A 52,339-nucleotide genomic window follows, 5' to 3' on the forward strand; every position below is an offset into this window, starting at 1 on the left:
GGGCCGGGGCGGCGCAGCCAGGCGCCGCGCGAGGGCTTACGCCTTGCCATTGCGGCCCCGCTTGGCGACCTTGCGCGCGGCGCGGATGGCGGCCTCACCTTCCTTGGCCCGTGCTCGCAGCGTGTCGATCTTGGCGTTGATCGCGGCGATCGTCGCCACCTCGTCGGCGAGCGTGCGCCGGCCGCGTTCGCGCGCCACGCTCTCGCGGTGGGCGGTCAGGCAGCGCAATGCGGTGGCGGTGTCGAACTTGCGGGGCGGTTCGGCGGGGACGCCGATCTCGCTGCCGCGCAAGTGCGCCAGCAGCTCCATCTCCAGGTTGTCGTACCCTTCGGCGAGCGCGGCGTACCACGCCTTGGCGAAATCCGGGTCGGTTCGCCGCAGGGCGTATACCTTGCTCGTCGGTAGGTCCGCCACCGCGGCGGCGGCGGCGACGTTGGAGGTGATAGCCAGCTCTTCCAGGAAGCGCGCGATCTTCGCTGCGTGGCGCGGGGCCCTGCGGCCCGTGCGCCTCGTCTTGCGCGCGTCGAGCGGCTGGATCGCGTCCCACTGGGCACGGAACGCGTCATTGGTGCTGCGCCTGCGATACGGTGTGGCGTTGGTCACCCCGGCATCGCGCGTCGCCTCGTTGACGCTGCGTCCCGCGCGCAGGGCGTCGAGAAAGCGGGTCGCCCAGACGGGCGCCGGTCTTTCCTGCTGGTCCTTCATCGGTCGTCGATCCCCGTCCCCTGCGATGCGGACACGCAAACGGGCGGAGGCTCCAAGGAGCGCCGCCCGTTCGAATCACACTATCGCGATGTTCCTGTTGTGTAACCAAAGAGCGTGACGATGTCAAGCAGAAAAAACCAAATAGGTTCGTAATGGCGGCGGATTGTGCCTGACCAAGCGTTCCCCTAAACGCTGCCGACCACGGGAGAGGGACCCTCAATGCTGCGCAGCCTCTACAACTGGACGATGGAGAAGGCCGCGCACCGGCACGCCGTATGGTGGCTGGCGCTCTTCGCGTTCGTCGAGGCGAGCTTCTTCCCGATCCCGCCGCACCCGCTGCTGGGCCTGATGTGCCTCGCAGAGCCGAAGAAGGCGATCCGCTTCGCCGCGGTGGCTACGATCGCTTCGGTGGCCGGCGGGCTGCTCGGCTACGCGATCGGTTACGCGCTCTACGATACCGTCGGCACCCAGCTCCTCGCCGCGCTCGGCATGACCGAGAGCTTCCCGGTCGCCGCCTGTTACCTGCGCGAGTACGGGGCCGAGATCATCATGATCAAGGGCGCCACCCCGATCCCGTTCAAGCTGCTGACGATCACCGCCGGGTTCATCGCCATGCCGCTGGTGCCGTTCATCCTCGCCAGCATCGTGAGCCGGGCGATCAGCTTCATGATCGTCGGCGTGCTGTTCCGCCTGTTCGGGGCGCCGATCAAGCGCTTCATCGACAAGTACCTTGGGCTCGTCACGATCGGCTTCGTGGTGCTGGTGGTTGGCGGCTTCATCGCCATCACCATGCTCTCGGGCGGCAACGACAAGGCGAGCGACAAGTGCTCGGCAGCCGCCGCCACGGTCGAAACCCGCGCGGCATGAGCGAAGCCGCGCCCGCGCCCGCCCGGCGGCGCCTGTCCAAACCGCAATGGCTCACGCTCGGCGCGGCGGGCTTCATCATGTCGGTCACGCTGGCGATCATCAATGCGTTCTACGCGGTGCGCGGAGCTGAGGTAATCGTCCAGCCGCCCGAGCAGGTCCTGCTCTACCGCGACGGCGAGGGCGACCAGGCGGTGCTCAACTTCGCCATCCGCCTCGCCATGATCAACGCCGCCGACGGCGCGCACGGGGACGTGCTGATGAAGAGCGCGCTGGCGTTCAAGGGCCTCGACGCGCGCTTCGCCTTCGGCACCGAGCTGACCCCGGTTTTCGGCGACGACGACCAGCTTGCCAGCGGATGCGATTCGGGCGCGCGCTGCGTCGCGCTGCCGGGCCTCAAGGTGACCGAGCTGGGCGAGACCACACTCGACGTGCCCGGCGGCGGGGTGAAGGCGCTGACCGCCGGATTCCCGCTGGTCGAGTGGAACTGCGAAGGCCGTGACTGCGCAAAATTCGCCGATGCCGACGCTGCCGCCACGACGCTCGCGGGCAAGGGCCTGGAGCCGATCGTGACCCTGGAATTCTTCGGCGACGGAGATCGGCGGATGACCTGCGCCGCGCGCGCGATCGATGAGGCGTACCTCAAGGACAATGGCTGGATGTCGGCGCGCTGTCGGACGGCAGGCGTGACTGGTGATCCGTGGCTGTGATCGGCCGCCGGTTCGGCTCGCGTTAATTGGCGCGCAGTCAGGAGCTTAGCCATCATGATCCGCCCATTCCTCGCCCTCGCCGCATTGTCGGCCATCGCCGCCGCGCCGGCCGTGGCGCCTGTGCTCCAGCTGGCGAAGGAGACCGCCACGGTTGAGAACGCAGAGGGCGAGCCGCTGTTCGTGATTCGGGACCTCGCCTACCTGGCCGAGACCTACGGGAGCGCGGTGTCCTATGACCGCCTGACCCAGCGGGTCCGCGTCACTCCCGTCGGCCAGCCCTCGCTGTGGATCCGCTGTTCTGAATTGGCGCCTGCGGAAGGCCTGTGCATTCGCCGTCCGAACCGCGTGGGGCCGGTGCGCGACGAGGAAGACGAGGCCGGCCCGCTCTCGCGCAACCTGCCCGATTGCCCCGGCGATCCGCGCTGCCCGCGCCGCGGGTCTAAGTAGGCCTTCAGACCGGCGAGATCGGCCAGGCGGTGGTGAACTTGCGCCGCCGCTTGACGAAGCGGGTCTCGTAGCGGCGCACCGCCGGGTCCGATCCGAGCATCGCGTCGGCGAAGGCGTTGAACGCGTCCATGTTGGCGACGACCACCAGCACGAGGAGGTCGAACGGTCCCGCAACCTCGAGGATCGTCTGCACTTCGGGGCGCGCCTCGAGCTTGCGCAGGAGCTGCTCGACCGGCTCGAGCGCGTGGCGGTCGAGCTGGACGTCGACCATCGCCGACAGGAACGGGCCGATCTTCTCCGCCACCACCGCGCGGTCGGCGACGATCGTGCCGTCCTCGCGCATGCGCCGCACCCGCCGGGCGATCGCCGACGGCGACAGCGCGACATCGCGCGCAAGATCCTCGGCGGTGCGCAAGGCATCCTCCTGCAGCAGGGCTAGCAGCTGCCGATCATAGCGATCCCAGTCGCGCATTTCGTTCGAACCCGGCCCTCGTCGTGCGGAGATTTGGCAATAACGCCCGCATCTTTGCCCGCAACGCGCGTGGCCGCCAAGCTAGATAGTGCGGCAACGAATTGGGAGGACAGCCTTGACCCTTTTGCCCCGCCTGCTCGCCTGCGCCGCGCTGATCGCGCTCGCGCCCACGGCCGCCTCGGCCCAGCACGCGCCTGCGCCCGCCGCGGCGACGACCGCCGAGGTGATCGCCGCAGCGCGCAAGCGGGTGGCCGATATCTACGTGATCCCCGAAACCGGCGCCAAGCTCGACGCGGCGCTCGCCGCGGCGGAGGCGAAGGGCACGTTCAATGGTCTCGAAGGCGACGCGCTCGCGGCCAAGGTCAACGAGGTGATGCACGGCGTCACCAAGGACGGGCACCTCGGCATGCGCTACGACCCGCAGCGCGCCGCGATCCTCGCCGCGAACCCGCCGAGCGATGACGATGACGACGGCGGCGAACTGCCGGCGAGCTTCCAGCGCGACATCGTTGTCGCCAACGGCGGGGTCACCAAGCTCGAGGTGCTGCCCGGCAACATCCGCTACCTCGACTATCGCGGCTTCATGTGGGGCACGCCCGCGGCGAAGGACGCGATGGCAACCGCGGCGCAGTTCCTGCGCGGCGGCGATGCGGTGATTATCGACCTGCGCCGCAACGGCGGCGGCGACGCGGCGGCGGTGAGCGCGCTCGCGAGCTACTTCCTTCCGCCGGACACCGAACTGATGCGCTTTGAATCGCGCGGCAATCCCGGCACGGTCAGCAAGACAAGCGCGGTGCCGTTCACCCTCGCCGACCGCCCGGTTTACGTGCTGACCTCCAAGGGCACCTTCTCGGCCGCCGAGGAGTTCTCCGACCACGTCTCCGCGTTCAAGTTCGGCACGCTGGTGGGCGAGACCACCGGCGGCGGGGGCTTCAACAACACCTTCGTGCCGCTGCCCGGCGGCTACGTCATGAGCATCTCCTATGGCCGCGCGGTGCACATGGTGACCGGCAAGGACTGGGAGCAAGTCGGCATCGCGCCCGCCATCGCGGTCCCCGCCGACCAGGCTCTGCTGCGCGCCCAGGCCGAAGCGACGACCGCGCTGGCGGCCAAGGCACCCGAGGACGAGCGCGACACCGACGCCCGCCTCGCCGCCTTCTACCGCGCGCAGCTGACCCCGGTCGATCCGGGCATGCCGCTGACCGCCTACGCCGGCACCTACGGCCCGCGCACGATCGCGGTCGATGCCAGCGGCGCGCTGACCACCGCGCGCGAGGGCGCCCCGCCCGTCAAGCTGATCGCCGTCGGAGCCGACTCGTTCGTGCCGGAAACGGTACCGCAGCAGACGTTCCGCTTCATCCGCGAGGGCGGCACCATCGTGGCGGTCGAGAGCGACCTCCCCGGCCGCCCCGCGCAGCGCTCGCCGAAGGGCTGACGAGATACCCTCTCCCGCGACGGAGAGGGTTAGGGCACCCCGCAGGGCGCGGCCTTGCGGGGATCCTGGGAGAGGGGCCAATGTGTCCCCAACGGCCCCTCTCCCTCCGCCTCGCCAGAGGTCGGCTAGCCGATCGCGAGCAGCCGCAAACGCGCGGGATCGAGTACGCTGAGCGCGCCATAGCCGCGCTTGACTAGCCCGCTCGCCTCCAGTTCCGCGAGCGCGCCGTTGGCGGTCGCGCGGGTGACGCCGAGGAGGTCGGCGATCTCCTGCTGGGTCACCGTGACCGCGCCCGCCTTGCCGCCGGCGAGGTTGGCGATCAGCGCCGCCGCGCGCGGGGTGACGGTGCCGCGCCGGGTGTGCGCCAGGAGATCGAGCGTCTCCTGCAACTGCGCTGATAGCGCCCCGAGCAGCGCGCGCATCGCGGCGGGATCGGCAGCCAGCGCGCTCTCGAACGCGGCGGCTCCGATCGCGCGCAGCCGCGCCTCCCCGCGCGCGACCGCGTCGACGATCCGCGGCTGGCCCGACAGCACCGCGAGCTCGCCGTAGGAATCGCCCGCGCCGAGCAGGGCGACCGCGCGAAATTCGCCCTCGGCGGTGAACTGCCCGACCGAGACCGCGCCCTCGTCGATCAACCAGAAGCCGCCCGCCGCCTGGCCCTTGTGCTGGATGATCTGCCCGTCCGCGAAGCTGCGCGCGGGCGAGGCGGCGACCAGCGCCGTCCGCATGCTCTCGGGCAGCGCATCGAACAGCATCGGCACGAGGAGCGAGCGGCCGGGTGTGAATTGTCGGGTTCTGGACATTTCGCACTCGCCGATACCGCTATTTGAGTCGCGGGAGAAGGAGAACCGCGCATGCCAGCCAGCACCATCGCCATCCTCGCGATCTACTTCGGTTTCGCCGCGCTCGAACTCGCGCGGTCGAACCTGTTTGCGAAGCCCGAGCAGACCCGTGACGATGCGGTGGTCGAGGCCGTCAGCATGACGATGCTGCTCGCGGTCACCCAGCCGGCGATCGTGTTCGCCAGCGGCGCCATCGCGCACTGGCTGGCGCCGCAGTGGGCCGGGGCGCTGACGAACCTCAACGCGCTCGCGGGACTGGCGCTGTTCCTGGTCCTCGACGACATGACCCAGTACTGGTGGCACCGCGCGAGCCATATGACCCACTGGCTCTACAACCTGCACCGCGCGCATCACGACGGGCGCTACATGTCGGTGCGCCTCGTGTACCGGAACAACCTGTTCTATTACGCGATGATGCCCGGCCTGTGGCTGTCGGGGCTGCTGGTCTATCTCGGGCTCGGCTGGGTCTATGCCGGCTATGTCGTGGTCAAGATGGCGGTCATCATCGGCGCGCACAGCGATGTCGCGTGGGACGCGCCGCTCTACCGGATCAAGTGGCTGAGCCCGGTCATGTGGGTGGTCGAGCGCACCATCTCGACGCCGGCGACGCACCATGCGCACCACGGGCGGCATGAGGACGACCCGGCGGTCCACTACCGCGGCAACTTCGGCAACCTGCTGTTCTTCTGGGACGTCCTGTTCGGCACCGCGCGGATCACCCGCAGCTATCCCACGAGCTACGGGGTCGAGAACCTCGCGCCCGCGACGCTCGGCCAGCAGCTGATGTGGCCGGTGTTTCCGGAGAACAAGGTGACGGTTTCCGCGGGAGAGGAGGCGGCCGTCAGAGCCGCGTGATCTACCCGAGCGGCGGGCGGTCGGGGGCGGTTATACGATCCCGACCGCCTTGCCCGCGCGCTCGAACATGCCGAGGATGGTCTCGACTTCCTCGGCGGAGTGCTCGGCGCACAGCGAGCACCGCAGCAGGGTCATGTTGGCCGGCGTCGCCGGGGGCCGGGCGAGGTTGACGTAGAGGCCTTCCTTGAGGAGCGCTTCCCACATCGCCGCGCCGCGTTCGAGATCGGGCATGATCACCGCGACGATCGCCGACTGCGGCTCCTTGGTCCCGAGCTCGAACCCGAGCCCGGTCAGCCCCTGGTGCAGCCGCTTGGAATTCTCCCACAAGTGCGCGCGCTTGTTGGAGCCGTGCATCAGCTTGCGGATCGAGGTCGCCGCGGTCGCCACCACGCTCGGCGGGAGGCTGGCGGTGAACACGTAGGGCCGGCACACCAGCCGCATGATCTCGAACTTCGGGTGGTTGGAAACGCAGAAGCCGCCGACCGTGCCGACCGACTTGGAGAAGGTGCCGATCACGAAATCGACGTCGTCTAGGCAGCCCTGGTCCTCGGCCACCCCGCGCCCGTGCTCGCCGATGAAGCCCATCGAGTGCGCCTCGTCGACCAGCACCATCGCGCCGTGCTTCTTGGCGACCGCGATCATCTCCTTGAGCGGCGCGATGTCGCCGAGCATCGAATAGACGCCCTCCAGCACCACCAGCTTGCCCGCGCCTTCGGGGATCCGTCCGAGGCGCTTGTCCATCGCCTCGATATCATTGTGCTTGAACGGCACCACCTCGGCGTTGCCCATCGCGCAGCCGTCCCAGATCGAGGCGTGGCTATCGATGTCGAGGACGATGTAGTCGCCCTTGCCCGCGATCGTCGAAATGATCCCGAGGTTCGCCTGGTAGCCGGTGGAAAAGACCATCGCGTGGCCCATCCCGTAGAACTCCTTGAGCGCTTCCTCGCAGGCCTTGTGGCCGGAGTAGGTGCCGTTGAGCACGCGGGAGCCGGTGGTGCCCGAACCGTAGTCTTCCAGCGCCTGCTTGCCCGCGGCGATCACGTCCTCGTCGAACGTCATGCCCATGTAGTTGTAGGTGCCGAGCAGGATCGTATCGCGCCCGTTGCAGATCGCGCGGGTGGGGGAGAGGACCTTCTCCATCACCAGGTTGAAGGGATCCTCCTGTCCGGTCGACAGCAGCCCTTCGCGCATGGCGATCAGGTCGTCGAACTTGGAGAACAGGTCGCGCCCCTCTCCGGCGCGCGCCTCCGGGCGGTCGGGCTCGTCGATGCCTTCGCTCATCAGTTCTGGGTCTCGGTCACGGCATCGACCAGGTTGCCCCAGGTCTCGATCTCGGCCTGCTGGTTCATCGAGATGATGATGTCGAACTCGTCCTCGATCGCGGCGACGAAATCCATCACCGTCAGGCTGTCGAATTCGAGGTCGCCCGCGAAGGTCGTGTCCTCGTCGATCTCGGTGCCCTTCTTGTTGAACGGCTCGACGATGGCGCGGATGCGGGCGTCGACTTCGGCTCGGTCCATGGATTTGAGTGTCCTGTTTTGGCCGCGCGAGTGCCACGGCAATGCGGCGGAAAAGCGGCTCGGCAGCGCGCTTGTCAAGATTGCGCCCCGCTGGCAAGTCCAAGGGCCACGGGAGGGGACGCGCGGAATGGACCACGACACGCCGGCACCGGCAAGCTCGCAGTACGGCACCTCGGCCTATTCGCTGCACGCGATCCACCTCGTGCGCACCACCCAGCAACAGACGCTGCAGCTATCGCAAATGGCGGACCAGAAGGCGTCGATCCTGATGGGCGCGAGCTTCCTGGTGTTCTCGATCGCGGTCAGCCGTGCGTTCTCGGGACACCTGCCGGTCAGCCTCGCGATCCTCGCGCTGTTCGCGTTCCTAAGCTCGCTGTGCGCCGTGATCGCGGTGCTGCCGTCGGTCTCCCCCAAGGGTGAGCCGCAGGGCGCGAACCGGCTGTTCTTCGGTCATTTCGCCGCGCGCGACGAGGCGGAGTGGACCGAGGAAGTGCTCGACCGCCTGCGCGACGACGAGGCGGTGTTCCGCACCATGCTCCACGACATCTACCAGAACGGCCAGGTTCTGCGGCGGAAGAAATACCGCTTCCTGGCGATCGCCTATCGGCTGTTTGTGGTGGGGTTGGTGGTGACCCTGGGGTCGTTCGTGGTGGAGATGTGGGTGCGGTAGTAAGCACAAGCCCGGATCAAGTCCGGGCTGACGAGGATCATAAGTAAACCCTACAATCGTCGGCCCGGGCTTGACCGGGGCCTGTCGCTTTTCTTCTGGCTGAACTATGGATCGAGAAACGAAGGGCGGCTGGGTCCACATCCTCGCCGATCGGTTCCGCGGCGCACTCTACGTTGGAGTGACCAGCGACCTCGCTGCTCGCATGGTCCAACATCGCGACGGCAACGGCTCCGCCTACTGCGCCCGTCGCGGCATCACCCGGCTCGTCTGGGCGGAACGCGGCGACTCGATCGAAGACTGCATCGAGGACGAAAAGCGCCTCAAGCGCTGGCGTCGGGAATGGAAGTTCGACCTGATCGAGAAGACCAACCCCGATTGGGACGACCTGTTTGAACACCTGACCTAACCCCTTCCGTCGGCCCGGACTTGATCCGGGCCAGTGCTTCTCTTGCCACGTCGCCAAGGCAGCACCACCCCGGATCAAGTCCGGGGCGACGTAGATCGGACGGGGTCAGCTCGTCCTAACCCGGCACCAACCCCCGCACCGCCGCCATGAATGGCCCGATCGACACCGGCTTCGACAAATACCCCGTCGCCCCCGCGTCCCGGATGCGGTCCTCGTCTCCCTTGCCGGCGTATGCGGTCACTGCCAGCACCGGGGTATCGCGCAGGCTTGCGTCGCGGCGCATGGCGGTGATCAGGTCGACGCCGGAGACGGTGCCGAGCTGGATGTCCATGATCACCAGGTCGGGCGCGAAGGCGCGCGCGGCGTTCAGCACCAGCTCGCCGTCGGCGACCGGCTCGACCTCGAACCCGCTGGCGCGCAGCACGTCGCAGAACAACTTGCGGTTGAGGTCGTTGTCCTCGACAACGAGAATTCTCTTTGCCACTGCGGCGGCGCTCCCGGAATGCCCGGGCCCGCGCTTAAGGCCCATCAAGGACGCTGACAATCACCGCCGACGCTACACATCATTCCGGAGATGCCGACACCCTGGCGCTGTCCGCGCTCGGCTGGGTGCTGGCCGATCAGGAGCGCGCCGACCGCCTGCTCGCGCTCACCGGGCTGACGCCGGAGATCCTGCGCGACCAGCTGACCGACCGCGCGGTGCTGGGCGCGGTGCTCGAATATCTCGCCGGACATGAGCCGGACCTCGTGCTCGCCGCCGACGCTCTCAACGTGCCGCCCGAACGGCTGGTCGCCGCGCGCGAGGAGCTGGCCCGATGAGCCGCCCGCTGGTGATCTCCGACTGCGACGAGGTGCTGCTCTACATGGTGGCGCACTTCAAGGCGTGGCTGGAAGAGGGGCAGGGGGTGAACTTCAACCTCGTCGGCAACGATTTTGCGGAATCGATGCGCTGGCAGGAGAGCGGCGAGCTGGTCGAGCCCGCCGAGATCTGGGGCTTCCTGCGCGGTTTCTTCGATACCGAGATGCACCGGCAGAACCCGATCCCCGGCGCGGTCGAGGGGATCAATGCGCTCAGCGAGCACGCCGACGTGGTGATCCTCACCAACCTGACCGACCGCCACCGCGACATGCGTGCCGAGCAGCTCGCCAATGTCGGCATCAACGCGCGGGTGTTCACCAACCAGGGGCCGAAGGGCCCGGCGCTGAAGGCGATCATCGACGAGCTCACGCCGAGCCGCGCGGTGTTCATCGACGACTTGGCGCAGCATCACAAATCGGTCGGTGAGCATGTGCCGCACGTCCGCCGCCTGCACCTGTGCGGCGAGCCGACGCTGGCCGGGCGTATCGCCTGCGCGCACCAGGCGGGGGACGCGCACGCGCGGATCGATAGCTGGGACGAGGCGCTGCCCTGGCTGATGGGCGAAGTCACAAGAGAAGACCCTGCCCTCAAGCAGCGCAGCGGTAAGGCAAACGAGGAAATCGCATGACGATCGAAGCAAAGCTGGAAGAACTCGGGATCACCCTGCCACAGGCGGCGGCGCCGGTGGCGGCCTATGTGCCGGTGGTTGTCTCGGGCGGCGTCGCCTACGTCTCGGGCCAGCTCCCGTTCGTGAACGGCGAGCTGGTCAAGGGCCGGCTCGGCGAGAGCGTGCCGCTTGAGGACGGCATCGCGGCGGCTCGTGCGTGCGGGCTGATGATCCTGGCGCAATTGAAGGCCGCGCTCGGCTCGCTCGACCGGGTCGAGCAGGTGATCAAGCTGGGCGCGTTCGTGAACTCTACCGGCGAATTCGTCGACCAGCCGCGCATCGCCAACGGCGCGAGCGAGCTGATGGCCGAAGTGTTCGGCGACGCGGGCAAGCACGCCCGCAGCGCGGTCGGCGTGCCGGTCCTGCCGCTGGGCGCCGCGGTCGAGGTCGATGCGATTGTCGCCATTCGCGCTGATTGACGCGCTGCTCGCGCCCGCGCCCGACCCGACGCGGGTCGCCTGGCTGGGCCGACAGGAATATGCGCACCGCGGTGTGCACGACGAGCAGGTGGTCGAGAATTCGCCGAGCGCCTTTGCCGAGGCGATCTCGCGCGGGATGGGCATCGAGTGCGATGTCCAGAAGAGCCGCGATGGCCGTGCGATGGTGTTCCACGACTGGAGCCTCGAACGCCTGACGCCGCTGAGCGGCCGGGTCGCCAAGCGCGATGCCGCTGAGCTCGAGCAGGTGCCCTTACGGGGCACAGGCGATTGTATCCCGACACTCGAGCGGATGCTCGCGCAAGTCGCCGGGCGGGTGCCGCTGCTGATCGAGGTCAAGTCCAAGAAGGACCGTAGCCCGATCCCGCTTTGCCTCGCGGTGCACCGTGCATTGGAGGGGTATGCCGGTGACGTTGCGGTTATGAGCTTCGATCCACGCGTGCCAAGATGGTTCAGGACCAACTCGCCCGGGCCGGTTCGCGGGCTGGTCGTGACCGAAGAAAGTTCGCGCGGCCTGCGCGGTTGGCTCAAGCGCCAATGCACGCTGTGGCACGGCAAGCCCGAGTTCCTCGCCTACGACGTGCGCGATCTGCCGAGCCGGTTCGCGTCCGCCCAACAGGCGCGCGGCCTGCCGCTGCTGACCTGGACCGTGCGCTCGCCCGCTTTGCGCGAGCGTGCGGCGCTCCATGCCGACGCGCCGATCGCCGAAGGAGCGGGGCTGGCGTGAGCGAAGGCGAATTGGTCGCGCGCATGGCCGGCTCGGTCGGCGAGCTTGACGCTGCCCAATGGGACGCGCTGACCGACGGCGGCAACCCGTTCGTCAGCCACGCCTTCCTCTCCGCGCTGGAGGATTCGGGCAGCGTGGGCGAAGGCACCGGCTGGCTTCCCGCGGCATTGGTGATCGAGGAAGGCGGCCGCCTGACCGCCGCGCTGCCCGCTTACCTCAAGGGACACAGCCAGGGTGAGTACGTGTTCGACCATTCCTGGGCCGACGCTTGGGAGCGGGCCGGGGGGCGCTACTACCCCAAGCTGCAGATCGCGGTGCCGTTCACCCCGGCGACCGGTCCGCGGATCCTCACCCAGGACGCGTTCATCGGCGGGCTGCTGCTCAATTTTGCGCGTGACTTCACCGAGGCAAACCACTTCTCGTCTGCGCACGCGACGTTCATCGAGCCGGCGCAGGCGGAAATATTCGAGCGCGATGGGTGGCTGCTGCGGCGCGACCTCCAGTTCCACTGGACCAACCGCGGCTATTCGACCTTCGACGACTTCCTGGACCAACTCGCCAGCCGCAAGCGCAAGGCGATCCGCAAGGAACGCGCCGCCGCGCAGGAAGGCGTAACCATCCGCCGCCTCACCGGCACCGACATCCGGCCCGAGCACTGGGACGCGTTCTGGCAGTTCTACCAGGACACTGGCGCCCGCAAATGGGGTAGCCCTTACCTGACCCGCGAAGCGTTCGACCTGTTTGGGGATCGGATGGGCGAACGGATCCTGCTGGTGCTGGCCTTCGATGGCGAGCGGCCGATCGCGGGGGCGCTCAATTTTATCGGGTCGGAGGCGCTCTACGGCCGCTATTGGGGCTGCGTCGAGGACCGGCGCTTCCTCCATTTCGAGCTGTGCTATTATCAGGCGATCGACGCCGCGATCGAGCTCGGCCTCACCCGGGTCGAAGCCGGCGCGCAGGGCCAGCACAAGATCGCTCGCGGTTACGAACCGGTGCAGACCACCTCGGCGCACTGGATCGTCGATCGCGGTTTCCGCAAGGCGGTCGCCGATTTCCTCGAGCGGGAACGCCAGGGAGTCGCGGTCGACGCCGAATGGCTCGGGGAACGGACTCCGTTCCGCAAAGGTTAGGCCGCGCGGCGTTCGCCGGCCAGCAGCCACTCGCGCGCCCGGCGCTGGGCTTCGGCGATTTCGCGGGCGGTCATTTCGTCGGAAATGTCGGCCCGGCACCACGACGCTTCCTCGTGCCCCTTGGCGGCGGCGAGGTTGAACCACTTGTGCGCTTCGATGAGGTCGCACGCGACGCCGTGGCTACCGGTCGAGAACGCCACGCCGAGATCATACAGCGCCGAGGTATCGCCCTGCGCCGCGGCGGCCAAGCAGTGCGCCACCAACAGGTCGCCCGCCGGAGCCGATGCCGGTTTCGCCGCGCTCCCTTCGATCTTGATCAGTTCCATGTCGAATTCCCCCCCCGGCCAGCCCCCTCGCTGCCGTTGGAATGAATTCAGCCCTTTATGGTCAACAAACCGTTAACGAGACTTTCGAAAAGTGACGGTGCGTTCGGCCCACCTTAAGTTTCGCCCCGCTAGGGCGCGCCAGCCGGAAAGCATGCTTGTGCCCACCCGGAGCCGTCCCTATAGGCGCGCCAACGCTGAACGGAGGCGACTGAGTCACCGGATAAATTCCGGGATCACGGGCCCGCCAACGAAGCGGTTTGAGAGGACATCGATGGCCACTGTGGCTAGCGACATCGACGTACTGGAGAAGGCGCGGCGCGCGCTCGCCGACGACTACGTCCCGTCCGACGACGAAGAGTACATGGGCGCGGCGCAGCAGGATTATTTCCGCCTGCTGCTGCTCGAGTGGAAACGCTCGATCCTGTCCGCCGCGAATGCGACGCTGCAGTCGCTGCAGGACGGCCCGATCCGCGAGGCTGACCTCAACGACCGCGCCTCGAGCGAGACCGACTGGGGTATCGAGCTGCGCACCCGCGACCGCCAGCGCAAGCTCATCTCGAAGATCGACTCCGCTCTGCGCCGGATCGACGCGGGCGAGTACGGTTATTGCGAGGTCACCGGCGATCCGATCGGCCTCAAGCGCCTCATCGCGCGGCCTGTGGCGACCATGACGGTCGAGGCGCAGGAAGCCCACGAACGGCGCGAAAAAATCTCCCGCGACGACTGACGCGCAGGGCCTTCCGACTTAAACTTTCCTTAGCCGATTCAGCGTAAATCCGCCGGTAATGCCAGCGCGGCCGGAGTCCGCTGCGTGCACGCGATTGTTTTTTGAGAGGAACTGCCCGCGCGATGTCCGCCGTCGATACGCGTCATATCAATCGGGACAGCCTGTTCCTGATGGCCGAAGTGCGTCTCGAGGGCGACTCGGCGAGCCATCGGGTGAAGGTGCGCAATCTCTCGGCGGGCGGCATGATGGCCGAAGGCGACGTCGCGGTTCTGCGCGGTGCGCGGGTGAGCGTCGAGCTGCGCAATCTTCCTGTCGTCGAGGGCAGCGTGGCCTGGGTGCAGGACAACCGCTTCGGCATCGCTTTCGCGCGCGAGATCGATCCGCGGGCACCGCGCACCGCGGTCGGGGGCGGTGACCTGGACACGCCGCGGTTCGTGCGTCCTGCCTCGATCCTGCCCAACGGTCAGACGTTCGAACGGGGGCCGCTGCGCAAGCTCTGAGCGCGCCGCTCGGCGGGTCCCCCCTGACGCGCCACTCATGACCTGCTAGCACAGCCCGGATGCTTCGCCGTCCGCGCCCGCTAGCCATCCTGGCCGCACTGATCCTGCCATTCACCGTCGCGCTGAGCGCCTGCGGATCGAAGGATGACGGCGAGGCGCTGCAAGTCGCCTTCATCGGGCCGAGCGATTCCCTTTTTGCGCGCGGCCTGCGCCTGCCCGCTCCGGCGCAGCAACTCAGGGCCGCGACGGCCGAGGGCCTGGTCGCGCTCAATGCGCAGGGCGAGGTGGTGCCCGCGCTCGCCGAGCGCTGGATCGTGACCGAGGACGGGCTCAGCTACATCTTCCGCCTGCGCAATTCCGATTGGCTCGACGGGCGGCCGATCGCCGCCGAAGAGGTACGCGACCAGCTCAAGCGAACGCTTCGCTCGCTCTCCGGTACTTCGCTCGGCCTCGATCTCGCGCCGGTGTCCGAAGTGCGCGCGATGACCGGGCGGGTGATCGAGGTGCGCCTCAGCAGCCCGATGCCGGATTTCCTGCAACTGCTTGCCCAGCCGGAGCTGGGGGTGCTGCACAAGGGCGTTGGCGCTGGGCCGATGACCTTGCAGCGCGATGGCGCGGTCGCTCAGCTTGCGCTCCTCCCGCCCGAAGCGCGCGGCCTGCCCACGCGTGAGGATTGGCGGGAGGGCACCCGCGCCCTCGCGGTGCGCGCGCTGCCGGCCGAAAAGGCGGTCGCCGCATTTCGCAACGGTCAGGTCGATCTCGTGCTCGACGGTCGGCTGGCCGATCTTCCCCGCGCCGACACCGGCCCGCTGTCGCGCGGGACGGTGCGGCTCGACGCAGCGCAAGGCCTGATGGGCCTGCGGGTGGTGCGCGCCGATGGCCTCCTCGCCGATCCGCGCCGCCGCGAAGCACTGGCGATGGCGATCGATCGCGAAACCCTGCTCGCACCGTTCAACGTCGCCGGCTGGACGCCGAGCAGTCGGCTGGTGCCCTCCGCGGTCGCGGGAAATGCCCCCGAGCGGTGGGCGGGCCTGACGATCGAGCAGCGGCGCGGCGAGGCACGGCGGCGGATTGCGGGCTTCGCCAACGCCTCGGTGCGGGTGTCTCTGCCCGCAGGGCCCGGCTCCGACCTCCTCTTTGGCCAACTCGCCGAAAGCTGGAGCCAGATCGGCGTCACCGCGGTCCGTGCGCGAGACGGCGAGCCCGCCGATCTCGAGTTTTTCGACGCGCTCGCCCGCACCGGCGGACGGCCGTGGTATCTCAACCAGTTCGCCTGCACGGTGCGGCGAACCCTGTGCTCGCCCGAAGCGGACGAGCTCGTCCGCGACGCGGCCGCCCAGTCCGATCCGGTCGCGCGGCTGACGATGCTGGCCGAGGCAGAGGAGCGCGTGAGCGCAATGGAAAACTTCATCCCCCTCGGCGCGCCGGTGCGCTGGTCGCTGGTGCGCGGCGACATCGATGGGTTCGCGGAGAACCGCTGGGCGCTGCATCCCTTGTTGCCGCTCGCGCTCGGCCCCACATGATCCGCTGAAGGAGAGTGCCCTTGAACGAGCCGAACCGCGCGCGACCCATGGGGATCGACCTGCCGATCGGTACCGACGCGACCTCGGTCCGCCGGCGGATCGAGGCGATGGAGCAGTTGCTCGAGAACAGCTTCACCGTTCCCGGGGTCAACTACCGCGTCGGGCTCGATTCGATCGTCGGCCTGGTGCCGGTGGTCGGCGACTTCGTGACCGCTGCGATGGGCATGTGGCTGGTGTGGGAGGCGAAGAACCTCGGCCTGCCCAGGTGGAAGCTGTGGCGGATGACCGGCAATGTCGCGGTCGATACCGCGGTCGGGGCGATCCCGGTGGTGGGCGACGCGGTCGACTTCCTGTTCAGGTCGAACACCCGCAACCTGAAGATCGTCAAGCGGCACCTCGACAAGCATCACCCCGCGACACGCACGATCGAGGGCTGAGCCAAAGCCAACCCCCCTGTTCGTCACCCCCGCGAAAGCGGGGGCCCATCTCCAACCGGCTGGGTGATGGATCCCCGCTTTCGCGGGGATGACGGCTCGGGAGAGTTTGGCGTATGAGGGCGCATGCCCCGCGACGTCACTTATTCGAGCTATCTCGACCTCGACTGCATTCTCTCGGCGCAGCACCCGGCCAGCGCCGCGCACGACGAGCTCCTGTTCATCATCGTCCACCAGGCGAGCGAGCTGTGGCTCAAGCTGTGCCTGCATGAGCTCAATGCCGCCCGCGCCGAGATCGCCGCCGATGACTTGCGGCCCGCGTTCAAGATGCTCGCCCGGGTAGCGCGCGCGCAGAACCAGCTCATCCAGTCGTGGGACGTGCTGAGCACGATGACCCCGGCCGACTATTCCGAGGTGCGCCCGCACCTTGCTAGCTCCAGCGGCTTCCAGAGCGCCCAGTACCGGCTGATGGAGTTCCTCCTCGGCGGCCGCAATCCCGACATGGTGACCATGCACGAGGCGACCCCCGAGGTGGCCGCGGCCCTGCGCGCCGAGCTCGATCGCCCGAGCCTCTACGACGAAGCAATCCGCCTGCTCGCCCGCCGCGGCTTCCGCATTCCAGACGCGGTGCTCGAACGCGATCACCGCGGCGGGTGGACGCCGTCAGCCGAGGTCGAGGCCGCGTGGGCGGAAATCTATCGCGAGCCCGAGGACTACTGGGACCTTTACGAGCTGGCCGAAAAGCTCGTCGATCTCGAATACCACTTCCAGCGCTGGCGCTTCGGGCACCTGAAGACCGTCGAGCGCATCATCGGCTTCAAGCGCGGCACCGGCGGGACGGCGGGCGTGCCGTACCTCGAAGGCGTGCTGAAGCAGGTGTTCTTTCCCGAACTGCTGAGCGTACGGACGGCGATCTGATTTGCCCGACGCTTCTAGCCCCTCACTGCAAACGACAATGCAAAGTCACATCTCATGGCAGTCATCAGCGACACGCCGATCTTGGGCCGGCAATGCGGCCAGTGCAGCATGTGCTGCAAGCTCATGGAGATCAAAGAGCTGCAGAAGCCGGGCGGCTCCTGGTGTCGGCACGTCAGCAAGGGCAGCGGTTGCTCGATCTATCGCGACAGGCCACCGTCATGCGCCGCGTTCGGTTGCGGCTATCTCCACTGGCCGATGGCGGGCGATCACTGGTTTCCTGCCAGATGCAAGATGGTGATCGTCGCCGAAAATGATACGCGCATGGCCATCCATGTCGATCCCAGTATGCCCAACGTGTGGAAGTCGGAGCCCTACTATTCCGACCTCAAGACCTGGGCCCGGCACGCATCCCGGAACCCCGGGCAGCAACTGGTGGTGACCGTCGCGGGCCGCATGTTCGTCATCCTTCCCGACAAGGACGTGGACATGGGAATAGTCTCGGAAGATGAAATTGTCTTGTCCGGACAGATGGCTGACGGAAGCTACATGGCCATCAAGGTGCGGACCGATGATCTTGGCATCGAAAGATTGGCCAATGGGGGATATCGGGTTCGGTAGGCACCGCTTCAGGAGAAAAAGCGCCGGCCCTTCAATTTGAAGTATCGATCCGCCAGAATATCCATCGAAAGTAGAGCCAAGCGCGTCTGCGGGGCCGCGGCGGGGTCCGCATAGAGCCGAGCCCGGAGCGCCCAGATTTTCTCCTCTTTGGGAAGGAGTTGGCGCACGGCTTGCACTGCTGCCCTCAGCAAGCTGACCCGGCGGTCGGCTTCCGGACGGTCAATTGCGCCTTCCTCGAGCGCGCTCAGGGTAGTGCATCGGAATTCGCGACAGGTGGCAGGACGTTGCTCGTAGACGGTGCATGATGCGCCGCACAGCCGCGTGCACGGATGAGAGAATATTTCCCGACCGTCCTCCCTTTCGACGGGGAATCCCAGCGAGTGAATTCGCGCTGATTCCTCCGGCGTCACGCAGGAGTATCGGAAGAAGGCATCGGTGCAACACACCCCGCATGTTACGCACAGGGGTGGCAGGTCAGACTGCAGATCCATCGTCGGCTCGCACCTTGCGATTTTGCCGATCAGATGGCCGGCGCTGCCATTGTCCTACAGCGGACAGAGTGTGACAAGATGTCGGCCATGTCCCGGTCTCCGCTCATCGAAGGACGATTCGCGAAAGTGACAAGAATTACTCGCAAATTCGCTGCAACCTATTGATTCTGCGTGCCGAATCCAGTCGGCGGAGTTTCAAAAAACACCCCCGGTCAGTGTGACAAGTTGGGGTCAGGCCTCCAGCTCGATGTCCCAGTACAGCCAGTCGCGCCAGGTTTCGTGGAGGTAGTTCGGCGGGAAGGCCTTGCCGTGCTGGTGAAGCTGCCAGCTGGTCGGGCGGATCGGGCGCACCGCGGGGTGCATCCGGGCCTGGACCGGGGTGCGGCCGCCCTTCCTCATGTTGCACGGCGCGCAGGCGGTGATGATGTTCTCCCACGTCGTCCGCCCGCCGAGGCGGCGGGGGATGACATGGTCAAAGGTCAGGTCCTTTTCGCTCCCGCAGTACTGGCAGGCGAACCGATCGCGCAGGAACAGGTTGAAGCGGGTGAAGGCGGGAAACTCGTTGGGCTTCACGTACTGCCTGAGCGCGATCACGCTGGGGATCTGCATGTCGAGGCTGGGCGAGTGGACGCAGCGTTCGTAGCTGGCGACGATGTCGACCCGCTCGAGGAACACCGCCTTGATCGCGGTCTGCCATGGCCACAGGCTGAGCGGATAGTACGACAGCGGCGTGTAGTCAGCGTTGAGCACCAGCGCGGGGCAGCTTTCCAGCCTGCGCGCCGGGTCTTCCTCGGCGGTGCGGAAGCGGGCGGTCCGCTCGATCAGTTCGGCATTGAACACGTTGCGCGGTGCCCTCCGATTGACGCTATCGGAGCATTTGCCGATTTGTGCGTCAACCCGGTGACGGTCATGGAATCCACAGCGGTTGGGCCTCTGGGGCCGGTGCGATAGGGCTGCGCGCGCATGGAAACCACCCGCTTCGCCCCTAGCCCCAACGGGCCGTTGCACCTGGGCCACGCCTATTCGGCGATCGTCGCGCACGATCTGGCGCAGGAGCGGGGCGGCCGGTTCCTGCTGCGGATTGAGGATATCGATGGAACGCGCAGCCGGTCGGAGTTGGCGGCGGAGTTTCGCGCCGATCTCGCCTGGCTGGAGCTCCAGTGGACCGAAGTCGCCGCGCAATCCGCCCGGCTGGCGCGGTACGAGGAGGCAGCCGAGAGCCTGCGGACGATGGGGCTTCTCTATCCTTGCTCGTGCACGCGCGCTGAGATTGCCGCTGCTGCACGCAAGCGCGGCCCGGAGGGACCAGTCTATCCCGGCACCTGTCGCGGGCGATCGGCTGATCCGGCGGAAGCGGCGTGGCGGCTCGATGTCGGCCGCGCGCTTCGGTTGACCGGCCCACTCTCGTGGGAGGACGAGGTTGCGGGACCACAGGAAGCGCGCCCTGAACTGCTCGGCGATGTCGTTCTAATGCGCAAGGACGCGCCGGCGAGCTATCACCTCGCGGTCACGCTCGACGATGCGGCGGACGGTGTCACGCTCGTCACGCGCGGGCGAGACCTGTTTGCGGCGACCCACATCCACCGACTGCTCCAGGCGTTGCTCGATTTGCCGGTGCCGCGCTGGCACCACCATTCGCTGCTGGTCGAACCCGACGGCCGCAAGCTCGCCAAGCGGCGCGGCTCCCCCGGGCTCGACGAGCGGCGGCTGGCGGGCGAGGACGGCAGTGCGCTCGCCGACGCCTTGCGCGCGCACCGTTTCCCTGCTGGCATTTCGCTCTCGGAGGCCTAGATAACCCGCATGACCACGTTCCTCGTCATCGTCCTCGTCGTCCTCATGATCATGGTGGTCGTCTCGCTGGTGCGCGGGATCGTCGCGTTCCTGCAGTCGCACAAGGCGGACATCGAGGCGGGCAGCCGGCGGCAGCAGGACATGCAGCTGATGCAGAACAAGATGATGTTCAACCGCATCAAGTACCAGGCGCTGGCGATCGTGGTGGTGGCGGTCATCATGATGATCGCGCGCTGACGGCGGGTTCGCCCGACCGATGGTCAAGCTCAACAAGATCTACACCCGCACCGGCGACGACGGCACCACCGGCCTGGTCGACGGCTCGCGTGCGCCCAAGCACTCGGCGCGGATCGAGGCTATCGGCGCAGTGGACGAAGCCAATTCCGCGCTGGGCTTCGCGGCCGTTGCGTTGGAGGGTGAAGCCCGTGCCGACGCAACCCGTATCCAGAACGACCTGTTCGATCTCGGCGCGGATCTCGCGACTCCCGGCGAGGACTTCACCCCGTCGGCGATGGTCCTGCGGATCGTCCCGTCGCAGGCGGACTGGCTGGAAACGCGGATCGATGCGGCGAGCGAGCGGCTGACTCCGCTCACGAGCTTTGTTCTTCCCGGAGGCAGCGAGGCCGCAGCGCGAGTGCACTTGGCGCGGGCGGCGGTGCGCCGCGCCGAACGGGCGATGACGGCGCTTGGCGAGCACGATTCGGTCAACCCGGCCGCACTCGCCTACGTAAACCGGCTGTCAGATTATCTTTTCCAGCTCGCGCGCCTGCTCAACGATGAGGGGCGCAGCGACGTGACGTGGATTCCCGGCGCAAACCGCTAGGCAAGCCGCCCACCGCTCGCTAACCCGCCGCCTTTGCTGCAAGTGCGAAGGAATTGTGCGAATGCAAACAGTCGGCGTCATCGGAGCGGGCCAGATGGGCGCGGGGATCGCCCAGATCATCGCGCAGCACGGCATGAAGGTCCTGCTGTCTGACGTCGATCTCGCTGCCGCCGAACGGGGCAAGGCCGGGATCGACAAGGCGCTGGGCCGGCTGGTCGGTCGCGGCAAGCTCGAGATCGCCGACGCCGAGGCGACGCTGGCGCGCATCCAGCCGGTCGCCGAGCTCGCGCCGATGACCGAGGCGAGCTTCATCATCGAAGCTGCGACCGAGAACGAGAAGATCAAGCAGGCGATCTTCGGCAACGCCGGCAAGGTGCTCGGGCCGGATGCGATCATGGCGAGCAACACCAGCTCGATCCCGATCACGCGGATGGCCAACTGGTCGCCCGATCCGGCCCGCTTCATCGGCCTTCACTTCTTCAACCCAGTCCCGGTGATGGGATTGATCGAGGTCATCCCCGGCCTCGCCACTTCGCCCGAGACCATCGCCCGCACCCGAGCGCTCGCGGAGGCGCTCGGCAAGGAAGTGGTCGAGGTGCAGGACGAGCCCGGCTTCGTCGTCAACCGCATTCTCATCCCGATGCTCAACGAGGCCGCATTCGTGCTCGGCCAGGGCACCGCCAGCATTGCCGACATCGACAAAGGCTGCCGGATCGGCCTCAACCACCCGATGGGGCCGCTGGAGCTGGCGGATTTCATCGGCCTCGACACCTGCCTGGACATCGTCCGCGTGCTCTACAGCACGACCGGCGACAGCAAGTACCGCCCCGCGCCGCTGCTGGTGAAATACGTCGAGGCCGGCTGGCTCGGCCGCAAGAGCGGGAAGGGGTTCTACGACTATTCGGGCGAAGCGCCCGTTCCGACGCGCTGACGCGGGAACGGCGGGGCGGTCAGGACGGTTAAGCGGGCAAAGGAGAATTGCCCGTGGCTACCGACCCCAACCTTGCCCCCGAAACGCATAATTCCGAACAGGACGACGAACAGGAACAGGCGCAGACCGTCGCCGATCAGGCCCGGGCGCTGCGCAAGGGTGATCCGACGTCGAGCGTCAAGGTCGGCGGTGGCGACGTGCAGGATCTGGTCGATCACATGCGCGACATGGAAAGCTCGGGCCGGATCGACATGGGCGCCTACGACGGCGAGGAAACCATGGACGACAACGAGGACAAGTACGGCGAGGCCCAGAAGGCCGATCCTGAACTGCGTTCCGACGGAACCTGAGCTGCCGAAACTACTGCTGCGGCGGCGCTTGAGACGGCGCTTGCGGCTGGGCTTGCCCAGGCACGTCGCGTGACACGATCACCACATCGTTCGACATCTCTGCGGGATCGGGCGGATTGGCGGTGGCGAATTCGTCGATCGGGGTCGGGTCTTCACCCTGAGCCGGGTCAATTAATTCTTCGTCCGTGGCCATCACGACGTTGTCGCCAGATTCATCTGAAGGTGAGACCTCCTGCGTAACGCCGGTCAGCTGCTCGGCCTGCGCCTTTTGTTGCGCGATCTGGTCGGTCGCATCCTGCAGGGCGCCGTGGCTCTTCTCGGTCCCGACGAGCGTCGTCACGCCTGCCAGCGTCAGGGCGACGAACAACAGCGCAAACCAGCGATTGCGGAACATGTAGCCACGCATGCGCGCGAGCTTACGCCGTATTGGTTAAGCTTCGCTTGAACCCGCTTCGCGCTTGAGCTCGTACAGCACCTCCAACGCCTCGCGCGGGGTCAGGGCGTCGACATCGACCGCCTGCAAGCGCTCGCGTAGCGTGTCGCACTGCTCCTCCTCGGCTTCCGCCGCCGCGGCGAACAGCGGCAGGTCGCCGAGCCCGGCCGCAAGTCCGCCGGTCTGCGCCCGGCCTTTCTCGAGCTTGTCGAGCACCGCCTTGGCGCGCGAAACCACCCGCTGCGGCACGCCTGCCAGTCGCGCAACGGCCAGACCATAGCTGCGATCCGCCGGCCCCTTGGCAAGCTCATGGAGCAGCACGAGATCGCCCTTCCATTCGCGGGCACGCACATGGTGTAAGGACAGTGCGTCGCACGTCTCGGCCAGCCGGGCGAGCTCGTGGTAGTGAGTGGCGAACAGGCAGCGGCTGCGGTTGGTCTCGTGCACCGCTTCCGCCACCGCCCACGCCAACGCGAGGCCATCGTAAGTCGAGGTTCCGCGGCCCACTTCGTCGAGGATCACGAACGAGCGTTCGGTCGCTTGCGACAGGATCGCGGCGGTCTCGACCATCTCGACCATGAAGGTCGAGCGGCCGCGCGCGAGATTGTCGCTCGCGCCGACCCGGCTGAACAGACGATCGGTCAGGCCCACGGTAGCACTGCTCGCCGGTACAAAGCTTCCGGCCTGGGCAAGGAGAACGATCAGCGCGTTCTGCCGCAGAAAGGTCGACTTGCCGCCCATGTTCGGCCCGCCGATCAGCCACAGCCGGTCGTTCGGCGCGAGCGTGCAGTCGTTTGCTACGAACCGTTCGCCCCGGCTGGCGAGCGCGGCTTCGACCACCGGATGGCGACCGCCTTCCACCTGCAGCACCGGCTCGTCGCTCAGCGCCGGCCGCGCCCAGCCGCCTTCGGCACCGCGCTCGGCATGGCTCGCGGCGACGTCGATCCGCGCGAGTGCGGCGGCGGTGCGGGCGATTGCCTCACGCGCGGCGACTGCCTCACCGACCAGCTCTTCGAAGTGCGCTTCCTCTGCCGCGAGCGCATGCCCGCCCGCCTCGGCGATGCGGCTGGCTTCCTCATGGAGCGAGAGCGAGTTGAAGCGCACCGCGCCCGCCATCGTCTGGCGGTGCGTGAAGCCGCTATCGGGCGCCATCAGCGCATCGGCCGCGCGGGCCGGCACCTCGATGAAATAGCCGAGCACGCCGTTGTGGCGGATTTTGAGCGCGGCGATGCCGGTCTCGGCGCGGTATTTGCCTTCGAGAGCAGCAATCGCTCGTCGCGCGCTACCCGAGGTTCGGCGCAGGTCGTCGAGCGCGGCATCGTAGCCTTCGGCGATATATCCGCCCTGGCTACGCTCGGTCGGGGGCGAAGGTACCAGCGCGCGGTCGAAGAGGTCGGTCAACGCACCGTGCCCGCCGAGATCGGGCATCAGTGCGTCCAACAGGGCGGGCCGGTCGGCCCTGCTTCCTAGGTGATCGCGAATGCGGCGCGCTTCACCCAGGCCATCGCGCAGTTGGCCGAGATCCCGCGGACTGCCGCGCCCCGCGACGACTCGTCCTAGCGCGCGGCCGACGTCGGGGAGAGAGCGCAGCGCGGCGCGCAAGTCGGTGCGAAGCAGCGGGTCGTCGTGCAACCATGCGACCAGCGCCAACCGCTCCTCGATCGCGGCCCTGACCGTCAACGGCGCTGAAAGGTCAGCCGCTAGCTGGCGCGCTCCGGCGCCGGTAACGCAGCGGTCGATTGTCGCCAGCAGTGATCCGGCGCGCCCGCCCTGACTGCTCTCGACGATTTCCAAGCTCGCGCGGGTCGCGGCATCCATCGCCAGGGTGCCGCCGCTCTCGTGCGCGACAGGCGGCAAGAGCAGCGGCAGCTTCCCGCGCCCCGCGTGCTCCAGGTAGGCAATGAGGCCACCCGCCGCCGCCAGCATGGCACGCGAGAACTGCCCGAATCCGTCGAGCGTGGCCACGCCGTGCACCCGGCACAGTCGGGCGGTTCCTCCGTCGCTGGCGAAATCTCCGCGTGGTCGAGGAATCACGTCGGCGGGCGCGTCGTCCCATTCGTCGGGCGCTACCGTCTCGCTTGGTGCCAACCGGGCGAGGACGGACGCAAGGTCGCCAGCCGAGCACTCCTCCAGTTCCATTCGGCCGGTGGAGATGTCGACTTGGGCAACACCGCAAGTGCCCCGCACTTCGCACACTGCGGCCAGCACGTTCGCGCGGCGCGGCTCGAGCAGGGCTTCCTCGGTCAGGGTGCCGGCGGTGACGAAGCGGACGATGTCGCGATTGACCAGGGCTTTCGATCCGCGCGCCTTGCGCGCTTCGTCCGGGCTTTCGGTCTGCTCGGCGATCGCCACCCGACACCCCGCCTTGATCAGCCGCGCAAGGTACCCTTCCGCAGAATGCACCGGCACGCCGCACATCGGCACCGGCGCGCCGTCGTGCTCGCCGCGGCTGGTCAGCGCGATGTCGAGCACCTGTGCCGCGGTCTTCGCATCGTCGAAGAACAGCTCGAAGAAATCGCCCATGCGGTAGAACAGCAGGCAGCCTTCGGCCTGCGCCTTGAGCGCCTGGTACTGCGCCATCATCGGAGTCGAACCGCCCGCCACCAAAGTGGGTTAGCGGCGAGGCAGGCGATTCGGAACGCGGCACGTTCCGCTTTCCCCTGTTGCCGCTGGCAGAGTTCCGTTACGGCACCCGCCAGCGACAACGAAAGGGTGCCCATTGGCCGACGACAAGCCCACCGCCTTCACCGCCCGCGAGGCGCTGTTCTACCACGAGACGATCCGCCCCGGTAAGATCGAGATCGTCCCGTCGAAGCCGATGGCGACCCAGCGCGATTTGAGCCTCGCCTATTCGCCGGGTGTCGCGGCCCCGGTCCAGGCCATCGCCGACGATCCCGCCAATGCTGCGAGGTACACCGCGCGCTCTAACCTGGTCGCGGTTATCACCAACGGCACCGCCATCCTCGGCATGGGCAACCTCGGCGCGCTCGCCGCCAAGCCCGTGATGGAAGGCAAGGCGGTGCTGTTCAAGCGCTTCGCCGATGTCGATTCGATAGACATCGAGCTTGCGACCGAGGACCCCGACAAGTTCATCGAGGCGGTCGCGCTGATGGAGCCGAGCTTCGGCGGCATCAATCTCGAAGACATCGCCGCGCCCGAATGCTTCGTCATCGAGCAGGCTCTGCGCGAGCGGATGAACATTCCGGTCATGCACGACGACCAGCACGGCACCGCGATAATCGCCGCCGCCGGCCTCATCAACGCCTGTTACCTTACCGGCCGCAGCCTCAAGGACGTGCGCATGGTGGTGAACGGCGCCGGCGCGAGCGCGCTCGCCTGCACCGCGCTGATCAAGGCGCTGGGGGTGCCGAGCGACCAGGTGATCGTGTGCGACCGCTCCGGTCCGATCTATCCGGGCCGCGACGGAGTCGACCAGTGGAAGAGTGCGCACGCCACCGTCACCCAGGCGCGCAGCCTGGAGGAGGCGCTGGTCGGGGCGGACGTGTTCCTCGGCCTCTCCGCCAAGGACGCGCTCAAGCCGGCGTGGGTCGAGAAGATGGCCGACAAGCCGATCATCTTCGCGATGGCCAACCCCGATCCGGAAATCCGGCCCGAGGACGCCAAGGCGGTCCGCCCCGATGCGATCATCGCCACCGGGCGGTCGGACTACCCGAACCAGGTCAACAACGTACTAGGATTCCCCTTCATCTTCCGCGGCGCGCTCGATGTGCAGGCGACCGCGATCAACGAGGAGATGAAGATCGCCGCCGCCGAGGCGATCGCCTCGTTGGCCCGCGAGCGGGTGCCCGACGAGGTCGCGGCAGCGTACGGCGTCAATCACAAGTTCGGCACCGACTACATCATCCCTGCACCGTTCGATCCGCGGCTGATGGAGGTGGTGTCGTCGGCAGTCGCGCAGGCGGCGATGAACAGCGGTGTGGCCAAGGCGCCGATCGCCGACATGGCCGCCTATCGCCAGAGCCTGAAGGCCCGGCTCAACCCGACCACTTCGGTCCTCACGCGCGTTTACGAGGATGCCAAGGCCAATCCCAAGCGGATGGTGTTCGCCGAAGCCGAGGAGGACGTGGTCCTGCGTGCAGCGATCCAGTTCCGTGATTTCGGCTACGGCACCCCGATCCTGGTCGGGCGGACCAAGGCGGTGGTCGACAAGCTGCACATGCTCGGCGCGAGCGACCCGGGTGGGTTCGAGATCCAGAACTCGGCCGACAGCCACCTTGTCCCGCAGATGGTAGAGTATCTCTACGAGCGGCTCCAGCGCCGCGGCCGCACGCTGCGCGATGTCCGGCGGATCGTGAACCAGGACCGCAACGTGTTCGCCGCGCTCCTGGTGGCGCTCGGTCACGGCGATGCGCTGATCACCGGTCTCACCCGCACCTTCGCGCAGTCGATGCGTGAGGTGAGCCTGGTGATCGACGCCAAGGAGGGCTCCGTCCCCTTCGGCATCCACCTGATGATCGGCAAGAACTACACCGTGTTCCTCGCCGACACGACGATCAACGAGCGGCCAAGCGCGGAGCAGCTTGCCCACATCGCCCGCGAGACCGCAGCGGTCGCCAAGCGGCTGGGTCATGAGCCGCGGGTGGCGTTCCTCAGCTACTCCACCTTCGGGAATCCGGCGGGCCGCTGGCTCGACAACATCCGCGAGGCCGTGGCGATCCTCGACGCCGAGAACCCGGGTTTCGAGTACGAGGGCGAGATGGCCCCCGATGCCGCGCTCAATCCCAAGGTGATGGAGCTCTATCCGTTCAGCCGCCTCTCGGCCCCCGCGAACGTGTTGATCATGCCGGGCCTGCAGTCAGCCAACCTCTCGGCGAAGCTGCTGCGCGAGCTGGCGGGCGCGAGCACCATCGGACCGATGATGGTGGGCATGGAGAAGCCGGTGCAGATCGCTCCGATGACTGCGCTTGCGCCTGATGTGCTGACGCTGGCGGTGCTGGCCGCGGCTGGGGTTGTGGGCTGACCTCGGTCGCATTTAACCGCGTTGTTGCAGGCGATCGTTAACCCTCGGCCGCGAAGGGTGCGGCGATGGCCAAGCTCAACCGACCCAAGCTCGTGACGCACTACACCGGGCCCCGGGCCGGACCGCGGGAGTTCGTGTCGCTCGAAGGCCGCTGCAGCGTGGGCAAGGGCGAGGCGGAGATCATCGCGGTGCTCGACCTCGACGCGCGCGGTTGCCGGGTGAAGGGGATTACCTCGGCGGTGACCAAGACCGATCCGTTGCAGCTGTGGCTGGGCCAGATCGGACCGATTGCTGGCAGGCTCCGGTGGGTCAAACGTGGCAGCGCGGGGATCGCCTTCGCCGGGCCGCTGGATGACGAGCAACTAGAGCTGGCGAAGCGCACGGCACTGCCGGTGCCTGTCGCCGAAGTCGTTCCGTTGCGGCGACGCTTTCGGCCCGAGCCTGACGCCGCAGCCTGACAGCGAAGCGGCCGCCCTCACTCAGAGAGCGGCCGCCTTCACCATTCGGGCTGAGCGATTACTCGCCGTTCGAGCCGAAATCCTGCTGGCTGCGGCTGTCGCGGTCGAGCTCCGAGTTGCCCGAATCGCTGTCCCATTCCTCCTGCGAGGCCTGGTCCGAGCGTAGGCTCTCTTCGCCGAAGTCGCCGCTGTTGCGGCTGCTCTGGTCGCCGCCCATTCCGCCCTGCTGCTGCCCTTGCTCCTGCTGACCGCTCTGCTGGCCGCCATAGCCCTGGCCACCGGATTGCTGTTCCTGTTGCCCACTCTGCTGACCAGCGTTCTGGTTGCCTGACTGCTGCTCTTGTTGGCCCTGGCCACCCGACTGCTGGTTCATCTGCCCGGACTGCTGACCGCGACCATCGTTGCCGCCCGACTGCTGACTGCGATTGGCGTCGTTGCCGTTGTTCTGGTTCATCACCGCTCTCCTTCGATCTTCGTGGGTCGCCCGGTCATACCGGGCACATCGCCTCAATGATGCGAAAGGTCAGCGGTTGCAGGCCAAGCGCCAAAGGGCCCGCGGCGAGCGCCAAGTCGTTGAGCGCGTTAGTGAAACCTAATCTGCGGCAATATTGTCAGGATCGTCCCATCCCGGCAGCCGGACGAAGTCGAACCGGTTGCGCAACGCTCGGTTGAAATAGCCGCCCTTCGATCGGACCCGGCTGAACCCCTCGGCGACGGTCGGCGGGACGGCGAAGTAGCGATAGACCCGCCCGGTGATGAACTCGATGTCGAGCGCGCCGGCATCGGGCCGGTAGACGTAGCGGCGAATCGCGGTCGACGGCATGGCCCTTCAACGCGGCGCATGTCACCAAGTGCCCGAACGCGAGAGCGGCGCCTCCCCGTGAGGGGAGGCGCCACCCGTTGTCATGCGATAAACGCTTAGCTGATCGCGTGCTTGAGCTGGCTCATCTCGTCGTGGCCGGCCTTGACCGACTGCCAGGCCTGTTCGACCGCCGAGCGGGCTTCGGCAGGCAGATCGGTGTGGCGCAGCGCGGCCTCGAACTTCTCCTTCAGGTAGTCCTCGCCGCTCTCGACCGAGTTGACGATCGCTTCGTCGTCGCGGCCGAGCACCGCTTCCTTGAGGTTGATCCACCCGCGGTGGACGGCGCCGGCGGTGGTGCCGTCATCCTCGGGGTTGCCGCCGAGCCGAGCGACCGCGGCCTGCAGGCCGGTCAGCGCCTGCTGGCGTTCCTGCGCGCGGGCATTGAACATCTCGGCAAAGCGGCTGTTCTCGGTGTCGGCGGCGGCCTTCTGGTAGCCTTCGATCGAATCGATCAGCGTGCCGATGAGGGTGTTGAGCTCGGCGGTGTCGGTCGCGTCGGCGCTGCCGGTGCGGGTGTAGGCGTCGTTTTCCATGAGTGTGCGATCCTTCGCGAAGAGGGTTGGTGCCCCTAGAGCGTTTGCCGCGCCCGGATGTTCCGCCCGCTGATCGGCTGCCCCGCACGGATCGTCGATCCGGCCCGCTAACCGGTTGTCGAGCTGCGCGCGGACCGCCAACAGCCCCAGCCGCGTGGTGGCGTAGGGCCGCCCGCCGTGGCTGGCGATCAATCCGCGCTGCTTCAGGCGCCGGAACACCGCGAGGGTGCAGTCCGGCAGCACGAAGCCGTCGCGGGTGATGCAGTCGGCGGCGACGATCCGCCCGCCTTCGTCGCGTAAGTGATGGATCGCGCCGCCTTGCGCGAGCGCGTGGAGCACGCGCTGTTCGTGTTTCGAAACGTTCACTGGAATGGCCCCTGCTGGCACAGCAACAGCACGCGCGCGCCGATTGGCGCGGGAGGCGTGCGGCTCGACGCTGGCGGGACGGCAAGTCCCGGCGTCGGCTAAGCGGGCGGCAGTTTCCTTCATGTTCGCTTTCCTGGCGTGAACGGAGCGAGACTACCGTGGCGTCCGCCGCCCCGTCAATCGCGCGGCAACCTCGCGCCTGACCTGTCACGCATAACCGCCCTCAGAACACTGTGACTTTCACCCTCCTTCGTCGATCTCGCGGCACGCCCGATCGAGCTGCGCGAGATGGCTGAGGAGGGCATTATTGTCGGGTTTCCAATAGGTTCCGCGGTAGCGCCCGGCGAACATCCGCACCTGCATGATCCCCACCTTGCTGCGGTATCCGGCGTGGAGCCCTGTGGACTTCGGCGAGGCCAAGTCCACAGGCGTGTGCGGCTTTCCCAGCGCCTTGTCCCACGCCGCGGCAAATCCCGCCGCGCCGCGGCGCCGGCGCAGGCGATAGGCGCTCTCCCGTCCCATCTTCACCCGCCGACAGGCAGCGATGACCGAGCGCGTTTCGGCGAGGTGGCCGATGAAGGCCCCCTGCCGCGCGGGCGTCCACCCATCGGCGCGGCGGCCGACGGGCACGGGGTGGAACTGGAACAGCGAAAGGCGCGGTCGCGGCGGGCGCGGGGGCGAGGGTGGTGGCCAGTGCTTCATCCCGCAGGGTGGAGCAGAAATCCCGCGTGTAGGAAAATGCTTCCGAGTCCTATGACCCCAGCCGCTCGACCTCCGCCGCGAGCGAGGCCCAGTCGGCGTGCCCGGTGACTGGCGCCACTCGCTCCGCCCACAGCGCGTCGATCTGCGCGGCGACGGAGGGCGGCAGCACGGAAGCATCGCTGGCGACCTGCTGCACCTTGGTCGAATCGCTATCGGCCGGCACCCCGATCCGCCGTTCGAGCGCGGCGCAGACCATCGCATCGTCGAAGCGGTCCTTGTGCGCGTACATGAACTCGCGCGCGGTCATCCCCTCGACTTCTGCGACATCCTCGTCGCTCACCGCGAGGCCAAGGAACGCGGCGAGCCGGCGGATCATCGCCCCGCGGTTGCGCGCGGCCCAGCGATAAGTCGCCAGCAGCGTGTCGGGCTCTTCGCGGCGGGCGTACCAGCTAAGCAAGTGGGTGAAGTAGTCGCACCCGTTGGGCCCGCCGCCCAGCCACAGCGGGAAGAACTCCTCGAGGCTCAATGCGCCCCGCTCGATGTGCCAGCCGTCGAAGAAGCGGTAGAAGGAACAGTACGTCTCCTTGGGATCGCGCAGCGTGACGACGTAGCGCATGCCGGCGGGCAGCCGCTCGTACTCGCGGTGGCTCTTGAAGCCGCGCGGTTGCGCGCGCTGCGGGCCGTTGATGTCGTGATCGATCAGCGGGGCGGAATCCTCCCACGGGACCACCCGGCTGATATCGTCGAAGTCCATCTCGCCCCTGGCCGTGGCGGCGACCGTGCGCAGCTGGTGGAACATCTGCTGCATCATGGTGGTGCCGCTCTTGGCCCAGCAGGCGATGAACACGTCGCCGGGCTCGTTCTCGAGCGGGCGGAAGTGCTGCAGCGGCTCGGCCATGATCGCGCCGACGTTGATGCCGAATTCCTCGACGCTGCGCGCGCGCCTTCCCAGCCCTACGGTCATGTGCGTTGCCTCCCCCCGAGGCGACCCTGCGCCCGCACTATGCCACGGCGGCGCTCAAGTGAAAACGGCTTGGCGTGAGGGCGCGGCGCGCTAGCGTGCTAGGATGGCTCGCCTGCCGCGCAACCCTTGGCCGAAAGACAGCGGCAACGTCGTTCGCTTCCGCAAGCGCAGCCGCTGGACCAAGCCTGCGGCTTATGGCGTGAAGCCGGCGCGCTTTCGGCGGCCGGGCAAGAGCTGGCGGCAGGAGTGGTTCGAGATGCGCCCGATCCTGTTTCTCATCGCGCTGGTGACGATCGCGCTGCTCTACCAGACGCCCGGCTTCTACGAGCCGCCCGGCTTCCTGCAGAGCGCGCCCGACCGGATCGAAGGCGTGTTCACCCGCTGCGGGCCGGGCCGAGGGACGTTCTGCGTGATCGACGGCGACACCTTCAAGCTGGGCGACACCAAGTACCGCGTGACCGGCATCGACACCGCCGAGGTCCACGCCCGCTGCCCGGCCGAGGCGGCGCGGGCCGAGGCCTCGACCACGGCGCTGCAAGGCTGGCTCAGCGCCGGGGCGTTCCAGATCACCACCCGGCTCGACCAGCCCACCGACCGCTACGGCCGCACCCTCGCCATCGTAAAGCGCACGAGGCCCGACGGCAGCGAGGAGCGGCTGGCCGACTGGATGCAAGCCCACGGCGGCGCGCGGGGCTATGACGGCGGGTTCAGGGGTGGGTGGTGTTGAGGCTCAGCCCCAACTTTCGCACGCGATCCCATCGCTATCACCGTCGAAATAGTCGCGATAGCCTGGCTCCCCGCGACGAATGGGGGCCGCGCCCGCAGCGCTTGCTTCGCTGCAGCCGCTATAGGTCACGCTGTTTTCGATTGCGGCGCGCTCTTCAGGGCTCATTAGCATGACTTCCACCTGCGGATACAGGAACCACACACCTGCGAATGCCATCGCTGCGTAAATCGCTATGTCCGCGTAGGAGATCTGGTCACGTCGGTGACGGTTCTTCCCAAGGCGTTGATTACGACGGCGCATACGGTGAAGATAAACGTCAATAGTTTGCGAGCCGTGAAGGGCATGGAATGAAGAAACCCGCGACAGTCGAAGCGCTCGACAAGCTCGGACGGGTGCGGCTGTCGAAGCACTTCTTCATGCGCGAGATGCTCATGTCGGAAATCGCGCAAGTGCACGGGCTACTCAACGCGCCCGACGACCCGGACCTCGCGATCGAGGTTGGCACTCGGCTGTGTGAGGATTTGCTCGAGCCGATTCAGGAACGCTGGGGGCGGATCACGATCCGAAGCGCCTATCGCTCTGCGGAGGTAAATGCGCTCGGCAATGCGATGCAAAAGGCGGGCAAGACCGGCTACACCTGCGCAAGCAACGAGGCGAACAACGCCCGCCACATCTGGGACCGCCTCGACGCGAACGGCCACAAGGGCGCGATGGCTTGCATCGTCATCCCCGACTTCGCCGACGTGTACCCGGAGGAGGGCGGCTGGCAAGTACTGGCGCGCTGGATCGACGAAATGCTGCCTTATTCGTCGCTGCATTTCTTCCCGAAGCTATGGGCGGTGAACGTCGGCTGGCACGAGGTACCCGAGCGGCGGATCGACAGTTATGCGGTGCCGAAGGGGCGTTGGGTCTCGAAAGAAACGGCCTGATCACGGCCCGTACTACCAGCGTCAAAGTCCTCGTGGTTGCGTTGACTCAAGGCGCGTCCCGACTGGATAACCGTTCAAGCACTTCGCTGGTGAGTGGTGACCTGGTCGGATCAGCCGAGATCATGCATTCGTGAAGAGCCTCGTTCAATCCTTCCGCAAATGGCTCCTCAATTAGACGGATCTCGACGTGCGCCTTTGCCGCCTCGCCTGAGCTAACTCGCTGGCGGTGAGCAAAGACATCAAGTGCTCTCTTGTCTAAGCCGGGATTTATAACGATCAGCTTCGCTTGACGTCTTGTGCGCATCCAAGCTCTAATCATCGCATTGACGTGTTGGTCGCCAAAGGAGTAGCCGGCAACAAGAAGAATGTTAGACTGCCTCAGCTGTTCAAAGAACGAATGACGAAGTGCTAAAAACGGACCATCGGAGAAAAGCTTCTCCGCTTGCCCGCCAAAAATAAGAGCGTGTTTCTTATTTGGCAGTAATCGGTCGGACACTTCGATATCGTCGAAATTTTCTAAATACCAATTAAGTGATCCGTGCAATTTGATAAGTTTGATTTCGCCATCATAGAATTTGATATATCGGCGCAGGTTCCAGCTGCGTAGCCCGTAATCTATCGAGATGCCGCGCGACTTTGCAGAACGCTCCAAAAGCAAATCGTAATTCAGGCTCCCGATGCAGCTGAAGCGATCAGATGCATGTTCGAGCAGCCGCTCTACATAGGAATAGCTTTCCTCTCGAGGTGTAAGGAGTCTGACCAAGACTTCGATAAACCGATCAGCATCATAAGCAGGCGATCCAGTTCCACGAAGTGAGCGTCCAAGTGTATGAGAAATATTTTCGATGGCGTGGCGGTTGATTGAGTACGCAATCGCGTTCGTGCTAGTCAAAGAACGTGACGGTCTTCGTTCAAGAATGTCATAAAAGCTGCTCCGAAATTCACCTTCATCAAACGGCTCAGGCCGATCGCCAAAGGCCCTAAGATCATCCCACCCAGTCACAAACTCTGACAATACGTTCGAGTCGCGCCTAAGAAATTGTTTTACCGCATCGTAGGCAGTTTCGACATCAACCCGCTGGAAAGGCGATCCGCCGTTCCGGGTGGCACGGACTAACAGTTTGGAGATCACGTATCCGAAGAGATGACCTTCCGGATAGCCACGCGCGACGAGGTAGTTGTAAACCTCCTGCGTCAGATCGAAAGTATTGAGAAGTCCGGCGTCGATTGAAGCGCCGGCCCCCAGAAGCGCGAGAGGCTTCCCCGCCACTACTCCGCGGCCACAGCCCCGGCGTCATCCCCGAACAGCCCCGGCTCGCTCGCGTCCGCCGCGGCTTCGCCGAGGTCGTTCGCGCCATCCCCCGCCTTCGCCTTCTGGCGGCTGTCGAAGCTCGACCACACGTCGCCCCAGTTTCCGCGGGTGGCGGCCTTGGAGTATTCGGTGGCGCGGGTTTCGAAGAAGTTGGCGTGCTCCACGCCGTTCAAGAGCGGGGCGAGCCAGGGGAGGGGGTGGTCCTCGACCATGTAGATCGGCTGGAAGCCCAGCTGCCCCAGGCGCCAGTCGGCGATGTAGCGGATGTAGCGCTTGATCTCCTTGGCGCTCATGCCGGGGACCGGGCCCTGCTCGAACGCGAGGTCGATGAAGGCGTCCTCCAGCCGCACCGTCTTCTGGCACATGTCGAGGATGTCTTCCTTGACCGCCTTGGTCAGGCACTGGCGTTCGGCCACGAAGGCGTGGAACAGGCGGGTGATGCCTTCGCAGTGCAGGCTTTCGTCGCGGACCGACCAGCTGACGATCTGGCCCATGCCCTTCATCTTGTTGAAGCGCGGGAAGTTCATCAGCATCGCGAAGCTGGCGAACAGCTGCAGCCCTTCGGTGAAGCCGCCGAACATGGCGAGCGTGCGGGCGATATCCTCGTCGCTATCGACCCCGAACTGCGCGAGGTAATCGTGCTTATCGCGCATCTCCTGGTACTCGAGGAACATGCCGTACTCGCTCTCGGGCATGCCGATCGTGTCGAGCAGGTGGCTGTAGGCGGCGATGTGGACCGTCTCCATGTTGCTGAACGCGGTCAGCATCATCTTGATCTCGGTCGGCTTGAACACCCGGCCGTACTTGTCGTGGTAGCAATCCTGCACCTCGATATCGGCCTGGGTGAAGAAGCGGAAGATCTGCGTGAGAAGGTTGCGCTCGTGATCGGAGAGCTTCTGCGCCCAGTCGCGGCAGTCCTCGCCCAGCGGCACTTCTTCCGGCAGCCAGTGGACCTGCTGCTGGCGCTTCCAGAAGTCGTAGGCCCACGGGTATTCGAAGGGCTTGTAGGTCTTGCGGGCTTCGAGCAACGACATGTTGTGGTTCCTGTGCGACTGGCGGCGTGCTGGCGCGAACCCTCAATATAGGGTTTCAGGCCGCTGATTCGAAGCCAAATCGCAAGATTGAGGCGGGGATAAAGTGCTTATCGCCTACCGCCCGGCGGCTGCTTGAGGCGGAACGGAACCGCCGGTCTCGTCAACGGTTCACTGGTTAACGGCCGGCACGGATCGAGCCCTACCGGCTGCAATGAGGGAAAACCGCGGGCGTGCCCGAATTTTCCCCTTTTCGCGGGCATTGTCCGCACCCTCGCGCCCCTCTCCTAACCGGGAGGGGCGTTTTGGTTTGCGCGGGACCTAGCGCGTGGCGGGCGCGTTGGAAGGGGGAAGGAGAGCACGTCATGTCCGAACTCGAACCCGAAGACTCGCGCGTCATCACCAATACCCAGAACCGCGCCCCCGGGGAGCCACCGCGCACCGGCCCGCGCGAGGACGAAGCCCGCGCCCAAGCCGGCCAGCCGACCGCCGAGGAGAGAGCGGCGAACGCCAACGGCGGCTTCGCCACCGAAGGCGATTCGCCCGAGCATCCAGACCGCATGGCCGGCACGTCCGCGCAGGAATACGCCGAGGAGCACGACGGCGAGACCGCCGACGACAGCGGCAGCTGGCGCGACCAGTCGGAGTAAGGGCTAGGCGAGGCGAGGGGCGACCCCGCCTCGGGTCACTTCCAGAACCAGCGGTCCCGCGCGCCGCGCCGCGCGCGCTCGCGCCACATGCGCACGTAGAGCCAGATCCCCGACACCGAGAAGAAGATCAGCGCCAGGCCGGAGAGGAACGAGATAGCCTCGCCCGCCTTGCCGAACTCGGAGCCTGAGTGGATGTGGTGGAAGAAGCCGGTCAGCGCCGCGAGGCCGGTGCGCTCGCCCTTGGGCGGCATGCAGCGCCAACCTTCGGGGCAGACGAATCCCGGCGGTGGCGCGACTTCGGCCGCGCCAGCTGAAGCCGCCTCGCCCGACCACGCGCCGAGATGGCTGAGCACCCCGGTCACCGCTATCCACAGCATGAACACGGCGAAGAAAACCGACAGCCAGCGATGCCACTTGCGCAATGCGCCAATCCTTTTGTTGCAAATGCTTCGCAAGCGCAACTGACACGGCGCCGGTCGGGGCGCAACTGGTTTCGTAGTCTAGTGGGCGCGGAGGCCGCGGAGCGCTTCGACCACACCAATCACCCGCGGCGCGATCAAGCCGGCGGGCTTCTCCCACACCGCCGGCCGCTCGACCTCCTGCCCGCCCATGCGCCCCTTGAACCGATACACATCCGGGTTGGCGTCGGGGTCGATCCCGCCGAGATCGTAGCGCTTGAGCCCGCGTTCGCGAGCATGCTCGATCACCGCCCACTGCAGCAGGAACGCTGCCCGCTCCTCGCGCCCCACTGGGTCGACCGCGCCGAGCAGGTAAACCGCGGTGTCTCCGGTGAATGCGCCGATATGGCCGCCGACCAACCTATCACCGGCATAAGCGAGGTGTGCGACAAACGGTGGCGGCTCATCCGGGACAGCGTGGCGCGCGGCGCGCGCGTAGAACTCCGCATCCTGCGCCAGCCCAAACCGCTTCTGCGCGGCGAGGTCAGCCAACATCGGCTGCAACTGCGCGATGTCCTCGGGCGCAGAGCTGCGCACCACTCGTAAATCCCCCCGCTCGCCGCGCCGCAAGTCTGTCCGCCACTTGCCGGCTAGCGATGCGCGCAATTCGTCGAGCGACGGCGACAGGTCCAGCGCGATCGTGCGCCCGCCGTTCGCGGAGCGCTTGAACCCGAGGTCGCGGTAATCGGCATCCAGGCCGCCGCTCGCCCCCTGTTCGACCGGCGCGCTGACCCGCACTGTCAGCTTACGGCGCGCGTAGTGGCGAGCGATCTCGCCGAGGCATGCCTCCCAGACGGCCGAAGAAAAGTTCTCATCCGTCCGCCGCGTGGCCGGGCCACCGTGCAGATAGGCAAGGCCCCCGCCGAGCAGCGGAATCGGCTTGATCCGCACGCTAGCAAATCCAGCCGCTTCGCCAGTGTCCTCGACCACCACGAACTCGGCGCACGTGCCCACGCGCGCTGCCGCTTCGAGCGCGTAGCCAGGCTCCTGCGTGTAATCGAGATCGGCGAACAACCGGCTGCAGCGCTGCGCCTCGGCCAAGTTGACCGTGCGCAAGCGAATGGTGCCAGGGTTTGCGCTCATATCCAGCAATGGCCTGGATCGCGTGCAGAAGCCCGCTGGGGAGGAGTGCGGCGCAGACGCGTAGCCATTGCTACGCGCAAGCAAGCGACGCGCCCAGCGGGCTTCTGCACGCGACCGCAGCGCGGCGGGCGCATTTTGGCCCAAGCCGGCGTCCCTCGTCGGTCACGATGGCATGCATCGCTCCCTCCTCGCTCCTTGTCCTGAGCCAAAACGCGCTCCGTCCAGGCCGTTGCTGGATATGAGTGCAGACCCTATAGGGTCCCGTCACCGGGTGCTGGCTCTAAGCCATTGCGCCCCACCGTCAACCTGCCGAGCCGGGCGAGAGCTGGATGGATGTTTTCCGCGCACCGCTCGCCGCGCCCCCCACCCCGCGCCGGCGGTGGGTCGCTGCGCTTGAGCGCATTGCGCGAACCCATCTGCTGTCGCGGTTCGATCGGCGGCGGGTAGTATTCCGCTGGCGGCCCGAGGCCGTCCGGCTCGGTGAAAGCGACCTCCGCGTCGAGCGTGTGGCTTCGCTGGATGAGCTGCCGAACACGGTCTTCCGCGAGTTCGATTCGGACGGTCAGCCTCTGGCCTGGTATAGGCACTTCCTAAATCAGGGCGCGGTGCTGTGGACCGCCATCGAAGGCGGCCGGGCGCTCGGATCGGTCTGGGTACTGCCAGCCGCGCGGGCGGGTGATTGGTACGTTCCGCTCGAGCCTGACGCGGGGGTCATCTACGGCGTGGTCACACCGCCGTGGGCGCGGGGGCGGGGGATTGCCGCGCAGCTCTCGCTCGCGGCGGCGCGCGGCGCTGGCGGCGCACCGGTGTACCTCGATTGCATGGCGTGGAACCGCCCGGCGCAGCGCGCTTTCGAAAAGGCGGGGTTCGAGCCCGTCGCGGTCGCCGGCAGTCGCTGGCGCGAAGCCCGAGCCGGCCCCGATGCCTGAGCGGACCCCCGAACTGTCGATCCTGCTGGTCAACTGGAATACGCGCGACATGACGCTCGAGTGCCTTGCCTCGGTCGTCGCAGAGACCAGGCAAACCGACTACGAGATCATCGTGGTCGACAACGGGTCGACCGACGGATCGGCAGAAGCGATCGCGCAGGCTTTTCCGCAAGTGAGGTTGATCGACAGCGGCGAGAACCTGGGCTTCGCCCGCGCCACCAATCTGCAAGCGCAAGAGGCGCGCGGCGACAAGCTCCTGCTGCTCAATACCGATACCGTCGTGCTCAACGGCGCGGTCGACGCGCTGATGGAGTTCAGCCGGCGCGAGCCGCAGGCGCGCATCTGGGGCGGGCGCACGCTCTACGCCGACGGCTCGCTCAACCCGACTTCGTGCTGGGGGCGATTAAGCGGTTGGAGCTGCCTGACGCAGGCGCTCGGGCTGTCGGCGATGTTCCCCGAATCGCGCTTGCTCAATCCGCGCGCCTATCCCGGCTGGTTGCGCGACAGCGAACGCGAAGTGGATATCGTCACCGGCTGCCTGTTCCTGATCGAGCGGTCGTTCTGGAACGAGCTCGGCGGGTTCGATCCGCGCTTCTTCATGTTCGGCGAGGAGGCGGAGCTGTGCGCGCGTGCGCAAGCGGCCGGTGCGCACCCGATGATCACTCCGCACGCGACCATCATCCACTACGACGGGGCCAGCAATCGCGACCCGCTTCAGAAGGCGATCTTCCAATTGCAGGCAACCCTCCGGGTGGTGGACCTGCACATGAGAGGTACCGAGCGGTCGGTTGCGCGCGCCGCTACGATCGGCGGCGTGGCTCTGCGCAAGGCCGTTTTCAGGATCGCGGCGCGCGTCGCCCCCGCCCGCTGGCGCAATCGCGCGAGGGAGTGGGCCGGCATCTGGGCTCGCCGGGCGGAGTGGCGCGACGGCCCGCTTACCCGCTTGTAGCTGAGATCAGCGAAAGCGGCGCCGATAGGCGCGCGATGCCGCCTGCTTCATCCGTTCGAGCGGACCCGCGTTCCCGGTGAGTATCGTCTCGACCTCGTCCGCGTTCATCCCGGCCATCATTGTGTTGCGGTTCCACACCCGCGCTACTGGGTCGAAGGTACCGCGATCACTGGTCAGGATGCGGCGGAAGCCATGACGCTCCAGCCAGGTGAAGACCCGGCTGTCATAGGCGCCGAACGGAATCGCTACCTCATCGACGGGGCGGCCGGCCGCGTGCGCCACTTCATCGCGGGCGCGAACGGTCTCGTCTTCCAGTGCGGCGTCGTCGAGGGTGCGCCAGTCGAGATGGTGGCGGCCGTGAAGGCCGACGGTCATCCCCATAGTCGCCAGCGTCCGAAGATCTTCACGCGACAGGTAGTGCGGCTGACCCAGGCGGCCAGCGAGCACATAGAACCGGCCCTTCAGCTCTCGGCTGGCAAGCATTTCCGCCGCTTCGAGGTCGGAGGCGTTGCCGTCATCGAAGGTGATCGCGAACCGATCGGGATGCGGGTCAGCGGCGATGCGGTCGAGGATCGCGGCGAAGGCATCGCGCGCCAACCAGAACGGCCGCTCGTCGGCGTCGATGCCGGCGTGCGGTTCTCCCAGCCCGTGAAAGTTGAGCGCGACGTGCGCCCGCGCCTTCACCGGCATCGTGTCGGTTCGGCTGCCACGGTTGGCGCCATTATGGTGACAATTGCCTCGAACATGGATCGTCCGCCTGAAATACACAGGCCGGCAAGTCCAGCACCATATCCAAAGTTACGGAGAAAGAATTAACGACGATAGGCCGGCCTTACTGGCAGGCCAAGCACTCCTCGTAGTCGGTTTGTCCGCCCGCCAGTTCGAATTTCGCCGCGTCAGGCGTGTTATCCGCTTCTACCCCGCCGGCGAATCCGGCGCGCTGGACGCTCTTCGAACGCAAGTAATACAAGGACTTGATGCCCTTCTCCCAGGCCTGGAAGTGGAGCATCGCGAGGTCCCACTTGTCGACATCGGCGGGGATGAACAGGTTCAAACTCTGCGCCTGGTCGATGAACGGCGTGCGGTCGGCGGCGAATTCGAGCAGCCAGCGCTGGTCGATCTCGAAGCTAGTCTTGTAGACCGCCTTTTCCTCGGGCGTGAGGAAGTCGAGGTGCTGCACCGAGCCGCCCTTCTCGAGGATCGAGTTCCACACATTGGTGGAATTCTTGCTCTTCGTATCGAGCAGTTTTTCGAGGTACGGGTTCTTGACGATGAAGCTGCCCGACAGCGTCTTGTGAGTGTAGATGTTGGCCGGGATCGGCTCGATGCACGCGCTGGTGCCGCCGCAGATGATCGAGATCGACGCGGTCGGCGCGATCGCCATTTTGCAGCTGAACCGCTCCATCGCGCCCGCGTCGGCGGCGTCGGGGCAGGGCCCGCGCTCTTCGGCCAGCACCATGCTCGCCTCTTCGGCCTTGGCGGCGATGTGTTTGAACATTTTCAGGTTCCACACTTTCGCCATCGGGCTTTCGAAGCCGATGTTCTTCATCTGCAGGAATGAGTGGAAACCCATCACGCCCATGCCGACGCTCCGTTCGCGCATCGCGGAGTATTTGGCGCGCGCCATCTCTTCGGGCGCGCGATCGATGTAGTCCTGCAGCACGTTGTCGAGGAAGCGCATGACGTCCTCGATGAACGTCTTGTCGCCTTCCCACTGCTCCCAGGTTTCGAGGTTCAGCGAGGACAGGCAGCACACCGCAGTGCGGTCGTTGCCGAGGTGGTCGATCCCGGTCGGCAGTGTGATCTCGGAGCACAGGTTCGAGGTCGAGACCTTGAGGCCGAGCTCGCGGTGGTGGCGCGGCATCATCCGGTTCACCGTGTCGGAGAACACGATGTAGGGCTCGCCGGTGGCCAGGCGGGTTTCGACCAGCTTCTGGAACAGGCTGCGCGCATCGACCTTGCCGCGGACTTCGCCGGTCTTGGGGCTGGTCAGCGCCCATTCGCCGCCCGCACGCACGCACTCCATAAACGCGTCGCTGACGAGCACGCCGTGGTGCAGGTTCAGCGCCTTGCGGTTGAAGTCGCCCGAGGGCTTGCGGATTTCGAGGAACTCCTCGATCTCGGGGTGCGAAATGTCGAGGTAGCAGGCGGCCGAGCCGCGCCGCAGCGACCCCTGCGAAATCGCCAGCGTCAGGCTGTCCATTACCCGCACGAACGGGATGATGCCGCTGGTCTTGCCATTGAGGCCGACCGGCTCGCCGATCCCGCGCACGTTGCCCCAGTAGGTGCCGATCCCGCCGCCGCGCGATGCGAGCCAGACGTTCTCGTTCCAGGTGCCGACGATGCCTTCGAGGCTGTCGCTCACCGAATTGAGGTAGCACGAGATCGGCAGGCCGCGATTGGTGCCGCCGTTCGACAGCACCGGGGTCGCGGGCATGAACCACAGCTTGGAGATGTAGTCGTACAGCCGCTGCGCGTGATACTGGTCGTCGGCGTAGGCGTCGGCCACGCGGGCGAACAGATCCTGGTAGGTCTCGCCCGGCAGCAGGTAGCGGTCGTCGAGCGTTTCCTTGCCGAAGTCGGTCAGCAGAGCATCGCGGCTGGCGTCGGTGACGATCGTGAAGCGCCGGTCGGCGATCTTCTTGCTGTCGTCGCCGGGCTTCTTGGCGGCCTTGACCACGGTGGCGACCGCCTCAGCCATCGCACCGGCGGCCATGTCGGCGACCAACGCTTCGCTGCCCTTGTCGTGCTTGTCCATGCTCAGTGCCGCCTTATTGCCGGGCGCAGCGTCCGTTGCCGGGCTGTCGATCGCATCCGCAGTGGTGTCATCGAGCCCCATGGCCGCCTCGTTCCCAGTCCTGAAATCCATTGTGCCCCGTCCGTCTTTCGCTTGCGGAAGAACGGGGCTCCCGACCCCGATGTTCCGTATTCGTTCGATTCGGAGCTGAAGCATCCGAACTATCATTTTTGGGCGCTAGCGGGGGGATTACTTTTCCCCAGATCGCTCCCCAAGCGGGCCTCCGCGAGGGCGCACAAGGGCCGCAGTTTCCGGTCCGCTGCATATGGGCATGCGCGGCGGCGAAAACTAGGTCTTGTGGGTCCCCCATAGTGCCCAACCACAATGGATAGTGAATCAACCGGGACTCGGGTGCAATAGGGTCAATACCCAATTAACCGCGATCGGCCTATGAAGGGCCCGGTGTCTTAGCATTGTGCAGCGCCGCGACGCGCCGGATTTCCACCACTGGCGGCCTGCGCAAGAGTCAAAATGGAGCCGGTGAAAAATATTTTGCCGGGGACTGCCTGCGCAAGGCCTTGCCAGCCCAACACAGGTTAGTCGCGGAACGATCGGAAGGGCCCGGCCTTGAGTCACCACACAATCTCAAGCGCAGGTGGGACATGGCACGAGAAGACCGCGAACACTGCAAACCCGATGCCAAGCTGACGGCGGACATCTCGCTCGTGGGCACCGTCGATGAGGCGATGGCATGCAAGTTGCGCGACGCCCTCGCGGACGCCGAATCGGGCGACGGGCCGCTGACGATCGACATGACCACGCTGGGCGGCGACCCGGAAATGGCGCGGCGGATGATCGTCGAGGTCGACGCCGCGCGCGAGCGGCTCAAGGGACGGCGGCTGGTGTTCGTCGGCAAGACGGTGGTCTATTCCGCAGGCTGCACCTTCATGGCGGCGTTCCCGCCTGAGGACCGCTACCTCACCGCCGACGCGACGCTGCTGATTCACTGCCGGCAATTGAAGCAGACGATGGAGCTCGACGGGCCGATCCGCTCGCACCTCCCGAAACTGGAAGCGATGATCCACCAGCTCGAAACCGGCATCGATCTCGAAAAGGAGAACTTCGAGCGGCTGATCGAGGGCACCGAAGTACCGATGGACGAGCTGCTCGAGAAGGCGCTCTATAACTGGTACGTGTCGGCCGAGGAAGCAGTCGAGCGCAAGCTGGTTGCGGGGATCGTCTAGGTCGAGCACTGCCGTGCGGCGTCGGCGGCTGCCCGCGCCGCGTCGTTTTGTCCCGCACCTGGGGCGATCTCTTCGACCATACACGGCGTCGGTTTGAGCCGGATGGCTAGCAGATACGCAACTTCGGGCGCCGGGTGCGGCTGTTCCGCGACGTTGAAGCGCACGATCAGCGAGTCGGGCAAGAAGCGCTCGGCGGCGGGCCCGCGCCATTCGGCGGTCTTGCCGAACGAACTGAACGCGCCGCCGCTCGCGCGCGACAAGTCCAGCTTAGTCTCCGCGCGGTCGGGCGCGACTACGCTCATCGTTTGCCGCGCATCGGCGTCGGCGATGCGCAGTTGCCAGCCTGCCGGGCCCGGGCACAGCACCTCGCTGTAAGGCATCTCCTCGCGCTCCTCGCGCTCCTCGCGCACGAGCTTGCAGCCTTCGAGCGAGGTGTAGCGATACGCGCGGCCGGCAACCGGGCTGGGTGAGGCGGGCGCCGCCTGCGCACGCGCCGCGGGACTGGTGTCTTGAGTGGCGGCAGGCGCCGGCTCCTCCCCGCCTCCCTGCGAACAAGCGGCGAAGAGGGCGAAGGCGGGAAGGAGCGCGAGCGTTTTCATCCCGCACCAACCCGTCAGGTTCGCGAAAGCTCCGTCAGGCGGGCACGGGCGCGGCGGCCCGCGCATGGTCGGCGATGGCATCGGCGATCTCGTCGACCAGTTCGAGCGGCAGGTCGTGACCCATGCCGGGGATGGTCTTGAGCTTGGAGCCCTTGATGTGCGCGGCGGTATCCTGCCCGCCCGCGAGCGGGACCAGCGGATCGGCCTCGCCGTGGATCACCAGCGTCGGTGCGGTGACGCTCTGCAGCCGCTCGCGCCGGTCGCCGTCGGCAATGATCGCGGCGAGCTGGCGCGGCATGCCCTGCGGGTAGAAGCTGCGCTTGATCAGCGCCCGGCTGCGCTCGCGCACCTTGTCGGGGTCGGAGCGGTAGCCGGGGCTGCCGATTGCGGTGGCGACCTTTACCCCGTGCTCAACCAGTACCTCCTCGTCCATCGATTCGGGCCGCTTGGTCAGCGCCGACATTGCTTCCTTGGTCGCTGCGGGCAGCTTGCGGTTGCCGGTGGTCGACATGATCGAGGTCAGGGTCAGCACCCGCTCAGGGTGGCTGAAGGCCATGTGCTGGGCGATCATCCCGCCCATGCTCGCGCCGACGATGTGCGCCTTGGCAATGCCCAGCGCGTCGAGCAGGCCGATCCCATCGTCCGCCATGTCGGCGAGCGTATAGGGTACCTTGGGCTTAAACCCGAAGCGGCTGAGCAGCATCATCTTGACGATGCCCGGCGACTTCGCGCCTTCCATCTTGTGGCTCAAACCGATGTCGCGGTTGTCGTAGCGAATCACCCGGAAACCGCGCTCGACCAGCGCATCGACCAGCTCTTGTGGCCACAAGGTCATCTGTGCGCCGAGGCCCATCACCAGCAGCACCGGCGGCGCGTTCTTGTCGCCGTGCTCGTCGTACTCGATCGTGATTCCGTTGGCGGTGGTCTGCGGCATGCGTTGGCCCTCCCTTTCGCTCCCGCCCGGTGCGTAGCATCGGACGCGAGCGAAGGAAAAGGGCCGGGATCAGTCCGCCGACCGGGTAGCGTTCAGCTCGCGCCCGCCCTGCCGCAGGACGAGCCCGCCGGCCTTGCCCTCGCCCGGCGTGAACTCGACGCGCGCATCGACGCCCACGGCGGCGAACTCGGTCGCGCTCAATGCCTGCAGCGCGATCGGCCGCTGCGGACCGAAGGCGAGCGTGAGCACGCCGTCGTCACCGAGGGCGACCGCGATCGGCGCGACCGCGCTGGTATAGGCGCCGGTGTAGCTCGCCAGCACCTCGCGCGGCACGTCGACCGTGACCAGCTTGGGCATTGGCCCGGTGCGCAGCGCGCGCTCGGCCTTCTCCTCACCGTTCTGGTGCATCAGCATCGCCCACGTGCCATCGCTCTCCTGCTTCATCTCGAACCAGTTGAGGCTGTTAGGGCCGTAGAAGAACCGATTGCCGCCCGCGGCCAGCACCGCGCTGTCGGACGCGCCGCTGCGGCGGGTGTAGAGCTTGCCGTCGCGCGCGAAGAACAGGCGGGTCGCGTCGCCGTCCCCGTCGATCGCATAGCTGCCGAACATCGGCTCGAGCGCGGCGAGATCCGGGGTCGCTTCGCTGAAGGTCGGGAACGGCTTGCCGATCGCCTGCGCCGCCAGCCGCAGCATCGGCAACCCGGCGGACTGGATGCCGCCATCGGAATTGGTGAACACCGCAACAAACAAGTCGCGCTCGGGGATGTAGAGCGCGTTGGTGCCGAAGCCGAAGATGCCCCCGCTATGGGTGATCGTCTTGAGGCCCTGCAAGCTGGTCTGGCCGAGCCCGAAGCCGTAAGGCTCACTCTTGCCGTCCGGCAGCGGAGTGGGCGCGATCATCTGGGCGTAGAGCGGCGCGCTCACGACCTTGCCGTGATGAAGCGCGTCGGACCACTTCGCGAGATCGCCCACGGTCCCGATCAGCGCGCCGGCGGCGTGCGGCACGCTCATGTCGAGCACCCGGGCGGGCACGAACTTGCCGTCGGGGCCTTCGGTATAGCCGGTCGCGAACGCCGGGACCGAGGCTTCCTCGCCTCCATAGCGGATCGTCGTCAGCCCGAGCGGCTTGGTGATCCGTTCGGCGATCGCCTGGTGCCACGGCATGCCGGTCACCGCTTCGATCACCGCGCCAACGAGGACGTAGCCCGAGTTGTTGTAGTCCCACTTCTCGCCGGGCTGGAACTCCGCTGGCTGGTCGCGGAACTCGGCGATCATCTCGGCAGTGGTGTGCGGCGTGCGCACCTTGTCGCTCGCCATCCACCCGGGGATGCCGGTGTACGACTGGATGCCCGAGGTGTGGTTGAGCAACTGGCGCACGGTCGCGTGGGCGCCCGGCTCGGGATAGCCGGGGACGAACTTCGACAGCGGATCGTCGAGCGACAGCTTGCCCTCGGCGACCAGTTGGAGAACCACCGCGGCGGAGAACTGCTTGGTGATCGAGCCCAGGCGGAACACCGTGTCGGGTGTGACCGGCACGCCCTTGGCCATATCGGCCATGCCCGCGCCGCCCGCGTAGACCACCTTGCCGCCCTCGGTCACGATCACCGCGCCGCCGGGGCCGCTGACCGGATAGGCCGCGTCGACGATCGCCTCGGCCTTGGCCGCAAAGTCGGGCTCGACGGCGTGAGCCGGAGCCGACAGGACCGCCAGCGCCGCAGCGGCGGAGTATTTGAAATTCATCGCGGTTTTTCCTCCCTCGTGTATTGCTGAGTTAATACACTGAGGAAAACCGGTCAAGCGCTACGGCACCAGCACCGTGTCCTTCGCCACCGGGTCGGTCTCAGGATAATCGAGCGTGTAGTGCAAGCCCCGGCTCTCGTGCCGCTTCAGCGCGCTGCGGACGATGAGGTCGGCGCACTGGTGGAGGTTGCGCAGCTCGATCAGGTCGGTGGTGACGCGGAAGCTGCCGTAATAGTCCTCGATCTCCTGCGCCAAATTGGCGATCCGGTGCGCGGCGCGTTCGAGGCGCTTGGTGGTGCGCACGATGCCGACGTAGTTCCACATGAACCGGCGGATCTCGGTCCAATTCTGCTGGATGACGACTTCCTCGTCGGAGTCGGTCACCCGGCTGGCGTCCCACTCCTTGATCGCGGGCGGCTCGTCCATCTCATCCCACGCGGCGAGGATGTCTTTCGCCGCGGCCTCGCCGAATACGAAGCATTCGAGCAGCGAGTTGGAGGCGAGGCGGTTGGCACCGTGCAGGCCGCTCTCGGTGCACTCGCCCGCAGCCCACAAACCGGGGAGGTCGGTCCTCGCGTCGAGCCCGATCAGGATCCCACCGCAGGTGTAATGCTGCGCGGGCACCACCGGGATCGGCTCCTTGGTCATGTCGATGCCGAGCCCGATCAGCTTCTCATAGATGTTCGGGAAGTGGTGCTTCACGAACTCCGGTTCCTGGTGGCTGATGTCGAGGTGGACGTAGTCGAGCCCGTCGCGCTTGATCTCGCTGTCGTTGGCGCGCGCCACGATGTCGCGCGGGGCCAGCTCGGCGCGCTCGTCGTAATCGGGCATGTAGCGATGCTTAGTCTTGGGATTGAGCAGCAGCCCGCCCTCGCCGCGCACCGCCTCGGTAATGAGGAAGTTCTTGACCTCGAGGTTGTAGAGGCAGGTCGGGTGGAACTGCATCATCTCCATGTTGGAGACACGGCAGCCCGCCCGCCACGCCATCGCGATGCCGTCCCCGGTCGCACCGCGCGGCGCGGTGGAGAACTGGTACACGCGCCCCGCGCCGCCGGTCGCCATCACTGTGGCCCGCGCGACATGCGCCTCGACCTGGCCGGTCGCTTCGTCGAGCGCATAGACGCCCCACACGCGGCCACTGCCGGAGAATTTCTCCGCATTCCGGCCGGTGATGAGATCGATGCAACTGCGCCCCGGCAGCAAGGTAATGTTGGGGTTTGCCTCGGCTGCCTTCAGCAGCGCCTCCTGCACCGCCCAGCCGGTCGCGTCGTTGACATGGACGATGCGCCGCTGGCTGTGCCCGCCCTCGCGGGTGAGGTGCAGCGCGCCCTCTTCCTTGTTGAACGGCACGCCGAGCTCGATCAGCCGGTCAATCGCGGCGGGCGCGTTCTCGATCACGAACTCGACCGTCTCGACCCGGTTGAGGCCCGCGCCGGCGACCATCGTGTCGCGGATGTGCTCCTCGAAGGTGTCTCCCGCATCAAGCACCGCGGCGATCCCGCCCTGCGCCCACGCCGTGCTGCCGCCGGTCAGCGATCCCTTGGCGAGCACCAGCACCCGGCGGGTCTCGGCCAGCGCGAGCGCGGCGGTCAGCCCGGCGGCGCCCGAGCCGATGACGATAACGTCGTGTTGCGGCGTGGTCATGCGCGTGCTTGAACACGCCCGCGCCGGTCGGCGCAAGATGATTGGGGCCGAAGATGGACGCCGCGCGGCGCAAGCAACTGGAAGAGCGCCGTCGCTTCATGCACGAGCGCAATGCTGCGCGCGCCCAGCGCCAGGCGATGGAGCCCGCGTTGTCGGCTTTGGAGCAGGCAGGGGAGACCTTCCGCGTTTATCGCTTGGGCCCCGAGCCGCACTGGAACCCGCGCTGGATTCCTTCGGGCTACAGCTACATCCCATGGCACGATCTCCCCGGAGTGGAGACGCGCAAGGTCAACGACCGGCCGGCGATGGCAGAGGTCCTGCGCGAACTCCTGGCGGAGCGGCTGAAGCCGGAAGACGAGTTCCTGTTCGTCCCCGCGGGCAAGGGCTGGTCGATCGGCATGCTGCGCGAAGGTTTCGACCGCCATGCCGAGGCACTGCTCGATGTCGCGTGGGACAACGCTTATCTCGCCGCGCCGCCCGCGCAGTGGCTGCTGTGCGGCGACTGGAGCCGGGTCATGTGGAAGGACGGCTAGGCAATTTCCCGCACAGGGCGCGCGAATCCCACGCTTCGCCGCTCGGGCCTATCGCTGTGCAATCGCTCGGCTAACCCAGTGCGGGACAGGGGAATGAGGGTCGGGAAGGGTCGCTCGCAATGAAGCTTGCGCATATTTCGTGCGCGTTCGGTCGGCATAGTGTCGATGCGAACGCTATTCGCCGCGTGCACGGGGGCCAGGTCGGCCGCTGCCGGCATTGCTCCACGCCGCTGGAGGAAAGTTCGCCGTTTACCTGGACGCCGATGTACGTCCGCGATGCGGGGCTCGGCGGGCGCTACCTGGGTTAAGGGGCGCCGCTAGGCGGCAGAGCTGGTCAGGCTGACGAACACATCCTCGAGGTCCGCCTCGCGGGTGGTCACGTCCTCGATCACGAAACCCTGCGCCTGCACCAGGCCGAGTACCTGGCCGGCGGTGATCTTGTCCTTGTCGTAGGTGATCGCGACCGTGCGATCGCCTTTCTTCTCGGACTTCTTGAACGCCTCGTGCACCGGGGGCGCGGCCATGTCGCGGTCGAGGGTCAGCTCCACGACCTTCTCGGCCATCATCCCGACCAGCTCGCGGGTCGGCTGGTCGGTGATCAGCTCGCCGTGATTGATGATCGCGATCCGGTCGCAGAGCTGCTCAGCTTCCTCGAGGTAATGGGTGGTGAGGACCACCGTGACCCCTTCGCGGTTGAGGCGGGTGACCAGCTCCCACAATTGCCGGCGCAGCTCCACGTCAACCCCGGCCGTGGGCTCGTCGAGCACCAGGATCGGAGGCGAGTGAACCATCGCCTTCGCCACCAGCAGGCGGCGTTTCATGCCGCCCGACAGCGTGCGGGCGTAGGCGTCGCGCTTGTCGGACAGGCGCACCGCTTCGAGCAGTTCCTCCGAGCGGCGCAGCGCCTTGGCGACGCCGTAGAAGCCGGCCTGGTTCTCCAGCACCTCGAACGGAGTGAAGAACGGATCGAACACGATCTCTTGCGGGACGATGCCAATCGAGCGCTTGGCGTTGCGCGGGTGCGCGTCGATGTCGAAGCCCCAGATCTCGGCCGACCCGCTGGTTTTCATCACCAGCCCCGCGAGGATGTTGATGAGGGTCGACTTGCCCGCGCCGTTGGGGCCGAGCAGGCCGAAGATCTGGCCTTCGGGAACGTCAAAGCTGACGCCCTTCAGCGCGAGCTTGCCCTCCTCGCCCTTCACGCCGGCGTAGCGTTTGACGAGGTCGCGGATGCGGATCGCGGGTTCTGTAGCCATTGCAGCGGCGCACTAGGGCCGTTGCACGCCCCTCGCAATGCCGGTAACGGCCGGGCTCATGAGCATCCCTCCGCCCGAAGTCACCATGGTCACCGAACGCCGCGTCGCCTGTGACGGCGCCGAGGCGATCCGCGGCGGCCCGGGCTTCGTCCCGAGCGCGCTCGGCCATCCGCGCGTGTGGCTGGAGATCGACGAGCACGGCTACGTCGACTGCGGCTACTGCGACCGGCGCTTCGTCCTGGCGGGGGGACCTGCCGACGGGGCCGACCAGGCGACATTGAGCGACATTTCTTCGGGCGCGACGCCCTAGATTAAGCGCGCAGTCGCGCCCATATCGCAGGGCATGACACCCGACCCGCACGCGCTGCTCTACGCCGATGGCAAGCTGACCCCCGACGAGGCGCAGGCGCTCGCCGCAGAAACCTTGCGCGGCTGCGACGACGGCGAACTCTATCTCCAGTTCGCCGCGACCGAGGCGTTCGTGTTCGACGACGGGCGGCTGAAGACCGCCAACTACTCACGCGATGCCGGGTTCGGCCTGCGCGGGGTGTCGGGCGAGATGACCGGCTTCGCGCACGCCAACGAGATTTCCGCGGCCGCCATCCGCCGCGCGGGCGAGACGCTGCGTCTGCTCGATCCGAGCAAGGGCGAGCGCGCCGCGCCGCCGCCGCGCAGCAACCGCCACCTGTACACCGACGCCAGTCCGCTTGATGCGTTGCCTTTTGCCGACAAGGTCGCGCTGCTCGAAAAGATCGACGCCGCCGCGCGTGCGCGCGATCCGCGCGTGGTGCAGGCGACCGCCAACCTCGCCGCGTCGTGGAGCGCGATCGAGATCGTCCGACCCGACGGCTTCGTCGCCCGCGACATTCGCCCGCTGGTGCGGCTCAACGTGTCGGTCGTCGCCGAGGCCAATGGCCGGCGCGAGACCGGCAGCTTCGGCATGGGTGGGCGCTACCTTTACGACGCGCTGTTCGACGAGGCCAATTGGTCGAGAGCGATCGACATGGCCGTGGCGCAGGCGCTGACCAACTTGGACAGCGTCGCCGCGCCTGCGGGCGAGATGACCGTGCTGCTCGGCCCCGGCTGGCCCGGCGTGCTGCTGCACGAGGCGGTCGGCCACGGGCTCGAAGGCGATTTCAACCGCAAGGGCACCAGCGCGTTCTCGGGCCGGCTCGGCACCCGCGTCGCCGCGCCGGGAGTAACCATCGTCGACGACGGCAGCATCATGGATCGGCGCGGTTCGCTGTCGATCGACGACGAGGGCACGCCGACGCAGGAGACCGTGCTGATCGAGGACGGCATCCTCAAGGGCTACATGCAGGACCGGCTCAACGCGCGGCTGATGAGGGTGGCGGCCACCGGCAATGGGCGCCGCGAGAGCTATGCGCACGCGCCGATGCCGCGGATGACCAACACCTTCATGCGCGGCGGCAACGACGACCCGGCCGAGCTCTTGTCCCGCGTCAAGAACGGCATCTTCGCCAAGAGTTTCGGCGGCGGGCAGGTCGACATCGTCAGCGGCAAGTTCACCTTCAGCTGCACCGAGGCGTACAAGATCGAAAACGGCAAGCTCGGCGCCCCGATCAAGGGCGCAACGCTGATCGGCGATGGGCCGAGCGTGCTCACCAAGGTCACCGGCATCGGCAACGACATGGCCTTGGACGAAGGCGTGGGAATGTGCGGCAAGGGTGGGCAGAGCGTGCCGGCGGGCGTCGGCCAGCCGACACTGCTGGTCGAGGGCCTCACCGTCGGCGGAACCGCCTAAGGTCAGCGCCGGTTCATTCCGTCTATGGTAATGGTAACGCCAACACCAAGGAGATGACCGATGAAAAGGATTGCTCTTACGCTCGCAGCCGTCGCCGGCGTCGCGCTGGTGGCCGGTCCCTCGGTCGCCGGTGAGCGCCTGACGGGTGACCAGAAGCTCGCCAAGCTGCTCGAAGGCCGCGTCGCAGGCGCGCCGCAGAACTGCATCAACACGCGGGTCAACAGCGACTCGCAAGTGATCGACAAGACCGCGGTGGTGTACGGCCGCGGGCGGACGATCTGGGTCAACGTGCCCGCTAACGCACGCGATCTCGATTCCGACGACGCGCTGCTGATCCGCCAG

Annotated in this window: 63 protein-coding genes (1 of these 63 cut by a window edge); 35 read left to right on the top strand and 28 right to left on the bottom strand. The window is 66.8% G+C overall.

What is annotated here, in order from left to right:
• Positions 1–36 precede the first annotated feature (36 nt).
• Positions 37–705 carry a hypothetical protein gene (locus tag ELY12_RS10890; RefSeq protein WP_126176738.1) on the bottom strand — a complete coding sequence of 223 codons (669 nt, stop codon included), beginning with the start codon at positions 703–705 and terminating at the stop codon, positions 37–39.
• A gap of 219 nt (positions 706–924) precedes the next feature.
• Between ELY12_RS10890 and ELY12_RS10895 the strand changes: the two genes are divergently transcribed.
• The 3 genes from ELY12_RS10895 to ELY12_RS10905 are packed head-to-tail and all read left to right on the top strand — an operon-like array spanning position 925 to position 2,726.
• A complete protein-coding gene (locus ELY12_RS10895; RefSeq protein ID WP_126176739.1) occupies positions 925–1,572 on the top strand; it encodes a YqaA family protein in 648 nt (215 codons plus the stop codon).
• Positions 1,569–2,279: a hypothetical protein gene (locus ELY12_RS10900; protein ID WP_126176740.1), complete on the top strand. Its 711-nt coding sequence runs from the start codon at positions 1,569–1,571 to the stop codon at positions 2,277–2,279. Before ELY12_RS10895 ends, ELY12_RS10900 begins: the two co-directional genes overlap by 4 nt.
• A 54-nt stretch (positions 2,280–2,333) precedes the next feature.
• The gene (locus ELY12_RS10905) at positions 2,334–2,726 is read left to right on the top strand and encodes a hypothetical protein (RefSeq protein ID WP_126176741.1); all 393 of its coding nucleotides are present in this window, start codon (positions 2,334–2,336) and stop codon (positions 2,724–2,726) included.
• 4 nt (positions 2,727–2,730) lie between these two features.
• Here the strand turns inward: ELY12_RS10905 and ELY12_RS10910 are convergent, their stop codons facing one another.
• Entirely contained in the window at positions 2,731–3,198 is a 468-nt protein-coding gene (locus tag ELY12_RS10910; protein WP_126176742.1) for an Lrp/AsnC family transcriptional regulator, read from the bottom strand.
• Positions 3,199–3,313: 115 nt separating this feature from the next.
• On the opposite strand from ELY12_RS10910, the gene ELY12_RS10915 reads away from it, so the two are divergent.
• Positions 3,314–4,633: a S41 family peptidase gene (locus ELY12_RS10915; RefSeq protein ID WP_126176743.1), complete on the top strand. Its 1,320-nt coding sequence runs from the start codon at positions 3,314–3,316 to the stop codon at positions 4,631–4,633.
• Positions 4,634–4,758: 125 nt separating this feature from the next.
• On the opposite strand, the gene ELY12_RS10920 is transcribed toward ELY12_RS10915, so the two are convergent.
• Positions 4,759–5,436: a Crp/Fnr family transcriptional regulator gene (locus ELY12_RS10920; RefSeq protein ID WP_126176744.1), complete on the bottom strand. Its 678-nt coding sequence runs from the start codon at positions 5,434–5,436 to the stop codon at positions 4,759–4,761.
• 51 nt (positions 5,437–5,487) lie between these two features.
• Here ELY12_RS10920 and ELY12_RS10925 point away from each other — a divergent pair, with 51 nt between their 5' ends.
• Positions 5,488–6,330, top strand: coding sequence for a sterol desaturase family protein (locus ELY12_RS10925; RefSeq protein ID WP_126176745.1), 843 nt, complete (start codon positions 5,488–5,490; stop codon positions 6,328–6,330).
• 30 nt (positions 6,331–6,360) lie between these two features.
• Here the strand turns inward: ELY12_RS10925 and spt are convergent, their stop codons facing one another.
• Both spt and ELY12_RS10935 read right to left on the bottom strand, forming a co-directional pair.
• A complete protein-coding gene (spt, locus tag ELY12_RS10930) occupies positions 6,361–7,611 on the bottom strand; it encodes a serine palmitoyltransferase (RefSeq protein WP_126176746.1) in 1,251 nt (416 codons plus the stop codon).
• Positions 7,611–7,850 (bottom strand): acyl carrier protein, encoded by a 240-nt coding sequence (locus tag ELY12_RS10935; protein ID WP_126176747.1) that lies wholly within the window; start codon positions 7,848–7,850, stop codon positions 7,611–7,613. Before ELY12_RS10935 ends, spt begins: the two co-directional genes overlap by 1 nt.
• 127 nt (positions 7,851–7,977) lie before the next feature.
• Here ELY12_RS10935 and ELY12_RS10940 point away from each other — a divergent pair, with 127 nt between their 5' ends.
• Complete coding sequence (locus tag ELY12_RS10940; RefSeq protein WP_126176748.1) at positions 7,978–8,520, top strand: Pycsar system effector family protein; 543 nt, start codon at positions 7,978–7,980, stop codon at positions 8,518–8,520.
• A gap of 106 nt (positions 8,521–8,626) precedes the next feature.
• A complete protein-coding gene (locus tag ELY12_RS10945) occupies positions 8,627–8,926 on the top strand; it encodes a GIY-YIG nuclease family protein (protein WP_126176749.1) in 300 nt (99 codons plus the stop codon).
• A 115-nt stretch (positions 8,927–9,041) separates the two neighbouring features.
• Here the strand turns inward: ELY12_RS10945 and ELY12_RS10950 are convergent, their stop codons facing one another.
• Positions 9,042–9,410: a response regulator gene (locus tag ELY12_RS10950; protein WP_126176750.1), complete on the bottom strand. Its 369-nt coding sequence runs from the start codon at positions 9,408–9,410 to the stop codon at positions 9,042–9,044.
• Between the two features lie 101 nt (positions 9,411–9,511).
• On the opposite strand from ELY12_RS10950, the gene ELY12_RS10955 reads away from it, so the two are divergent.
• The 5 genes from ELY12_RS10955 to ELY12_RS10975 are packed head-to-tail and all read left to right on the top strand — an operon-like array spanning position 9,512 to position 12,746.
• The gene (locus tag ELY12_RS10955; RefSeq protein ID WP_126176751.1) at positions 9,512–9,745 is read left to right on the top strand and encodes a DUF3572 family protein; all 234 of its coding nucleotides are present in this window, start codon (positions 9,512–9,514) and stop codon (positions 9,743–9,745) included.
• Entirely contained in the window at positions 9,742–10,413 is a 672-nt protein-coding gene (locus ELY12_RS10960; RefSeq protein WP_126176752.1) for an HAD family hydrolase, read from the top strand. The genes ELY12_RS10955 and ELY12_RS10960 overlap by 4 nt, the downstream gene beginning before the upstream one ends.
• A complete protein-coding gene (locus ELY12_RS10965) occupies positions 10,410–10,871 on the top strand; it encodes a RidA family protein (protein WP_126176753.1) in 462 nt (153 codons plus the stop codon). The genes ELY12_RS10960 and ELY12_RS10965 overlap by 4 nt, the downstream gene beginning before the upstream one ends.
• Positions 10,843–11,616: a glycerophosphodiester phosphodiesterase family protein gene (locus ELY12_RS10970; protein ID WP_126176754.1), complete on the top strand. Its 774-nt coding sequence runs from the start codon at positions 10,843–10,845 to the stop codon at positions 11,614–11,616. Before ELY12_RS10965 ends, ELY12_RS10970 begins: the two co-directional genes overlap by 29 nt.
• On the top strand, positions 11,613–12,746 hold the full coding sequence (locus ELY12_RS10975) for a GNAT family N-acetyltransferase (protein ID WP_206435814.1): 1,134 nt from the start codon (positions 11,613–11,615) through the stop codon (positions 12,744–12,746). The genes ELY12_RS10970 and ELY12_RS10975 overlap by 4 nt, the downstream gene beginning before the upstream one ends.
• Here ELY12_RS10975 and ELY12_RS10980 read toward each other — a convergent pair.
• Positions 12,743–13,072 carry an SEL1-like repeat protein gene (locus ELY12_RS10980; protein WP_126176755.1) on the bottom strand — a complete coding sequence of 110 codons (330 nt, stop codon included), beginning with the start codon at positions 13,070–13,072 and terminating at the stop codon, positions 12,743–12,745. The two genes, ELY12_RS10975 and ELY12_RS10980, sit on opposite strands and share 4 nt — an antisense overlap.
• A gap of 271 nt (positions 13,073–13,343) precedes the next feature.
• On the opposite strand from ELY12_RS10980, the gene dksA reads away from it, so the two are divergent.
• The 6 genes from dksA to ELY12_RS11010 all read left to right on the top strand — a co-directional run bounded on the left by dksA (position 13,344) and on the right by ELY12_RS11010 (position 17,792).
• Positions 13,344–13,799: an RNA polymerase-binding protein DksA gene (dksA, locus tag ELY12_RS10985; protein ID WP_126176756.1), complete on the top strand. Its 456-nt coding sequence runs from the start codon at positions 13,344–13,346 to the stop codon at positions 13,797–13,799.
• Between the two features lie 122 nt (positions 13,800–13,921).
• Positions 13,922–14,299, top strand: a complete 378-nt coding sequence (locus tag ELY12_RS10990; protein WP_126176757.1) for a PilZ domain-containing protein — start codon at positions 13,922–13,924, stop codon at positions 14,297–14,299.
• A gap of 59 nt (positions 14,300–14,358) precedes the next feature.
• Positions 14,359–15,822, top strand: a complete 1,464-nt coding sequence (locus tag ELY12_RS10995) for an ABC transporter substrate-binding protein (RefSeq protein ID WP_126176758.1) — start codon at positions 14,359–14,361, stop codon at positions 15,820–15,822.
• A gap of 47 nt (positions 15,823–15,869) precedes the next feature.
• Entirely contained in the window at positions 15,870–16,259 is a 390-nt protein-coding gene (locus tag ELY12_RS11000; RefSeq protein ID WP_126176827.1) for a DUF4112 domain-containing protein, read from the top strand.
• 123 nt (positions 16,260–16,382) lie between these two features.
• Positions 16,383–17,174, top strand: coding sequence for a tryptophan 2,3-dioxygenase (locus ELY12_RS11005; protein WP_126176759.1), 792 nt, complete (start codon positions 16,383–16,385; stop codon positions 17,172–17,174).
• 54 nt (positions 17,175–17,228) lie between these two features.
• Positions 17,229–17,792 carry a YkgJ family cysteine cluster protein gene (locus ELY12_RS11010; protein WP_126176760.1) on the top strand — a complete coding sequence of 188 codons (564 nt, stop codon included), beginning with the start codon at positions 17,229–17,231 and terminating at the stop codon, positions 17,790–17,792.
• Between the two features lie 8 nt (positions 17,793–17,800).
• Here the strand turns inward: ELY12_RS11010 and ELY12_RS14645 are convergent, their stop codons facing one another.
• Positions 17,801–18,283, bottom strand: coding sequence for a YkgJ family cysteine cluster protein (locus tag ELY12_RS14645; protein WP_126176761.1), 483 nt, complete (start codon positions 18,281–18,283; stop codon positions 17,801–17,803).
• Positions 18,284–18,514: 231 nt separating this feature from the next.
• Positions 18,515–19,105 carry an HNH endonuclease gene (locus ELY12_RS11020; protein WP_241229834.1) on the bottom strand — a complete coding sequence of 197 codons (591 nt, stop codon included), beginning with the start codon at positions 19,103–19,105 and terminating at the stop codon, positions 18,515–18,517.
• 141 nt (positions 19,106–19,246) lie between these two features.
• Here ELY12_RS11020 and gluQRS point away from each other — a divergent pair, with 141 nt between their 5' ends.
• The 5 genes from gluQRS to ELY12_RS11045 all read left to right on the top strand — a co-directional run bounded on the left by gluQRS (position 19,247) and on the right by ELY12_RS11045 (position 22,178).
• The gene (gene gluQRS / locus ELY12_RS11025; RefSeq protein WP_126176763.1) at positions 19,247–20,074 is read left to right on the top strand and encodes a tRNA glutamyl-Q(34) synthetase GluQRS; all 828 of its coding nucleotides are present in this window, start codon (positions 19,247–19,249) and stop codon (positions 20,072–20,074) included.
• A gap of 9 nt (positions 20,075–20,083) precedes the next feature.
• Positions 20,084–20,311 carry a hypothetical protein gene (locus tag ELY12_RS11030; RefSeq protein WP_126176764.1) on the top strand — a complete coding sequence of 76 codons (228 nt, stop codon included), beginning with the start codon at positions 20,084–20,086 and terminating at the stop codon, positions 20,309–20,311.
• A gap of 19 nt (positions 20,312–20,330) precedes the next feature.
• Positions 20,331–20,897, top strand: coding sequence for a cob(I)yrinic acid a,c-diamide adenosyltransferase (locus tag ELY12_RS11035; protein WP_126176765.1), 567 nt, complete (start codon positions 20,331–20,333; stop codon positions 20,895–20,897).
• A 61-nt stretch (positions 20,898–20,958) separates the two neighbouring features.
• Complete coding sequence (locus tag ELY12_RS11040; RefSeq protein ID WP_126176766.1) at positions 20,959–21,828, top strand: 3-hydroxyacyl-CoA dehydrogenase family protein; 870 nt, start codon at positions 20,959–20,961, stop codon at positions 21,826–21,828.
• Positions 21,829–21,881: 53 nt separating this feature from the next.
• Positions 21,882–22,178, top strand: coding sequence for a hypothetical protein (locus tag ELY12_RS11045; protein ID WP_126176767.1), 297 nt, complete (start codon positions 21,882–21,884; stop codon positions 22,176–22,178).
• A gap of 10 nt (positions 22,179–22,188) precedes the next feature.
• On the opposite strand, the gene ELY12_RS11050 is transcribed toward ELY12_RS11045, so the two are convergent.
• The gene (locus ELY12_RS11050) at positions 22,189–22,572 is read right to left on the bottom strand and encodes a hypothetical protein (protein WP_126176768.1); all 384 of its coding nucleotides are present in this window, start codon (positions 22,570–22,572) and stop codon (positions 22,189–22,191) included.
• Positions 22,573–22,608: 36 nt separating this feature from the next.
• Entirely contained in the window at positions 22,609–25,194 is a 2,586-nt protein-coding gene (gene mutS, locus ELY12_RS11055; RefSeq protein WP_126176828.1) for a DNA mismatch repair protein MutS, read from the bottom strand.
• A gap of 136 nt (positions 25,195–25,330) precedes the next feature.
• Here mutS and ELY12_RS11060 point away from each other — a divergent pair, with 136 nt between their 5' ends.
• On the top strand, positions 25,331–27,592 hold the full coding sequence (locus ELY12_RS11060) for an NADP-dependent malic enzyme (protein WP_126176769.1): 2,262 nt from the start codon (positions 25,331–25,333) through the stop codon (positions 27,590–27,592).
• A 65-nt stretch (positions 27,593–27,657) separates the two neighbouring features.
• On the top strand, positions 27,658–28,050 hold the full coding sequence (locus ELY12_RS11065) for a hypothetical protein (RefSeq protein WP_126176770.1): 393 nt from the start codon (positions 27,658–27,660) through the stop codon (positions 28,048–28,050).
• Between the two features lie 58 nt (positions 28,051–28,108).
• On the opposite strand, the gene ELY12_RS11070 is transcribed toward ELY12_RS11065, so the two are convergent.
• The 5 genes from ELY12_RS11070 to ELY12_RS11095 form a co-directional block, all read right to left on the bottom strand.
• The gene (locus ELY12_RS11070; RefSeq protein ID WP_126176771.1) at positions 28,109–28,504 is read right to left on the bottom strand and encodes a hypothetical protein; all 396 of its coding nucleotides are present in this window, start codon (positions 28,502–28,504) and stop codon (positions 28,109–28,111) included.
• A gap of 138 nt (positions 28,505–28,642) precedes the next feature.
• Positions 28,643–28,873, bottom strand: coding sequence for a KTSC domain-containing protein (locus ELY12_RS11075; protein WP_126176772.1), 231 nt, complete (start codon positions 28,871–28,873; stop codon positions 28,643–28,645).
• A 95-nt stretch (positions 28,874–28,968) separates the two neighbouring features.
• Positions 28,969–29,811 carry a PA2169 family four-helix-bundle protein gene (locus tag ELY12_RS14670; protein WP_241229829.1) on the bottom strand — a complete coding sequence of 281 codons (843 nt, stop codon included), beginning with the start codon at positions 29,809–29,811 and terminating at the stop codon, positions 28,969–28,971.
• 240 nt (positions 29,812–30,051) lie between these two features.
• Entirely contained in the window at positions 30,052–30,513 is a 462-nt protein-coding gene (locus tag ELY12_RS11090) for a hypothetical protein (protein WP_126176773.1), read from the bottom strand.
• Positions 30,514–30,562: 49 nt separating this feature from the next.
• Positions 30,563–31,477, bottom strand: coding sequence for a sulfotransferase domain-containing protein (locus ELY12_RS11095; protein ID WP_126176774.1), 915 nt, complete (start codon positions 31,475–31,477; stop codon positions 30,563–30,565).
• A 103-nt stretch (positions 31,478–31,580) separates the two neighbouring features.
• Here ELY12_RS11095 and ELY12_RS11100 point away from each other — a divergent pair, with 103 nt between their 5' ends.
• On the top strand, positions 31,581–32,204 hold the full coding sequence (locus ELY12_RS11100) for a thermonuclease family protein (protein WP_126176775.1): 624 nt from the start codon (positions 31,581–31,583) through the stop codon (positions 32,202–32,204).
• A 3-nt stretch (positions 32,205–32,207) separates the two neighbouring features.
• Here ELY12_RS11100 and ELY12_RS11105 read toward each other — a convergent pair whose 3' ends face one another.
• Positions 32,208–32,504 (bottom strand): excalibur calcium-binding domain-containing protein, encoded by a 297-nt coding sequence (locus tag ELY12_RS11105; RefSeq protein WP_126176776.1) that lies wholly within the window; start codon positions 32,502–32,504, stop codon positions 32,208–32,210.
• Between the two features lie 47 nt (positions 32,505–32,551).
• Between ELY12_RS11105 and ELY12_RS11110 the strand changes: the two genes are divergently transcribed.
• Positions 32,552–33,133 carry a hypothetical protein gene (locus ELY12_RS11110; protein WP_126176777.1) on the top strand — a complete coding sequence of 194 codons (582 nt, stop codon included), beginning with the start codon at positions 32,552–32,554 and terminating at the stop codon, positions 33,131–33,133.
• Between the two features lie 46 nt (positions 33,134–33,179).
• Here ELY12_RS11110 and ELY12_RS11115 read toward each other — a convergent pair whose 3' ends face one another.
• Both ELY12_RS11115 and ELY12_RS11120 read right to left on the bottom strand, forming a co-directional pair.
• Entirely contained in the window at positions 33,180–34,403 is a 1,224-nt protein-coding gene (locus ELY12_RS11115) for an SIR2 family protein (protein WP_126176778.1), read from the bottom strand.
• Positions 34,403–35,479, bottom strand: coding sequence for a ribonucleotide-diphosphate reductase subunit beta (locus tag ELY12_RS11120; RefSeq protein ID WP_126176779.1), 1,077 nt, complete (start codon positions 35,477–35,479; stop codon positions 34,403–34,405). Before ELY12_RS11120 ends, ELY12_RS11115 begins: the two co-directional genes overlap by 1 nt.
• Before the next feature lie 362 nt (positions 35,480–35,841).
• On the opposite strand from ELY12_RS11120, the gene ELY12_RS11125 reads away from it, so the two are divergent.
• Positions 35,842–36,126, top strand: coding sequence for a hypothetical protein (locus tag ELY12_RS11125; RefSeq protein ID WP_126176780.1), 285 nt, complete (start codon positions 35,842–35,844; stop codon positions 36,124–36,126).
• 35 nt (positions 36,127–36,161) lie between these two features.
• On the opposite strand, the gene ELY12_RS11130 is transcribed toward ELY12_RS11125, so the two are convergent.
• Both ELY12_RS11130 and ELY12_RS11135 read right to left on the bottom strand, forming a co-directional pair.
• Positions 36,162–36,548 carry a PepSY domain-containing protein gene (locus ELY12_RS11130; protein ID WP_126176781.1) on the bottom strand — a complete coding sequence of 129 codons (387 nt, stop codon included), beginning with the start codon at positions 36,546–36,548 and terminating at the stop codon, positions 36,162–36,164.
• Positions 36,549–36,626: 78 nt separating this feature from the next.
• Positions 36,627–37,667 carry a lipid II:glycine glycyltransferase FemX gene (locus tag ELY12_RS11135; protein WP_126176782.1) on the bottom strand — a complete coding sequence of 347 codons (1,041 nt, stop codon included), beginning with the start codon at positions 37,665–37,667 and terminating at the stop codon, positions 36,627–36,629.
• A 329-nt stretch (positions 37,668–37,996) separates the two neighbouring features.
• Between ELY12_RS11135 and ELY12_RS11140 the strand changes: the two genes are divergently transcribed.
• Both ELY12_RS11140 and ELY12_RS11145 read left to right on the top strand, forming a co-directional pair.
• The gene (locus ELY12_RS11140; protein ID WP_126176783.1) at positions 37,997–38,596 is read left to right on the top strand and encodes a GNAT family N-acetyltransferase; all 600 of its coding nucleotides are present in this window, start codon (positions 37,997–37,999) and stop codon (positions 38,594–38,596) included.
• Positions 38,589–39,545 carry a glycosyltransferase family 2 protein gene (locus ELY12_RS11145; protein WP_126176784.1) on the top strand — a complete coding sequence of 319 codons (957 nt, stop codon included), beginning with the start codon at positions 38,589–38,591 and terminating at the stop codon, positions 39,543–39,545. Before ELY12_RS11140 ends, ELY12_RS11145 begins: the two co-directional genes overlap by 8 nt.
• Positions 39,546–39,551: 6 nt before the next feature.
• Here the strand turns inward: ELY12_RS11145 and ELY12_RS11150 are convergent, their stop codons facing one another.
• Together ELY12_RS11150 and ELY12_RS11155 are read right to left on the bottom strand one after the other, a co-directional pair.
• On the bottom strand, positions 39,552–40,229 hold the full coding sequence (locus ELY12_RS11150) for a polysaccharide deacetylase family protein (RefSeq protein ID WP_164549488.1): 678 nt from the start codon (positions 40,227–40,229) through the stop codon (positions 39,552–39,554).
• 148 nt (positions 40,230–40,377) lie between these two features.
• Positions 40,378–42,414 carry a ribonucleoside-diphosphate reductase subunit alpha gene (locus tag ELY12_RS11155; protein WP_126176786.1) on the bottom strand — a complete coding sequence of 679 codons (2,037 nt, stop codon included), beginning with the start codon at positions 42,412–42,414 and terminating at the stop codon, positions 40,378–40,380.
• Positions 42,415–42,944: 530 nt separating this feature from the next.
• Between ELY12_RS11155 and ELY12_RS11160 the strand changes: the two genes are divergently transcribed.
• Positions 42,945–43,526, top strand: coding sequence for a peptidase S14 (locus ELY12_RS11160; protein WP_126176787.1), 582 nt, complete (start codon positions 42,945–42,947; stop codon positions 43,524–43,526).
• On the opposite strand, the gene ELY12_RS11165 is transcribed toward ELY12_RS11160, so the two are convergent.
• The 4 genes from ELY12_RS11165 to nadB form a co-directional block, all read right to left on the bottom strand.
• Entirely contained in the window at positions 43,523–44,125 is a 603-nt protein-coding gene (locus tag ELY12_RS11165) for a hypothetical protein (RefSeq protein WP_126176788.1), read from the bottom strand. The genes ELY12_RS11160 and ELY12_RS11165 overlap by 4 nt on opposite strands.
• A gap of 34 nt (positions 44,126–44,159) precedes the next feature.
• Positions 44,160–45,059: an alpha/beta fold hydrolase gene (locus tag ELY12_RS11170; protein ID WP_126176789.1), complete on the bottom strand. Its 900-nt coding sequence runs from the start codon at positions 45,057–45,059 to the stop codon at positions 44,160–44,162.
• A 69-nt stretch (positions 45,060–45,128) separates the two neighbouring features.
• Complete coding sequence (locus ELY12_RS11175; protein WP_126176790.1) at positions 45,129–46,799, bottom strand: serine hydrolase domain-containing protein; 1,671 nt, start codon at positions 46,797–46,799, stop codon at positions 45,129–45,131.
• A gap of 60 nt (positions 46,800–46,859) precedes the next feature.
• Positions 46,860–48,443 (bottom strand): L-aspartate oxidase, encoded by a 1,584-nt coding sequence (nadB, locus tag ELY12_RS11180; RefSeq protein ID WP_126176791.1) that lies wholly within the window; start codon positions 48,441–48,443, stop codon positions 46,860–46,862.
• Positions 48,444–48,484: 41 nt separating this feature from the next.
• On the opposite strand from nadB, the gene ELY12_RS11185 reads away from it, so the two are divergent.
• Positions 48,485–48,976 (top strand): hypothetical protein, encoded by a 492-nt coding sequence (locus ELY12_RS11185; protein WP_206435816.1) that lies wholly within the window; start codon positions 48,485–48,487, stop codon positions 48,974–48,976.
• A gap of 317 nt (positions 48,977–49,293) precedes the next feature.
• Here ELY12_RS11185 and ELY12_RS11190 read toward each other — a convergent pair whose 3' ends face one another.
• Complete coding sequence (locus ELY12_RS11190) at positions 49,294–50,232, bottom strand: ABC transporter ATP-binding protein (RefSeq protein WP_126176793.1); 939 nt, start codon at positions 50,230–50,232, stop codon at positions 49,294–49,296.
• Positions 50,233–50,290: 58 nt separating this feature from the next.
• Here ELY12_RS11190 and ELY12_RS11195 point away from each other — a divergent pair, with 58 nt between their 5' ends.
• The 3 genes in view from ELY12_RS11195 to ELY12_RS11205 are tightly spaced (at most 60 nt apart) and all read left to right on the top strand, a layout consistent with a single transcriptional unit that may run on beyond the window.
• A complete protein-coding gene (locus tag ELY12_RS11195) occupies positions 50,291–50,542 on the top strand; it encodes a zinc-finger domain-containing protein (protein ID WP_126176794.1) in 252 nt (83 codons plus the stop codon).
• Between the two features lie 33 nt (positions 50,543–50,575).
• On the top strand, positions 50,576–51,997 hold the full coding sequence (gene tldD / locus ELY12_RS11200) for a metalloprotease TldD (RefSeq protein ID WP_126176795.1): 1,422 nt from the start codon (positions 50,576–50,578) through the stop codon (positions 51,995–51,997).
• Between the two features lie 60 nt (positions 51,998–52,057).
• A protein-coding gene (locus tag ELY12_RS11205; protein WP_126176796.1) for a hypothetical protein crosses the window boundary here: on the top strand, positions 52,058–52,339 show its 5' portion. 114 nt of this gene lie beyond the right edge of the window; 282 of the gene's 396 nt are visible here — the first part of the coding sequence; its start codon is at positions 52,058–52,060; its stop codon lies beyond the right edge, outside the window.

It is taken from the genome of Tsuneonella rigui (genome assembly GCF_003958625.1).
In the GTDB taxonomy this organism is placed as follows: domain Bacteria; phylum Pseudomonadota; class Alphaproteobacteria; order Sphingomonadales; family Sphingomonadaceae; genus Tsuneonella; species Tsuneonella rigui.

Bases quoted from the DNA above. Each gene is read 5' to 3' on its own strand.
- ELY12_RS10970 (WP_126176754.1), top strand. From the start codon at position 10,843: ATGCGATTGTCGCCATTCGCGCTGATTGACGCGCTGCTCGCGCCCGCG.
- ELY12_RS11195 (WP_126176794.1), top strand. From the start codon at position 50,291: ATGAGCATCCCTCCGCCCGAAGTCACCATGGTCACCGAACGCCGCGTC.
- dksA (WP_126176756.1), top strand. From the start codon at position 13,344: ATGGCCACTGTGGCTAGCGACATCGACGTACTGGAGAAGGCGCGGCGC.
- ELY12_RS10960 (WP_126176752.1), top strand. From the start codon at position 9,742: ATGAGCCGCCCGCTGGTGATCTCCGACTGCGACGAGGTGCTGCTCTAC.
- ELY12_RS11035 (WP_126176765.1), top strand. From the start codon at position 20,331: ATGGTCAAGCTCAACAAGATCTACACCCGCACCGGCGACGACGGCACC.
- ELY12_RS11135 (WP_126176782.1), bottom strand. From the start codon at position 37,667: ATGAGCGCAAACCCTGGCACCATTCGCTTGCGCACGGTCAACTTGGCC.
- ELY12_RS11000 (WP_126176827.1), top strand. From the start codon at position 15,870: ATGGGGATCGACCTGCCGATCGGTACCGACGCGACCTCGGTCCGCCGG.
- ELY12_RS10900 (WP_126176740.1), top strand. From the start codon at position 1,569: ATGAGCGAAGCCGCGCCCGCGCCCGCCCGGCGGCGCCTGTCCAAACCG.
- ELY12_RS10925 (WP_126176745.1), top strand. From the start codon at position 5,488: ATGCCAGCCAGCACCATCGCCATCCTCGCGATCTACTTCGGTTTCGCC.
- ELY12_RS10980 (WP_126176755.1), bottom strand. From the start codon at position 13,072: ATGGAACTGATCAAGATCGAAGGGAGCGCGGCGAAACCGGCATCGGCT.
- ELY12_RS11155 (WP_126176786.1), bottom strand. From the start codon at position 42,414: ATGGATTTCAGGACTGGGAACGAGGCGGCCATGGGGCTCGATGACACC.
- ELY12_RS10895 (WP_126176739.1), top strand. From the start codon at position 925: ATGCTGCGCAGCCTCTACAACTGGACGATGGAGAAGGCCGCGCACCGG.
- ELY12_RS10890 (WP_126176738.1), bottom strand. From the start codon at position 705: ATGAAGGACCAGCAGGAAAGACCGGCGCCCGTCTGGGCGACCCGCTTT.
- ELY12_RS10940 (WP_126176748.1), top strand. From the start codon at position 7,978: ATGGACCACGACACGCCGGCACCGGCAAGCTCGCAGTACGGCACCTCG.
- ELY12_RS14645 (WP_126176761.1), bottom strand. From the start codon at position 18,283: ATGGATCTGCAGTCTGACCTGCCACCCCTGTGCGTAACATGCGGGGTG.
- tldD (WP_126176795.1), top strand. From the start codon at position 50,576: ATGACACCCGACCCGCACGCGCTGCTCTACGCCGATGGCAAGCTGACC.
- spt (WP_126176746.1), bottom strand. From the start codon at position 7,611: ATGAGCGAAGGCATCGACGAGCCCGACCGCCCGGAGGCGCGCGCCGGA.
- ELY12_RS10905 (WP_126176741.1), top strand. From the start codon at position 2,334: ATGATCCGCCCATTCCTCGCCCTCGCCGCATTGTCGGCCATCGCCGCC.
- ELY12_RS11050 (WP_126176768.1), bottom strand. From the start codon at position 22,572: ATGTTCCGCAATCGCTGGTTTGCGCTGTTGTTCGTCGCCCTGACGCTG.
- ELY12_RS11070 (WP_126176771.1), bottom strand. From the start codon at position 28,504: ATGAACCAGAACAACGGCAACGACGCCAATCGCAGTCAGCAGTCGGGC.
- nadB (WP_126176791.1), bottom strand. From the start codon at position 48,443: ATGACCACGCCGCAACACGACGTTATCGTCATCGGCTCGGGCGCCGCC.
- ELY12_RS11010 (WP_126176760.1), top strand. From the start codon at position 17,229: ATGGCAGTCATCAGCGACACGCCGATCTTGGGCCGGCAATGCGGCCAG.
- ELY12_RS11030 (WP_126176764.1), top strand. From the start codon at position 20,084: ATGACCACGTTCCTCGTCATCGTCCTCGTCGTCCTCATGATCATGGTG.
- ELY12_RS11190 (WP_126176793.1), bottom strand. From the start codon at position 50,232: ATGGCTACAGAACCCGCGATCCGCATCCGCGACCTCGTCAAACGCTAC.
- ELY12_RS11175 (WP_126176790.1), bottom strand. From the start codon at position 46,799: ATGAATTTCAAATACTCCGCCGCTGCGGCGCTGGCGGTCCTGTCGGCT.
- mutS (WP_126176828.1), bottom strand. From the start codon at position 25,194: ATGATGGCGCAGTACCAGGCGCTCAAGGCGCAGGCCGAAGGCTGCCTG.
- ELY12_RS10990 (WP_126176757.1), top strand. From the start codon at position 13,922: ATGTCCGCCGTCGATACGCGTCATATCAATCGGGACAGCCTGTTCCTG.
- ELY12_RS10920 (WP_126176744.1), bottom strand. From the start codon at position 5,436: ATGTCCAGAACCCGACAATTCACACCCGGCCGCTCGCTCCTCGTGCCG.
- ELY12_RS11125 (WP_126176780.1), top strand. From the start codon at position 35,842: ATGTCCGAACTCGAACCCGAAGACTCGCGCGTCATCACCAATACCCAG.
- ELY12_RS11065 (WP_126176770.1), top strand. From the start codon at position 27,658: ATGGCCAAGCTCAACCGACCCAAGCTCGTGACGCACTACACCGGGCCC.
- ELY12_RS11105 (WP_126176776.1), bottom strand. From the start codon at position 32,504: ATGCGCCGTCGTAATCAACGCCTTGGGAAGAACCGTCACCGACGTGAC.
- ELY12_RS10965 (WP_126176753.1), top strand. From the start codon at position 10,410: ATGACGATCGAAGCAAAGCTGGAAGAACTCGGGATCACCCTGCCACAG.
- ELY12_RS11005 (WP_126176759.1), top strand. From the start codon at position 16,383: ATGCCCCGCGACGTCACTTATTCGAGCTATCTCGACCTCGACTGCATT.
- ELY12_RS11095 (WP_126176774.1), bottom strand. From the start codon at position 31,477: ATGACCGTAGGGCTGGGAAGGCGCGCGCGCAGCGTCGAGGAATTCGGC.
- ELY12_RS11100 (WP_126176775.1), top strand. From the start codon at position 31,581: ATGGCTCGCCTGCCGCGCAACCCTTGGCCGAAAGACAGCGGCAACGTC.
- ELY12_RS11040 (WP_126176766.1), top strand. From the start codon at position 20,959: ATGCAAACAGTCGGCGTCATCGGAGCGGGCCAGATGGGCGCGGGGATC.
- ELY12_RS10995 (WP_126176758.1), top strand. From the start codon at position 14,359: ATGCTTCGCCGTCCGCGCCCGCTAGCCATCCTGGCCGCACTGATCCTG.
- ELY12_RS11110 (WP_126176777.1), top strand. From the start codon at position 32,552: ATGAAGAAACCCGCGACAGTCGAAGCGCTCGACAAGCTCGGACGGGTG.
- ELY12_RS11165 (WP_126176788.1), bottom strand. From the start codon at position 44,125: ATGAAAACGCTCGCGCTCCTTCCCGCCTTCGCCCTCTTCGCCGCTTGT.
- ELY12_RS10945 (WP_126176749.1), top strand. From the start codon at position 8,627: ATGGATCGAGAAACGAAGGGCGGCTGGGTCCACATCCTCGCCGATCGG.
- ELY12_RS10935 (WP_126176747.1), bottom strand. From the start codon at position 7,850: ATGGACCGAGCCGAAGTCGACGCCCGCATCCGCGCCATCGTCGAGCCG.
- ELY12_RS11075 (WP_126176772.1), bottom strand. From the start codon at position 28,873: ATGCCGTCGACCGCGATTCGCCGCTACGTCTACCGGCCCGATGCCGGC.
- ELY12_RS11160 (WP_126176787.1), top strand. From the start codon at position 42,945: ATGGCACGAGAAGACCGCGAACACTGCAAACCCGATGCCAAGCTGACG.
- gluQRS (WP_126176763.1), top strand. From the start codon at position 19,247: ATGGAAACCACCCGCTTCGCCCCTAGCCCCAACGGGCCGTTGCACCTG.
- ELY12_RS11140 (WP_126176783.1), top strand. From the start codon at position 37,997: ATGGATGTTTTCCGCGCACCGCTCGCCGCGCCCCCCACCCCGCGCCGG.
- ELY12_RS11145 (WP_126176784.1), top strand. From the start codon at position 38,589: ATGCCTGAGCGGACCCCCGAACTGTCGATCCTGCTGGTCAACTGGAAT.
- ELY12_RS11090 (WP_126176773.1), bottom strand. From the start codon at position 30,513: ATGAAGCACTGGCCACCACCCTCGCCCCCGCGCCCGCCGCGACCGCGC.
- ELY12_RS11170 (WP_126176789.1), bottom strand. From the start codon at position 45,059: ATGCCGCAGACCACCGCCAACGGAATCACGATCGAGTACGACGAGCAC.
- ELY12_RS10910 (WP_126176742.1), bottom strand. From the start codon at position 3,198: ATGCGCGACTGGGATCGCTATGATCGGCAGCTGCTAGCCCTGCTGCAG.
- ELY12_RS11120 (WP_126176779.1), bottom strand. From the start codon at position 35,479: ATGTCGTTGCTCGAAGCCCGCAAGACCTACAAGCCCTTCGAATACCCG.